General features: G+C 66.5%; 47 protein-coding genes and 1 pseudogene (1 of these 48 cut by a window edge). 20 read left to right on the forward strand and 28 right to left on the reverse strand.

Going from position 1 to position 57,671, the window contains the following annotated elements; genetic code table 11:
- Window positions 1-211 precede the first annotated feature (211 nt).
- The gene (locus tag BM43_RS14125; protein WP_036028867.1) at window positions 212-1,297 is read right to left on the reverse strand and encodes a tartrate dehydrogenase; all 1,086 of its coding nucleotides are present in this window, start codon (window positions 1,295-1,297) and stop codon (window positions 212-214) included.
- A gap of 155 nt (window positions 1,298-1,452) precedes the next feature.
- Here BM43_RS14125 and BM43_RS14130 point away from each other — a divergent pair, with 155 nt between their 5' ends.
- Window positions 1,453-2,361: a LysR substrate-binding domain-containing protein gene (locus tag BM43_RS14130; RefSeq protein ID WP_013688830.1), complete on the forward strand. Its 909-nt coding sequence runs from the start codon at window positions 1,453-1,455 to the stop codon at window positions 2,359-2,361.
- 92 nt (window positions 2,362-2,453) lie between these two features.
- Window positions 2,454-3,131, forward strand: a complete 678-nt coding sequence (locus tag BM43_RS14135) for a methyltransferase family protein (RefSeq protein ID WP_036055176.1) — start codon at window positions 2,454-2,456, stop codon at window positions 3,129-3,131.
- A gap of 95 nt (window positions 3,132-3,226) precedes the next feature.
- Here the strand turns inward: BM43_RS14135 and BM43_RS14140 are convergent, their stop codons facing one another.
- On the reverse strand, window positions 3,227-3,937 hold the full coding sequence (locus BM43_RS14140) for a FadR/GntR family transcriptional regulator (RefSeq protein ID WP_013688832.1): 711 nt from the start codon (window positions 3,935-3,937) through the stop codon (window positions 3,227-3,229).
- 508 nt (window positions 3,938-4,445) lie between these two features.
- On the opposite strand from BM43_RS14140, the gene BM43_RS14145 reads away from it, so the two are divergent.
- From BM43_RS14145 to BM43_RS14165, 5 genes are all read left to right on the forward strand, one after another.
- On the forward strand, window positions 4,446-5,780 hold the full coding sequence (locus tag BM43_RS14145; protein WP_036028420.1) for an MFS transporter: 1,335 nt from the start codon (window positions 4,446-4,448) through the stop codon (window positions 5,778-5,780).
- A gap of 106 nt (window positions 5,781-5,886) precedes the next feature.
- The gene (gene gudD / locus BM43_RS14150) at window positions 5,887-7,236 is read left to right on the forward strand and encodes a glucarate dehydratase (protein ID WP_013688834.1); all 1,350 of its coding nucleotides are present in this window, start codon (window positions 5,887-5,889) and stop codon (window positions 7,234-7,236) included.
- A gap of 76 nt (window positions 7,237-7,312) precedes the next feature.
- Complete coding sequence (gene kdgD / locus BM43_RS14155) at window positions 7,313-8,230, forward strand: 5-dehydro-4-deoxyglucarate dehydratase (protein WP_036054479.1); 918 nt, start codon at window positions 7,313-7,315, stop codon at window positions 8,228-8,230.
- 222 nt (window positions 8,231-8,452) lie between these two features.
- Complete coding sequence (locus BM43_RS41345) at window positions 8,453-9,586, forward strand: hypothetical protein (protein WP_042285912.1); 1,134 nt, start codon at window positions 8,453-8,455, stop codon at window positions 9,584-9,586.
- Complete coding sequence (locus BM43_RS14165) at window positions 9,583-10,410, forward strand: GSU2403 family nucleotidyltransferase fold protein (protein WP_036055175.1); 828 nt, start codon at window positions 9,583-9,585, stop codon at window positions 10,408-10,410. The genes BM43_RS41345 and BM43_RS14165 overlap by 4 nt, the downstream gene beginning before the upstream one ends.
- A 22-nt stretch (window positions 10,411-10,432) precedes the next feature.
- On the opposite strand, the gene BM43_RS14170 is transcribed toward BM43_RS14165, so the two are convergent.
- The 5 genes from BM43_RS14170 to BM43_RS40430 form a co-directional block, all read right to left on the reverse strand.
- Complete coding sequence (locus BM43_RS14170) at window positions 10,433-10,897, reverse strand: hypothetical protein (protein WP_036055173.1); 465 nt, start codon at window positions 10,895-10,897, stop codon at window positions 10,433-10,435.
- Between the two features lie 75 nt (window positions 10,898-10,972).
- Entirely contained in the window at window positions 10,973-12,184 is a 1,212-nt protein-coding gene (locus BM43_RS14175; RefSeq protein ID WP_036055171.1) for a patatin-like phospholipase family protein, read from the reverse strand.
- Window positions 12,181-12,966: a 3-hydroxybutyrate dehydrogenase gene (locus BM43_RS14180; protein WP_036055169.1), complete on the reverse strand. Its 786-nt coding sequence runs from the start codon at window positions 12,964-12,966 to the stop codon at window positions 12,181-12,183. The genes BM43_RS14175 and BM43_RS14180 overlap by 4 nt, the downstream gene beginning before the upstream one ends.
- A 48-nt stretch (window positions 12,967-13,014) precedes the next feature.
- Window positions 13,015-13,755: an acetoacetate decarboxylase gene (locus BM43_RS14185; RefSeq protein ID WP_025099770.1), complete on the reverse strand. Its 741-nt coding sequence runs from the start codon at window positions 13,753-13,755 to the stop codon at window positions 13,015-13,017.
- 97 nt (window positions 13,756-13,852) lie between these two features.
- The gene (locus BM43_RS40430; protein ID WP_144417666.1) at window positions 13,853-14,101 is read right to left on the reverse strand and encodes a hypothetical protein; all 249 of its coding nucleotides are present in this window, start codon (window positions 14,099-14,101) and stop codon (window positions 13,853-13,855) included.
- Window positions 14,102-14,191: 90 nt separating this feature from the next.
- Here BM43_RS40430 and BM43_RS14190 point away from each other — a divergent pair, with 90 nt between their 5' ends.
- Window positions 14,192-14,773, forward strand: coding sequence for an undecaprenyl-diphosphatase (locus tag BM43_RS14190; protein WP_017921691.1), 582 nt, complete (start codon window positions 14,192-14,194; stop codon window positions 14,771-14,773).
- 21 nt (window positions 14,774-14,794) lie between these two features.
- On the opposite strand, the gene BM43_RS14195 is transcribed toward BM43_RS14190, so the two are convergent.
- The 6 genes from BM43_RS14195 to BM43_RS14220 form a co-directional block, all read right to left on the reverse strand.
- Complete coding sequence (locus BM43_RS14195; protein ID WP_036057054.1) at window positions 14,795-15,034, reverse strand: hypothetical protein; 240 nt, start codon at window positions 15,032-15,034, stop codon at window positions 14,795-14,797.
- Between the two features lie 318 nt (window positions 15,035-15,352).
- A complete protein-coding gene (locus BM43_RS14200; RefSeq protein ID WP_036055166.1) occupies window positions 15,353-16,180 on the reverse strand; it encodes a siderophore-interacting protein in 828 nt (275 codons plus the stop codon).
- Between the two features lie 31 nt (window positions 16,181-16,211).
- Window positions 16,212-16,865, reverse strand: a complete 654-nt coding sequence (locus tag BM43_RS14205; RefSeq protein WP_088555614.1) for a PadR family transcriptional regulator — start codon at window positions 16,863-16,865, stop codon at window positions 16,212-16,214.
- Between the two features lie 2,310 nt (window positions 16,866-19,175).
- Window positions 19,176-19,379: a cold-shock protein gene (locus BM43_RS14210; protein WP_013688848.1), complete on the reverse strand. Its 204-nt coding sequence runs from the start codon at window positions 19,377-19,379 to the stop codon at window positions 19,176-19,178.
- A 394-nt stretch (window positions 19,380-19,773) separates the two neighbouring features.
- Window positions 19,774-20,577: a transglutaminase-like domain-containing protein gene (locus BM43_RS14215; protein WP_036055160.1), complete on the reverse strand. Its 804-nt coding sequence runs from the start codon at window positions 20,575-20,577 to the stop codon at window positions 19,774-19,776.
- Between the two features lie 109 nt (window positions 20,578-20,686).
- Window positions 20,687-20,923, reverse strand: a complete 237-nt coding sequence (locus BM43_RS14220) for a hypothetical protein (protein ID WP_036055157.1) — start codon at window positions 20,921-20,923, stop codon at window positions 20,687-20,689.
- 207 nt (window positions 20,924-21,130) lie between these two features.
- Between BM43_RS14220 and BM43_RS14225 the strand changes: the two genes are divergently transcribed.
- Window positions 21,131-21,583 carry a type II toxin-antitoxin system HicB family antitoxin gene (locus BM43_RS14225; RefSeq protein ID WP_025099763.1) on the forward strand — a complete coding sequence of 151 codons (453 nt, stop codon included), beginning with the start codon at window positions 21,131-21,133 and terminating at the stop codon, window positions 21,581-21,583.
- A 134-nt stretch (window positions 21,584-21,717) separates the two neighbouring features.
- On the forward strand, window positions 21,718-30,378 hold the full coding sequence (locus BM43_RS14230; protein WP_230676385.1) for a glycoside hydrolase family 94 protein: 8,661 nt from the start codon (window positions 21,718-21,720) through the stop codon (window positions 30,376-30,378).
- A gap of 116 nt (window positions 30,379-30,494) precedes the next feature.
- Here the strand turns inward: BM43_RS14230 and BM43_RS14235 are convergent, their stop codons facing one another.
- Together BM43_RS14235 and BM43_RS14240 are read right to left on the reverse strand one after the other, a co-directional pair.
- Window positions 30,495-30,674: a hypothetical protein gene (locus BM43_RS14235; RefSeq protein ID WP_042284146.1), complete on the reverse strand. Its 180-nt coding sequence runs from the start codon at window positions 30,672-30,674 to the stop codon at window positions 30,495-30,497.
- Between the two features lie 244 nt (window positions 30,675-30,918).
- Entirely contained in the window at window positions 30,919-31,638 is a 720-nt protein-coding gene (locus tag BM43_RS14240; RefSeq protein WP_036055151.1) for a Crp/Fnr family transcriptional regulator, read from the reverse strand.
- 702 nt (window positions 31,639-32,340) lie between these two features.
- Between BM43_RS14240 and BM43_RS14245 the strand changes: the two genes are divergently transcribed.
- Complete coding sequence (locus BM43_RS14245) at window positions 32,341-32,517, forward strand: CsbD family protein (protein WP_036055149.1); 177 nt, start codon at window positions 32,341-32,343, stop codon at window positions 32,515-32,517.
- Window positions 32,518-32,587: 70 nt separating this feature from the next.
- Here BM43_RS14245 and BM43_RS38875 read toward each other — a convergent pair.
- The 10 genes and pseudogenes from BM43_RS38875 to andR form a co-directional block, all read right to left on the reverse strand.
- Window positions 32,588-32,959, reverse strand: a pseudogene (locus BM43_RS38875) (IS110 family transposase); the annotation flags it as partial.
- An 82-nt stretch (window positions 32,960-33,041) separates the two neighbouring features.
- Complete coding sequence (locus BM43_RS14250) at window positions 33,042-34,514, reverse strand: aldehyde dehydrogenase family protein (protein ID WP_042284150.1); 1,473 nt, start codon at window positions 34,512-34,514, stop codon at window positions 33,042-33,044.
- Between the two features lie 136 nt (window positions 34,515-34,650).
- Entirely contained in the window at window positions 34,651-35,454 is an 804-nt protein-coding gene (locus BM43_RS37525; RefSeq protein ID WP_052409104.1) for an alpha/beta hydrolase, read from the reverse strand.
- A 61-nt stretch (window positions 35,455-35,515) separates the two neighbouring features.
- Entirely contained in the window at window positions 35,516-36,739 is a 1,224-nt protein-coding gene (locus BM43_RS14260; protein WP_036057049.1) for a dienelactone hydrolase family protein, read from the reverse strand.
- 53 nt (window positions 36,740-36,792) lie between these two features.
- A complete protein-coding gene (locus tag BM43_RS14265) occupies window positions 36,793-37,602 on the reverse strand; it encodes a glucose 1-dehydrogenase (protein ID WP_036055146.1) in 810 nt (269 codons plus the stop codon).
- A complete protein-coding gene (locus BM43_RS14270; RefSeq protein ID WP_036055143.1) occupies window positions 37,599-38,234 on the reverse strand; it encodes a cysteine hydrolase family protein in 636 nt (211 codons plus the stop codon). The genes BM43_RS14265 and BM43_RS14270 overlap by 4 nt, the downstream gene beginning before the upstream one ends.
- Window positions 38,234-38,764 carry an aromatic-ring-hydroxylating dioxygenase subunit beta gene (locus BM43_RS14275; RefSeq protein ID WP_036028394.1) on the reverse strand — a complete coding sequence of 177 codons (531 nt, stop codon included), beginning with the start codon at window positions 38,762-38,764 and terminating at the stop codon, window positions 38,234-38,236. The genes BM43_RS14270 and BM43_RS14275 overlap by 1 nt, the downstream gene beginning before the upstream one ends.
- Window positions 38,764-40,116: an aromatic ring-hydroxylating dioxygenase subunit alpha gene (locus BM43_RS14280; RefSeq protein ID WP_036055140.1), complete on the reverse strand. Its 1,353-nt coding sequence runs from the start codon at window positions 40,114-40,116 to the stop codon at window positions 38,764-38,766. Before BM43_RS14280 ends, BM43_RS14275 begins: the two co-directional genes overlap by 1 nt.
- Window positions 40,117-40,139: 23 nt before the next feature.
- The gene (locus tag BM43_RS14285; protein ID WP_042284175.1) at window positions 40,140-41,093 is read right to left on the reverse strand and encodes a PDR/VanB family oxidoreductase; all 954 of its coding nucleotides are present in this window, start codon (window positions 41,091-41,093) and stop codon (window positions 40,140-40,142) included.
- A gap of 105 nt (window positions 41,094-41,198) precedes the next feature.
- On the reverse strand, window positions 41,199-42,182 hold the full coding sequence (gene andR, locus BM43_RS14290) for an anthranilate 1,2-dioxygenase regulatory protein AndR (protein ID WP_025099751.1): 984 nt from the start codon (window positions 42,180-42,182) through the stop codon (window positions 41,199-41,201).
- Window positions 42,183-42,685: 503 nt separating this feature from the next.
- Between andR and BM43_RS14295 the strand changes: the two genes are divergently transcribed.
- On the forward strand, window positions 42,686-43,768 hold the full coding sequence (locus BM43_RS14295; RefSeq protein ID WP_036055137.1) for a porin: 1,083 nt from the start codon (window positions 42,686-42,688) through the stop codon (window positions 43,766-43,768).
- A gap of 88 nt (window positions 43,769-43,856) precedes the next feature.
- Here BM43_RS14295 and BM43_RS14300 read toward each other — a convergent pair whose 3' ends face one another.
- The 3 genes from BM43_RS14300 to BM43_RS14310 form a co-directional block, all read right to left on the reverse strand.
- Window positions 43,857-46,247 (reverse strand): glycoside hydrolase family 95 protein, encoded by a 2,391-nt coding sequence (locus tag BM43_RS14300; protein WP_042284177.1) that lies wholly within the window; start codon window positions 46,245-46,247, stop codon window positions 43,857-43,859.
- A gap of 407 nt (window positions 46,248-46,654) precedes the next feature.
- Window positions 46,655-48,040 (reverse strand): hypothetical protein, encoded by a 1,386-nt coding sequence (locus tag BM43_RS14305; protein ID WP_036055134.1) that lies wholly within the window; start codon window positions 48,038-48,040, stop codon window positions 46,655-46,657.
- Window positions 48,041-48,350: 310 nt separating this feature from the next.
- Window positions 48,351-49,085 (reverse strand): prepilin peptidase, encoded by a 735-nt coding sequence (locus BM43_RS14310; RefSeq protein ID WP_042284181.1) that lies wholly within the window; start codon window positions 49,083-49,085, stop codon window positions 48,351-48,353.
- A gap of 413 nt (window positions 49,086-49,498) precedes the next feature.
- Here BM43_RS14310 and BM43_RS14315 point away from each other — a divergent pair, with 413 nt between their 5' ends.
- The 8 genes in view from BM43_RS14315 to BM43_RS14350 are tightly spaced (at most 25 nt apart) and all read left to right on the forward strand, a layout consistent with a single transcriptional unit that may run on beyond the window.
- On the forward strand, window positions 49,499-49,774 hold the full coding sequence (locus BM43_RS14315) for a hypothetical protein (protein WP_036055132.1): 276 nt from the start codon (window positions 49,499-49,501) through the stop codon (window positions 49,772-49,774).
- Window positions 49,775-49,796: 22 nt separating this feature from the next.
- Window positions 49,797-51,368 carry a hypothetical protein gene (locus tag BM43_RS14320; protein WP_042284187.1) on the forward strand — a complete coding sequence of 524 codons (1,572 nt, stop codon included), beginning with the start codon at window positions 49,797-49,799 and terminating at the stop codon, window positions 51,366-51,368.
- Between the two features lie 11 nt (window positions 51,369-51,379).
- On the forward strand, window positions 51,380-52,243 hold the full coding sequence (locus BM43_RS37530) for a hypothetical protein (protein ID WP_052409105.1): 864 nt from the start codon (window positions 51,380-51,382) through the stop codon (window positions 52,241-52,243).
- Window positions 52,240-52,944 (forward strand): hypothetical protein, encoded by a 705-nt coding sequence (locus tag BM43_RS14330; protein ID WP_036055130.1) that lies wholly within the window; start codon window positions 52,240-52,242, stop codon window positions 52,942-52,944. Before BM43_RS37530 ends, BM43_RS14330 begins: the two co-directional genes overlap by 4 nt.
- Window position 52,945: 1 nt before the next feature.
- The gene (locus BM43_RS14335) at window positions 52,946-53,128 is read left to right on the forward strand and encodes a hypothetical protein (protein ID WP_036055129.1); all 183 of its coding nucleotides are present in this window, start codon (window positions 52,946-52,948) and stop codon (window positions 53,126-53,128) included.
- An 18-nt stretch (window positions 53,129-53,146) separates the two neighbouring features.
- Window positions 53,147-54,199 (forward strand): Flp pilus assembly protein CpaB, encoded by a 1,053-nt coding sequence (gene cpaB, locus BM43_RS14340; protein WP_036055127.1) that lies wholly within the window; start codon window positions 53,147-53,149, stop codon window positions 54,197-54,199.
- A gap of 25 nt (window positions 54,200-54,224) precedes the next feature.
- Window positions 54,225-55,919, forward strand: a complete 1,695-nt coding sequence (locus BM43_RS14345) for a type II and III secretion system protein family protein (RefSeq protein ID WP_036055125.1) — start codon at window positions 54,225-54,227, stop codon at window positions 55,917-55,919.
- 22 nt (window positions 55,920-55,941) lie between these two features.
- A protein-coding gene (locus tag BM43_RS14350) for a TadA family conjugal transfer-associated ATPase (RefSeq protein WP_036055123.1) crosses the window boundary here: on the forward strand, window positions 55,942-57,671 show its 5' portion. The gene runs 64 nt beyond the window's last position; only the first 1,730 of its 1,794 coding nucleotides appear in the window; it begins with the start codon at window positions 55,942-55,944; the stop codon falls past the right edge of the window.

The raw sequence follows: 57,671 nt of genomic DNA on the forward strand, positions 1-57,671 counted from the left end.
GGCTTCACAGGTGCGCAAGGCGAGGCCGTCTCGCATCACCTTGCGTGCATGCAGGGTGAAATCGACTGTGCAGGATGCGCTTGAGGTGAGGAAATTCGGGAGGAGCCCCACCAGCAAGGTGAGGCTTTTCGGGACTCGGTGAACGGTGCGCGGTAGCTCGCACCGTGGGTCACCGATGAACTTTTACGAGCGGAAGGGCGGGACGCAGGCCTCAGGCGAGCAGTTGCGCGACCACCGCTTCGCCCACTTCCTGCGTGCTCGCCTTGCCGCCGAGATCGCCGGTGCGCGGCCCATGCTTGAGCACGTGCTCGATCGCGGCGAGGATCGCGTCGTGCGCCTCGCGCTCGACGCCGGTGCCGTGACCGAGGAAGTCCACCATCATCGCCGCCGACCAGATCATCGCGATCGGATTGGCGATGTAGCGCCCGGCGATGTCGGGTGCCGAACCGTGCACGGGCTCGAACAGCGAGGGGAACTTGCGATCCGGGTTCAGGTTCGCCGAGGGCGCGATGCCGATCGTGCCGGTGCAGGCCGGGCCGAGATCCGACAGGATGTCGCCGAACAGGTTGGAGGCGACCACCACGTCGAAGCGATCGGGATTCAACACGAAGCGCGCGCAGAGGATGTCGATGTGCTGCTTGTCCCATTTCACCTCGGGATACTGCTGAGCGATCTCGGCCGCGCGCGCATCCCACCACGGCATGCTGATCGCGATGCCGTTGCTCTTGGTGGCCACGGTCAGCTCCTTGGCGCGGCTCTGGGCCAGGTCGAACGCGAACTTCATCACGCGCTCGGTGCCGGTGCGCGTGAACACCGCCTGCTGGACCACGAACTCGCGCTCGGTGCCCTCGAACATCGCGCCGCCCACCGACGAGTATTCGCCCTCGGTGTTCTCGCGCACGATCATGAAGTCGATATCGCCTGCCTTGCGGTTGGCGAGCGGGCTCGGCACGCCGTCGAACAGGCGCGCCGGGCGCAGGTTGACGTACTGGTCGAATTCGCGACGGAACTTCAGCAGCGAGCCCCACAGCGAGATGTGGTCGGGCACCGTGTCGGGCCAGCCCACCGCGCCGAACAGCAGCGCATCCATGCCGGCGAGCTGGGCCTTCCAGTCGTCGGGCATCATCTGGCCATGCTGCGCGTAATAATCGCAGCTGGCCCAGTCGATATGGGTCGCCTCGAAACGGATGCCGAAGCGGCGCGTGACCGCATCGAGCGCCCGCATCCCTTCGGGCATCACCTCGCGGCCGATGCCGTCGCCGGGAATCACCGCAATCCTGTAGACCTTCTCGCTCATCGCCAGCGCCTCCTCGTTCTCGTGCCTGGGTTGCCCGGCGGCGCCGGGCTTCGAAAGTGCGGACCGATCGGCTCGGTCCTGCATTGCTTCCGAGCATTCTATTGATTCCGTCCGGGATTAGAATCTGAATCCGGTTAAACGACTTTCCACACATCGTGAATAAAGCGCCGAATCTCGACGACCTGCGCGTATTCAGCATCGTCGTGCGGGTGGCCAGCTTCAGCGCGGCGGCCGAGCAGCTCGGCGTCTCGCCGGCCTATGTCAGCAAGCGCGTCGCCCTGCTCGAGGGCCAGCTCGGCACGCGGCTGCTGCATCGCTCGACGCGGCGCGTGGCCGTCACCGACTCTGGCGAGCGCGTGTTGGCCTGGGCCGAGAAGATCCTCGACGACGTCGATCACCTGGTGGAGGACGTCTCCACCACGCGCACGGTGCCGCGCGGCACGCTGCGCATCTCGAGTAGCTTCGGCTTCGGTCGTCACGTGCTCGCGCCGGCGCTGCTCGATTTCAGTGAACGCTTTCCGCAGATCAATGTGCGGCTCGATCTGTTCGACCGGCTGGTGGACGTGGCCGGCGAGGGCTTCGATCTGGACGTGCGGATCGGCGATGAAATCGCCGAGCATCTGATCGCGAAACGGCTCGCGACCAACTATCGTGTGCTGTGTGCCTCCCCCGCGTATCTCGAACGACATGGCGCGCCGCGCCAGATCGCCGACCTCGGTTCGCACCAGTGCCTGGCGATCAAGGAGCGCGATCACCCGTTCGGCGTGTGGCGCCTGACGCAGCGCGGCGAGACGAGTTCGGTGAAGGTCGGCGGCGCGCTCTCGACCAATCACGGCGAGGTGGCCGTGCAATGGGCGCTGGCCGGCAAGGGCATCGTGCTGCGCTCGATCTGGGAAGCCGGGCCGCTGCTCGACAGCGGCGCGCTCAAGCGCGTGCTGCCCGACGTCACGCAGCCGGCCAATGTGTGGGCGGTCTATCCGGCGCGGCTGGCCGCGTCGGCGAAGGTGCGCGTGTGCGTCGACTTCCTGGCGGAGGCTTTCGCGCAATGGCGCGGGGCGGCGTGATCGGCCGCCGTGTCGCGCCAGGATGGTCGATTCGATTGCAATACGGCAGGTGATCCGACAAAACCACGAAGCCTCACCGGAGGAGACACATCATGAGCCCCTTGGCCCGGCGCGTCGCGATCGCGCAGATGCAGTTCGTCATCGCGCTCGCGGTGATGTTCGTGGTGTCGTCCAACTCACCACGCTACTGGCAGGGCTGGCTCTACTGGGCCATATTCTCGCTCTGCGCCTCGGCCACGGCAGCCTGGTTCACGCGGCGCGATCCGGCCTTGATCGAGCGCCGCATGCATGTCGGCGTGCGCGCCGAAACCTCGCCGCTGCAGAAAGCCGTGCTGGCCGTGGCCGGCCTCGGCAGCGCGGCGCTGGTGATCGGCGCCGGCCTCGAATGGCGCTTCACGCAGCCTCGCTTCGACCTGGCGATGGTGCTGGCGGGCAACGCGCTGCTGGTGCTCGGTTTCGCGATCTGCTTCGCGGTGCTGCGCGCGAATACCTTCGCCGCGAGCACGATCACGCTGGCCGAGAACCAGACCGTGATCTCGACCGGGCCCTACGCCTATGTGCGCCATCCCATGTACTCGGCCGCAATGGTGATGTTTTTCGGGAGCCCGCTGGCCTTGCAGTCCTGGAGTGCGCTGGGCTGTGCCGTCGTCCTCACCGCAGCGATCGTGGTGCGCCTGCTCGACGAGGAAAAATACCTGGAAGCCCGTCTGGCGGGCTATTCCGACTACTGCCGCACAGTGCGCCGGCGACTCGTGCCGGGAATATGGTGAGTCGGCTCACCGTTGCGCGCGCACGCAAATCGATGCAAGGCGGCCAAAGGTGAGAGTTTTCGGGAGCAGGGAAAACAGGCTGCGCGCCTGTGTCTTCAGCCTTGCGAATGGCTCGTATCGTGCGCGTGCTGCAGGCGCTCGCGGCTCTTGCTCAAGTGCACGCGCATCGCGGCGCGCGCGTCGTCGGGTTCCTGTCGCTCGATCGCGCGATAGATCCAGCGGTGCTCGTCGAGCACCTGGCGCAGCACGTCGATCTGGTCGAGCTCGGCCAGCTCGGCGCTGCCCAGGCGCGTGCGCGGGCTGACCGAACGGCCGAGCTGGCTCAGCACGTCGACGAAGTAACGGTTGCCGCTGGCCTGCGCGATCTGCAGATGGAACTCGATGTCGTGCGCGAGCGTGTCGGTGCTGCCGCGCTGGAGCTCGGCCTCGAAGCGCTCGAGCGCGACCTGCATCAGCCGCAGGTTCTGCTCGGTGCGCCGCTTGGCGGCCAGCGCCGCCGACGCCGCCTCCACATCCATGCGGAATTCGAGCACGGCCATCGCGTCGAGCATGTTCGACAGGTCGGCGGTCGGCAGCTGCATGGTCGCGTCGTTGTGCGGCGCCAGCACGAAGGTGCCGACGCCATGACGCGTCTCGACGATGCGCGCGGCCTGCAGGCGCGAGATTGCCTCGCGGATCACCGAGCGGCTCACCGAGAGCTGCTTCATCATCGCGACCTCGGTCGGCAGCCGGTCGCCGGGCCGCAGGGCACCGCGACGGATTTCTTCGGACAGGGACGCGACGACCTTCTCGGACAGGCTGCTCATGAGTGCTTGCGGGGCGAGGAAAACGGTTCTGGAAAATTGGGGCGGATCATGGCCTCTTGTCGAGGTCATCCGATGTCCCGAATCCCGGCATCATAGCCGCAAACCCGGGGCGGAAAAGCGGTTCGGGACCGATTTGGCGAGAGATATCGGGAAATCACGGAGCGATCACGGGTGTTCGGCGTTCGCCAGATCCCGGTTCCAGGCAGCCGGGAATCATCGGACGACACAATGACTCGTTGTCGGACAAGGGCATCGATTTCCACGTAAAATCTATGTTGTCTGACGTCCTAGCATGACCAGCTCGAAAGACTGCTCAAACTCGTGAAAGTCGCATGTCTCAGGCTTCAATAATGGATATGAGGGACCCAGGGTAAACGCGGCTAATCGGCAAACAGGTTGTCCGACTACAATGTTGTCAGACAACGTATCACGCAAAATCGTGCAGAGCGATCGACGGGTGCTACGTGAGGCTCGTCCAGGCCGCCCGCGGCCGATACAGGAGACATCGTTGACAGCAGCTCTCGGCACGGCAGCGAACCCGCTCGATTCGGCGGTCGCCAAGGTGATGCGGCATGTGATGCCGTTGTTCCTGGTGATGTTCATCGCGAACTACATCGATCGCGTGAACATCGGTTTCGTCAATTCGCACATGCATGCCGACCTCGGCATCGGCGCGGCCGCCTACGGCTTCGGCAGCGGGCTGTTCTTCGTCGGCTACGCGCTGTTCGAGGTGCCCTCGAACGTGCTGATGCAGAAGTTCGGCGCGCGCGCCTGGCTGACGCGGATCATGGGCACCTGGGGCGTGGTCGCGGCGGCCATGGCCTTCGTCTGGAACGAGCAGTCGTTCTACGTGCTGCGCTTCCTGCTCGGTGTGGCCGAGGCGGGTTTCTTCCCCGGCGTGGTGTTCTACTTCACGCAGTGGCTGCCGCAATCGTCGCGCGGCAAGGCGGTGGCGATCTTCCTGGGCGGCTCGGCGTTCGCCTCGGTGCTGTCTGGGCCGATCACGGGCAGCCTGCTGTCGATCAGCGGCCTGGGCCTGAAGGGCTGGCAGTGGATGTTCCTGATCGAGGGCGGCTTCTCGATCCTGTTGTGCGGCGTGAGCTGGATGATGCTGAAGTCGCGCATCGACGACGCGCCCTGGCTGAGCAGCGCGGAAAAGCAGGCGCTGCACTCGACCATCGCGGCCGAGCAGGCCGAGCGCGATGCGCGCGGCAATGCGCATGTGCCGACCATGAAGCTGCTGCGCGATCCGCAGATCCTGTTGTTCTGCTTCCTGTATTTCGCGATCCAGCTGACGATCTACGCGGCCACCTTCTGGCTGCCGACCATCATCCGCAAGATCGGCGGGCTGAGCGATTTCCAGGTCGGGCTGCTCAATGCGATTCCCTGGCTGATCGCGATGGTCGCGATGTACGGCTTCGCGATGGCCTCGGCGCGCTGGCGTCATCAGCGTGCCTGGATGGCCACCGCGCTGGTGATCGCGGCCTGCGGGCTGTTCGCGTCGACCACCAGCAACGCGCTGATGTCCTTCGTCGCGATCTGCTTCGCGGCGATCGGCTTCAAGGCGGCTTCGTCGCTGTTCTGGCCGATCCCGCAAGCTTATCTCGATGCGCGGGTCGCGGCGGGCGTGATCGCGTTGATCAACTCGCTCGGCAATCTCGGCGGCTTCTTCGCGCCGGCCGCCTTCGGCTACCTGCAGCAGCACACGGGCTCGATCAAGGGTGGCCTGTATGGCCTGGCGGCGGCCTCGCTGATCGCGGCCGCGGCGGGCTTCCTGGCGCGCAGCCGGCCCGCCGGCACGACGCCCGACGGCGGTGCGCTGTCGAGCAGCAGCCCGCGCTGAGGTACGCGCATCGCGCATGAATGAGGCGGCGGCGCCCACGAGGTGCCGCCGGATTTTGCAAGCTTTCTCCAGCGCCGGATTCGGCGCCTTTTTCAGGTAACGCTCCATGTCCTCGAATTCCATCCAGGCAAACGCCACCCCTGTCGTGACCGAGCTGCGCGTCGTGCCGGTCGCCGGCCGCGACAGCATGCTGATGAACCTGAGCGGCGCGCACGGCCCGTTCTTCACGCGCAACGTCGTGATCCTGCGCGACAGCAGCGGCCACACCGGCGTGGGCGAGGTGCCGGGCGGCGAGGCGATCCGCAAGACCATCGACGATGCGCGCGGGATCGTGGTCGGCCAGTCGATCGGCAACCTGCAGGCGATGCTGAACCGCGTGCGCTCGACCTTCGCCGATCGCGACGCCGGCGGCCGCGGCCTGCAGACCTTCGACCTGCGCACCACCATCCACGCCGTCACGGCGCTGGAGGCGGCGCTGCTCGACCTGCTCGGCCAGCACCTGAACGTGCCGGTGGCGGCCCTGCTCGGCGAAGGTCAGCAGCGCGACGAGGTCGAGATGCTCGGCTACCTGTTCTACATCGGCGACCGCAACAAGACGGACCTGGCCTATGCCAGCGGCGCCGACGGCCGCGACGACTGGGAGCGCCTGCGCACCGAGGTGGCGATGACGCCCGAGGCGGTGGTGCGCCTGGCCGAGGCCGCGCAGGCGCGCTACGGCTTCAACGACTTCAAGCTGAAGGGCGGCGTGCTGTCCGGCGACGAGGAAATCGAGGCCGCCAAGGCGCTGGCCGAGCGCTTCCCGCAAGCGCGCGTGACGCTGGACCCGAACGGCGCCTGGTCGCTCGCCGAGGCGGTGCGCCTGTGTCGCGACATGCACGGCGTGCTGGCCTACGCGGAAGATCCCTGCGGCGCCGAGAACGGTTATTCGGGCCGCGAGGTGATGGCCGAATTCCGCCGCGCCACGGGCCTGCCGACGGCCACCAACATGATCGCCACCGACTGGCGCCAGATGGGCCACGCGATCCAGCTGCAATCGGTCGACATCCCGCTGGCCGATCCGCACTTCTGGACCATGCAGGGCTCGGTGCGCGTCGCGCAGATGTGCAACGACTGGGGCCTGACCTGGGGCTCGCACTCGAACAATCACTTCGATATCTCGCTGGCGATGTTCACGCACGTGGCGGCCGCCGCGCCGGGCAAGATCACCGCGATCGACACGCACTGGATCTGGCAGGACGGCCAGTTCCTGACGCGCGATCCGCTGCAGATCGTCGGCGGCAAGGTGAAGGTGCCGGCCAGGCCGGGCCTGGGCATCGAGGTCGACATGGATGCGCTCGAACGCGCCAACGCGCTGTACGAGCAGCACGGCCTGGGCGCGCGCGACGACGGCGTCGCGATGCAGTACCTGATCCCGAACTGGAAGTTCGACAACAAGCGCCCCTGCCTGGTGCGCTGAACTCGACATCGACACGACATTCAACGCGATCGGCCGGGCCGGCTCGATCGCCTCACGAACCGAACCAAGCAAGCACATGACCACGCCTCAGGAACTCAAGCAGATCATCTCGGAAGGCCTGCTGTCCTTCCCCGTCACCGACTTCGACGCCGAGGGCAACTTCCGCCCGAGCACCTATGTCGAGCGCCTCGAATGGCTCGCCCCCTACGGCGCCTCGGCGCTGTTCGTGGCCGGCGGCACGGGCGAGTTCTTCTCGCTGACCCGCGACGACTATTCGAACGTGGTGCGCACCGCCGCCGAGACCTGCAAGGGCAAGGTGCCGATCCTGGCCGGCGCCGGCGGCCCCACCCGCGTGGCCATCGAATACGCCAGGGAAGCCCAGCGCCTGGGCGCCAACGGCGTGCTGCTGATGCCGCATTACCTGACCGAAGCCTCGCAGGAAGGCATCGCCGATCACGCCGAGCAGGTCTGCAAGGCCGTGCCGGACATCGGCGTGATCATCTACAACCGCGCCAATTCCAAGCTCAACGCCGACATGCTCGAGCGCCTGGCCGAGCGTTGCCCGAACCTGATCGGCTTCAAGGACGGCGTGGGCGAGATCGAGGCGATGGTGACCATCCGCCGTCGCCTGGGCGATCGCTTCGCCTACCTGGGCGGGCTGCCGACCGCGGAAGTCTATGCCGCGGCCTACAAGGCGCTGGGCGTGCCGGTCTATTCGTCGGCGGTGTTCAACTTCATCCCGAAGACGGCGATGGACTTCTACCGCGCGATCGCGGCCGACGATCACGCCACCGTCGGCAAGCTGATCGACGAGTTCTTTCTGCCCTACCTGAAGATCCGCAACCGCCGCGCGGGTTACGCGGTCAGCATCGTGAAGGCCGGCGCCAAGCTGGTCGGCCACGACGCGGGCCCGGTGCGCGCCCCGCTGACGGACCTGAACGAAGCCGAACTGGCCGAGCTCGATGTGCTGATCAAGAAGCTTGGCGCGCAGTAAGCCTCGATATTCGTGGCGCCGCATTCAGTCGGCGAACGGCGTCACGCATGGCCGGCACCTTGGTGCCGGCCATGTCGCTTTCGAGCCTGGCCGATGCAGCGAATCTTGCCCGGTCGCAAACGCATGGGCACCGAATTTGTCGTGACGGGATTCTCTGATTTAACATGGCCACGTTAACTAACACGGCCATGGTAAATAACATGGCCGTGTTAGAAAGGGGGCATGATGATTATCGAATCCGAGCAATCCACCGATCACGCCTTCGCCGCGCTGTTTCGCGCGGCGGGCTGGGAGGTCGTGGCGGCACCCGCGCAGGCTTTGCGCTACCAGCCCGACCTGCTGCTAAGGAAGGGCAAGGTGTCGTATGTCGCTGACGTCAAGGCTGCCTCGGAAAGCCGCGCGGATCGCGTCATCGCCTTGCTCGCGCAAGCGATCCTGCAGGCCCAGGCCTATGCGCGTGCGCATGGCCGCGCGCGCCCGCTCGCGCTGATCTGGGTGCGCGAACTGCAGGGTGCCCTGCTGCGCCGGATCGGCGAGTTCTGCGCGAATTACGCGGCCGACGTGGCGGTTGGCGTCGCCTCGCCGGGCGGCACGCGGTATTTTCGCGGCGCGGGCCTGGAGCCGATGTCGACGGACCAGCCCATATCGACGCCGCGGCGGGTGGCCAACGCGCGAATTCGCGGGGGCGCCAACCTGTTTTCCGACTTGAACCAGTGGTTGCTCAAGGTGCTGTTCGCCCCCCAGGTGCCCGCCGGGATGCTGACGGCGCCGCGAGCCGGCTATCGCACGATCAGCGAGCTGGCGAAAGCGGCCGACGTCTCGGTGATGACGGCATCGCGCTTCGTCGCCGCGATGCACGAGCAGGGTTTTCTTGACGAGGGCGGCGAGCTGCGCGTCGTCAGGCGCCGCGAGCTGGCCGAGCGCTGGAAATCCTATTACCGATCCACCACGCCCGAGGCCCGCATGCGTTTCGTGATGCCGGGCGATCCGCGTGCGCGCATCGCCGGCTGGCTGGGCGAGCACGAGGGCTGCGTAGGCTTGTTCGGGGCCGCCGACGCGCTCGGCGTCGGGCATGTCCACGGCGTTCCGCCCTATCTTTACGTGCGTGATCTCGAGCAGGCGGCAAACTGGCCCGGGCTGGCGCCTGCATCGGCGGATGCCGAGCGCCTCGTGATACTCAAGCAGGCCTCGGCGCCCAATTCGCTGTTGCGAGGCAGCGTTCGCCGGCAGGGCCTGGTCGTCGCCGATGTGATCCAGGTCTGGCTCGACACTGTGTCGCATCCTTCGCGCGGGACGGAGCAGTCGCTTCACATCGAGAATACGGTACTTCGCGACCTCGTCGGAGATACCTCGTGAACGACCTCGAACCCTTTGCCCGGCTGGCCGCGGCGCTTGCACCCTGGCGCGACCAGATCGTCTATGTCGGCGGATGGGCGCATCGGCTTTATCGCCTGCATCCGCTCGCGACGGCCGACCCTCGGTTCAGGCCGATCGCGACGCTTGACGCCGATATCGCCTTCGACGAACACACCCGGTTCCAGGGCAGCATGAAAGACGCGCTGCTCGCGGCGGGATTTCGAGAACAGCTATGCGGCGAGTATCGGCCGCCGGTCGCGAAATACACCCTGGGCGACGAGCGGCACGGCTTCTACGCCGAATTCCTCACCACCCTGTCGGGGAGCGGCCGCACCCGCCAGGGTGCGCCCAGCGTCACCCTCGATGCTTCCGGCATCAGCGCGCAGAAGTTGCGCCGTTTCAGCCTGCTGATGGCCTTGCCGTGGCGGGTATCCATCGCGGCCGGCACGGCCGGGCTCCCGGTTCCGCTCCATGGCTTGCGCATTCCGAATCCCGTGAGCTTCATCGCGCAGAAAATCCTGATCCGCGACGAGCGGCGGCGGCAGCGCAAGCTCGCCCAGGACATCCTCTACATTCACGATGCCATCGTGCTGTTTGCCGATCGTGCAAGCCGGCTCGCGGTGCTTTGGCGAGATGACGTCGCCCATCATGTTTCAGCACGCGAACGAGCCGAGATCGTCGAGGGAATCGAGGCTTTGTTTGGCGAAGTGACCGACGAGCTTCGCGCGGCGGCGCGCATTCCCGTCGATCGTCTGCTGGTGCCGCGCGAGATGCAGGCGATCTGCCGACAATGGCTGGGCGATCTCTATGGGCGCTCGGCTTGAGCTTGCGGCGCGCCGCCCAAGCTCACAAGCTTCCCGCCCGCCCCAGCGTCACCACGCGCGCCCAGCGCCGCGCCTCGCGCTGGCTGGCCATCGGCAATTGCCATTCGGGTTGCCGCGCGTCGCGCACCGTCACGACCAGGCACCATTGCCCGCCGGCCTGCCGCGCCTGGCAATCGACGATATCGGTCAGCGTATAACGCCCTTCCACGCCATCCAGCGACATCCACAGCAGCCCCTGCGTCGACGACAGTTGCAGCGAAGCCGTTCCCTGCCGCATCACATGCGTCCAGCCGCCTTCCCTGGTATTCGGCGCGATCTCGCGTCGGCTGCGCAGCCACGCCGAGACGGCGAACGCCAGTAACGCGGCCGCCACCACGGCGGCGGCGATCGCGACGCCCGTGCCGAACTGCGCGGCAAGGGCATGGAATGCGGCAACCGCGCCCCAGACGAGCGCGGCGAGCACGAACAGGACGATCAGGATCGGCATGAGGGAGCGGGGACCGGGAGGGAGGAAAGACATCGCGCGACCGGCCGGAACGGCACCGGCCGCGCGAGGACGGCATCACCGCGGCCGGTGGATGTCGTGCGTGACGAAGCCGGAGTCGTTGGTCGGCAGCGCGAGCGCGTCCTTGACCGCCAGCGTGTTGCGGATGTCGGTGAGCCCGGCCGCCCAGTGGTCTCGCATCGTCGAGAGGCCGAACTGGTAGTCCTTGTAGTCGTGCTCGTAGGACTTCTGCTGGTAGATCAGGTGCTGGACGTTGTAGCGCTTGCCGGTCGACAGCACGCCCGCCTGCTGGCACCAGGGATCGTTGTTGCGGACGTCCTCGGGCACCAGCTCCAGCACGCGGCGCAGCACGTTGCGGAAGCGCTGCTCGCGCTGCAGCGTGTCGGTGACGAAACGCGTCCGGCTCGAATACTGCACGTCCTTGGTTCGCTCCGAGACATCGGCCAGCGTGGCCGGCAGCGGCCCGCGCGCATTCCAGAGATCGACCTGGAACGCGAGCGTGTCGCGGCGCGGCGAGGCGCGCAGCACTTCCATCAGCGGCGTGTTCGACACCACGCCGCCATCCCAGTAGAACTGGCCGTCGATCTCGACGGGCGGGAAGGCGGGCGGCAGCGCGCCCGAGGCCATGAAGTGCTCGGGGTGCAGCGTGATCTTGGTGTTGTCGAAGTAGGTGAAGTTGCCGGTGGCGACGTTCACCGCGCCGACGGACACGCGGATCTCGCCCGAGTTGATGCGATCGAAATCGCAGAACTCGAGCAGCGTCTTGCGCAGCGGCGAGGTGTCGTAATAGCTGACACGCTCGGTTTCCTCGCGCACGCCGGGTAGCGGCGGCGGGAAGCGAGGCACGAAGAAGCCGCGCTGCCCCTGCAGGATCGCGCTGGCCGCCTGCGAGGCGGTGAAGGCCTGGCGCACCGATTCGATGCTGTTGAACAGCGCGAACTCGATCGCGGTCGGCAGCGCCGGGAAGAACGCGGGCTGGCAGATCGTGTTCCAGAATTCGCGCAGCCGCTCGACGCGATGCTCGGGCGCATTGCCGGCGATCAGCGCGGTGTTCAGCGCGCCGATCGAGATGCCGGCGATCCAGTTCAGCGGAACGCCGGCCTCGTGCAGCCCTTCGAACACGCCCGCCTGATACGAGCCGAGCGCGCCGCCACCTTGCAGCACGAGCGCGATCGTTTCGTACGGCAGCCCGCGCGCGGCCGGCGCGCCGGCCTCGGCTTGCAGGTCGGGGTCGCTCGCCTGTTTCTCGGTACGGGCGTGCGGCTTCATTGCATGAACCAGCCGTGGCTGACGATGAAGGACTGGCCCGTGAGCGCGGCGCTCGGGAAGGCCGACAGGAACAGCACCGTCTTGGCGACGTCTTCCACCGTGGTGAACACGCCGTCGACGGTGTTGCCCAGCATCACGTGCTTGATCACTTCCTCTTCGCTGATGCCGAGTTCCTTGGCCTGCTCGGGGATCTGCTTGTCGACCAGCGGCGTGCGCACGAAGCCCGGGCAGACCACATGCGAGCGCACGTTGTGCTTCGCGCCTTCCTTGGCCAGCACGCGCGCCAGGCCCAGCAGGCCGTGCTTGGCCGTCACGTAAGCCGACTTCAGCGGCGAGGCCTCGTGCGAGTGCACCGAGCCCATGTAGATCACCACGCCACCGCGATCGTCCTTGTACATGTGCTTGAGCGCGGCCTTGGTGGTCAGGAAGGCGCCGTCGACGTGGATCGCCTGCATCTTCTTCCAGTCCGAGAACGAGTAGTTCTCGATCGGATTGACGATCTGGATGCCCGCGTTCGAGACCAGGATGTCGACCGAGCCGAACTCGGCGGCGACCTTGTCGATGCCGGCATTGACGGCGTCCTCGTTGGTGACGTCCATCGCCACGCCGATCGCCTTGCCGCCGGCCGTCTTGATCTGCTCGGCCACGGCGTTCGCGCCGTCCTGGTTCAGGTCGGCGATCGCCACGGCGGCGCCCGCCTTGGCCAGTTCCAGCGCGATTTCCTTGCCGATGCCGCTCGCGGCGCCGGTGACGACAGCGGTCTTGCCAGTCAGATTGCTCATGATCGATTTCCCGTGTTGTTGGTGGATGCGTTCAGGTGAGGCGAGGTCTTACTTCGCGAGGTAATCGTAGACGACTTCGCCGAGGCCGAGCGTGAGGTCGGCCATCAGGTGGCGCGCCTCGACGATCTCGAGCACCGGCAGGTCGGCCACCGGCGCCAGCGCGTGCGGCGCCAGGTGCAGCGAGGCCGGGCCGGTCCAGGCGCCTTTCATCTTGATGTCCTGCAGGTAGTAGCGCACCAGCTCGCAGATGCGCGGGCTGCCGTCGACGTGCGGAATGATCTTCAGCAGGTAGTTCGCGCCGGCCAGGCGCTGCTGCTGCTCGACCAGGTCGAGGTCCTTGTGCTTGTAGCCCATGGTGCCGGTGGCCACGCGCACCGGGCCGTAGTCGAGCGTGCCCAGCAGCGTGTCGGTATGCGTTTCGAGCGTCGGCTGCGCGAGCTTCTTCGGGAAGCCCCACAGCTCGCGACCGCCGGCGATCGGCGGGTGGTCGTTGAGGTACATGGCGAGCGTGTAGCCGCCCGGCTGGCCTTCGAATTCGACCGGAATCACCTGCCCGCTTTCCGTGTAGTCGCCGAAGCCGGTGGAGTCCGGCATGCGGATGAACTCGTAGTGGACCAGCGGCTGGGTGACCTTCAGCGGCTCCGGCACGATCTCGCGCAAGCGGTCCATGTCGGTGCGGTACGTGATGATCAGGAACTCACGATTGATGAAGCGGTACGGTCCCATCGGAAACGCGGGACTCGTGAGCGGCATCGCGAACGCATTCGACAGGACTTGACTCGGGTTCATGCGGACTCCTTGTTGATCGCTGCTGAGGGAAGAGTGCCGATATCCTAATGCTGTTGCAGATCGATTGTGCGCTGCCGCAAGCGGAAGAGTTTATTGCTTAATTCGTAGCCTGAACTTCAGAAATCGTGAAATCGATGCGTGAAATCGACCTAATGACGGCGGCGAATCCGCATCTTCCCGCGCGCCGATGACGCCCGTGTGAGCATCCTGGGTGAGTCTTTTCGGGATTCAGGGTGAGAGAATACGGGATCGCGCCGCGGCTTGCATCGAAGATCGCATCGATACCGGCATTGAACTTTTGCGCCGCACCACCATCAAAGTGCCGCGCTGCAGCAAGGCGTTTCAATCCGCTTTCATCGGCGGTCCCGACGTCAATCCTTCGTAATGTCGGCGCTGCGCGATCCCTGCCGATCGCGCCTCGTCCTGCTCGTCCCCGATGCTCAATCTCAATCTCGCCGCGTTCGCGGCGCTCAATGCCGGCTCCCATCCCCAACCCGCGGTTGCCAATCTGGCGATATTCGCCGCGGTCTGGTTGGTATTCATCGTGCCGGCGCTGTTGCTGGCGGTCTGGCTCGCCGGTACGCGGCCGGTGCGCCGGCAGGCCATCGCGGCAGGGCTGGCCGCCTGCGTCGCGCTGCTGCTCGCGCAACTCATCTCCAGCGTCTGGTACTCGCCGCGGCCGTTCGCGATCGGCCTCGGTACGCAGCTGATCCCGCATGCGGCGGACGGCTCGTTCCCCAGCAATCACATGACCTTCGTCTGGAGCGTGGCGAGCGCGCTGTGGCTGTCGCGCAGCACGCGCGCGCTCGGCATCGCGATGGCGATCGACGCGCTGCTGGTGGCCTGGGGACGTGTCTATGCGGGCGTGCACTGGCCGCTCGACATGCTCGGCGGGGTGTTCACGGGCACCGCCGGCGCGCTGCTGGTGCGTTGCTACGGCGGCATGCTGGTGGCACGCCTCGAACGCATCGGCGAGACGCTGAGGATGGTGGTATTGGGGAATCTGCGCGGCCGCTAGGCCGCGCGAGGCGATCGATCGTCAGCCTGGGGACTTGCCGGCCGTGGCGTCGGGCGCGACGTCGGGCGAGGCGCCCGTGCCGCCATGCAGTTCGAGCGTATCGGTGGCGCCGCGTTGCGAGACTTCGCGGTCGATCGCGCTGTCGCGCAGGATCGCGCACATCGCGACGAACAGCGCGACCGCGATGGCCGCGAGCGAGCAGTAGGCGACGATCCGGAGCGATCGGGCGAGCGTGGCGTGCGTATTGTGGTCGGCGTTCATGGTCGTGCGCTGAAACGATGAGCGCGTGTCCATGGGACGGACCGCGCGTGGTCTCCCGCATCGTCGCGACCGTATTGCGCCGCATCGCGACGGTCGAGCCGGCCGTCTCGCGCGGGCATTCGCTGCTTGCCCGCCGCCGGACCGGCGAATGGCCCGCCGGGCGCCAGGCGCCCCGCAGGCCATTCAGTCGGATATATACCACGCGCGATGGCACTGCCAAGCGCGGACGCAAGCCCGCAAGCGCTTCGCTTATCGAAAGTTGACAAGCTTTCCGCGTTGACAGCGAGCGGCGCCGCTTCGATCGGCGCCTTCCGCCGGTCAATCGTCGAGCGATTCGTGCACGCCTTCGGCGCCACGTTTCCAGTAGGCCGAGGCGCGGATGCGCGACTTATGGACGCCGCGCGTGTCGCACAGATGCCGGCGCACCGCGCGCATCGCCGCCGCCTCGCCGGCCGCCCAGACATAACCGTCGCCATTCGGCAGCGGCAGCTCGCTCAGGGCCTCGACGAACTGCGCGCCCGCTTCGGCACCGGCGGCAGCCGGGTCGTCGCGATATCGCCAGATCGTGTAGACCTCGGCTCGCGACTCGAACTCGATGTGCGCCGAGGCATCGGCGACTTCCACCACCACCGCCGCGCGCGTGCCGGTCGGCAGTTCGCCCAGGCGGCGCGCGATGGCGGGCAGCGCCGTATCGTCGCCGATCAGCAGGTGCCAGTCGAAGTCGGTCGGGACCACGAAGGATCCGCGCGGGCCGCCGATCGCCAGCGTCTGGCCCACGGCGGCCTGCTCGGCCCACTGCGAGGCCGGGCCAGGGTGGTGCAGCACGAACTCGAGGTCGAGCTCGCGTGCCTCGCGATCGTAACGGCGCGGTGTGAAATCGCGCATGATCGGCCTGGGCGCGCCTTCCGGCAGTTCGAGCCCGTTCGGGCCCAGCACCGGTTTGGGCGCTTCGGTTTCGCCGGGCGCGGGGAAGAACACCTTCACGTGGTCGTCGAACGAGGCGCTGACGAAGTCGTCGAGATCCTCGCCCGTGAGCGTCACGCGCAGCAGATGGGGCGTCACGCGCGTGATGCGGCTGACGGTCAGTTCGCGGCGTTTCAGCGTATGGCGCACGCGCGTCACGGCGCGTTCAGTCGGATTCTGCATCAATCGATTCTCCGGGTTGGGTGGGCGCGCTTCAGGCGTCGGGCGCGGCGTTCGGCGCGGCTTCGGGCTTGCCTTCGATCTCGGCCGTCGTGCGGCGCAGGATCGCGGCGATGCGGCGCTGCTCGTCCGGGCTGACCGCGCTCTTGCGGAACAGCAGGTGTTTCAGCGCCAGGCGTGCCTCGACGTACTCGGGCAGCCAGCCGCCTTCCGGCGTGTCCTCGCCGGCTTCGCCCTGGCCCTGGCCCGCGAAGGCGCGGCGCATGAATTCCATCTTGCGGCCGAGGTGCTCGAGCTTCGCGAACAGCAGTTCGACACGCTCGCGCTGGGCTTCGAGATGCTCGCGGCCGGCTTCGGCGAGCGCGTAGCGCTTGCGGTTGCCATCGACCTCGACGGTCACGTAGCCGACTTCTTCCAGGTAGGTCAGCGCCGGGTAGACCATGCCGGGGCTCGGCACGTAGAAGCCTTGCGAGCGCGTGTCGAGCGCCTTGATCAGCTCGTAGCCGTGACTCGGCTGGGCGGCCAGCAGCGAGAGCAGCATCAGTTGCAGGTCGTCGGAATTGAACTGGCGGCCACGCGGCATGCGCGGATCGTCGAAGCCGAAACCGCCGGGTCCGCCCGGGCCGCCGAAGCCTTCCGGAAAGCCGCCGAAGCCGTGGCGGCCGCCGCCGCGCCGGCCGCCGGCCATGGCCCACAACCTGGCTAGACCGCCGTGACGGCGAAAATCGCCATGCTCATGGCCGCGCGCGTGGCGCTCGGCATCCGGGTCGCAGCTCGGGCCTTGCCACCAGCCGCCTTCGAAGCCGTCGCGGAAACGGCCGTGATGATGGGAACGACGCATCGTGTTCTCCTTCGTACATGTCTAAAGATGTATCGAAAGATATATATCGAAAGATATGTCGTCAAGAAGGAAATTGAGGGGAGGATCGAGGGCGCGGGCGAGCTGGTGGCGATCCGTAACCTAGCAGCGGGCCAGGTCGGCAGCGCCAGCTCCAGACGTCATCAACGGCGCGTAGTGGCGTGGCACGGCTCGGAGTTTTGCCGATGACGCGATCTCGGCACCGGCCTACCAGCTCGGCGGTGCGGTGCTGCATAACGTGGGCGACACGCTGCGTAATCTCGACTGCCGCACCATCGAAAATTCCAACGAGCTCCCGACTTCCGTGTACGGCTTGCCTGATCAAGGAGGCGGCATCTCCCTGGCCGTGGCCTACGACGATACGACGACGTGGCAGTCGATTGGACTGGCAGGCCAAACGGTAGGCGCCTGACTAACCTAGCCGCCGACGCGGTGCGATCGGACAGCACAAATGCCGTGACAGCAGGCTACACGCGGTGGTTGCCTCTGGCTCATGTAGATCCGTGATATGGGCGGCCCGGCGTGGCCAGCCCGCGCTGGCGGCAGCAGCGGATTTCGGGAGGCGACGCGAGCGGCACCGATAATCCGTCCGCCAGTGTGAAGCCCCGATGCGAGGCGAGGCCCACACCACGTCGCCCTGTCCCAGGTGGTGCTCGCCCGATCGGGCGGCCGTGCCGGACCATCAATGCGAGGTCGAGTTCGGTCCATCCCCTTAGACACTGTCAACTACATCCTCCCTTGGTTCGGGGGCAAGCGTCCCCTCCTCGAGAATCCGTACGGCAACGTACCGACATACTGTCCCAGCCGCGCGCATTGTGATGCAGACAGCTTGCGAGGAAGGCGTGCCTTAATGAGCGATAACTGGAATGTGTCTGAGTCGGGGCCCAATCTCTGCTCTCTCAGACAGAACGTAGAGCCGTCACTACAAGGCGGATGTCGAAGCCGGCGGCTCTTCAAAGATGCGACTGGAAGTTGCGATGGCTTCTATCCTGCCTGACCTAGATCGATGCAACGAAAATCCGACGATCAGTGCCATCCCGATCACGATGCCCCACATTGCGCTTGTCATTTTCTATCCTCGGACCACGAACTGAAGTTACTTGTCGCATTCCTCACGAGCGCTGACACTCTGTTCGCGGATGCGGTGAATGCCGGAATGCACAGCAAATAGTGCCGATATTGTGCTTTCGTCGGTGCGGAAAATCTGTACGTTGCCGCACCGTGCATCGTCTATCTGCCGATGAGTAGCGCGTCAGCCAGGGCATAAGCCGGAAGGCGCGGCCTCGCGCCCTCAGGGTGCTGGATTGGGCTCCATGACAGGCTTGAGCTTTCGTGCGACGTTGGGAAAATGACGGCGAGACTGTCAACGAAACAAGGCTTGCCACGAAAGGATAGGAAAAGTGACAGTAGCTTTGCCCACGCTCGCTATGGATGGATGCGCCACTCGACTAGTGTAGGCGTGGATCACTGCATCCTTCACGTTCAGATGGAGGTAACCGCCGTCAAATGCGAAACGCTGATCGTAACCGTCACGTGATCGAATAGGCGTGGTATACGCTACGTCGCAAGATGCATCACGACAGACTCTGTGAGAGTTCCCTAGAAGGAGGTAATCATGAGCAAAGCCCACAATGCCAAAAAATCGGAGAAAAAAGTGGCGATTAGAACACCGAAGGAAAAGAGGGATGCGAGGAAACTGAAGAAGGAGGCTTCAAAGCGCCAGTGACACAGCGCTGCCAGATTCGGTGTTGACGGAGCAGTAGGGCAATGAAGAGAGCGGATTTTCGCTGGAGGGGATCATCGAGGCTGCGCTTGCGGCCACGCTCGGTGCATTTGGGACCCTTAACCGAAGCACACAATCGCGGCGAGCGTTCGCGCGTGCGATCAGAGTTGGTTGACGGATCTGGTCGCGGCTGACTTGCGATAGGGCCCATGGTCCTTGCAAGCTAAATCCGAAGCAGCCGAAACACGAAGAAATGGCCTTGAGGCCAGAGGTAGGGAAATGAGGTGTGTAGCGCTCGGGCAATGGCTGAATGAACAGGCACAGCCATATGCGATCGTCCTGATCTTGGGGAGACAGCGTCGCGAGGGTGTCGCCGCACTTTCGGCACCTGTTGCCAGGTGCCGGTTCTTCAACCCTTACAGCGGCTTGATGTTAGCTGCTTGCATGCCCTTCGGGCCGCGCTTCGTCTCGAAGCTGACTTTCTGATTTTCAGCGAGTGTCTTGAAGCCGTCGCCGCTCACTTCCGAGAAGTGCGCGAACAGATCGTCGCCGCCGTTGTCCGGCGTGATGAAGCCAAAACCCTTGCTGTCATTGAACCACTTGACGATACCGGTATCCATGAAAAATCCTTGAGAAAAATAAAAAGATTCGCCCTGTAGATGGGCATGTGAAGCATCAAGGAGGGAGAGGACAACGAATACCGCCTGAAAAGCGGACAATTGATGAACAGCACTCGAACTTCTTGAACTTCAGTGGACACGGTATCTGTTGGGTGCCGTCGCGGTCAATGCCAATCTTGTAACTGTTTCGCCAGGCGGACCGTCCTGCCGACGAAGCGATGCAACACGGCTTGGCTGCGCACCGACCCCATCAGATCAGTGGCGTGGTCCTGAACGGCGGTGTCGCCAAGGCGATGCCTGCCAACTATGGAAGCGTGCCATAGCCCACATGGCGAGGACCATTGTCGGCTGGCGGTGACTGACTATCCCCGTGTCGACAGCACGGCCGCCACGACTATTCCCGATCGCAATGCACCTCGAAATGAGTCAGCACGGCTGGCCCGAATGCATTGCTGATCGCGACATCCACCGCATCGCGGCCGTAAGCCATCAGTACGCGCCCGATACGTGGCGCATTGTTTCTCGGGTCGAAGGTCTGCCAACTGTCTCCCACGTAGGCTTCGAACCAGCCTGCGAAATCCATCGGCGCCGTTGCGGGCGGCAAGCCCACGTCACTGATATAGCCGGTACAGTAGCGCGCGGGGATATTCATGGCACGGCACAACGCGACGCCCAGGTGCGCGAAGTCCCGGCAGACACCCTTGCGTTCGCGGTACGCTTCCCAGGCAGTCTTGGTGGGGCGTGCGTGCCCGTAATCGAATTCGATATGCTGATGCACGAAATCGCAGATCGCCAGCACGGTCTCGCGCCCGGGCGCGCAATGGCCGAACAACTGCCACGCGGTGTCGACCAGGAGATCCGTTTCGCAGTACCGGCTTCCCAAGAGAAAAATCAGCGTCTCGTCGGGCAATTGCTCGACTGGATGGCCTCGACCGCCGGCGGGCCGGGTTTCCATGACATCGGGTACGTTGATGATGGCGGTCGTATGAAACTTGACGCGTCCGATGGGGGCAACGGTGCGACTGCACAGGTTGCCAAACGAATCGCGATACTGGCTGATCGGCAGTGGCGGATCGGTGACGAGTATGTCTGCCACCACGATATCCCGCGCATGGGAAAAATGTGTGTGCAGCATCAGCATCATCGGCGTGGGCTGTGGGCACTCGTATGACAGTTCATATCCGACGCGCAGCTTCATGAAGTCTCCTTAACCAGGTTGATCGTGGGCCGCGCCTCGCTGTTTGGCGGCGCGCGCTCGGACATGATCGGCGGAGCGGTAGGGGGAGCGAGGAAACGAAGAAAGGGAGTCAGTCGGTCGGGCCCAGTAGGACATCGATGGCGGCCTGGCCCGCGATTTCGGCGACCAGAAAGGCCCAGCGTTCGGTAAAGGGGCCGTGACGCAGCGGGATGCGACCTCCCCGTGCGCCCAGCACTTCGAGATTCGTACGGCTTTTTACCTGGAAGGTCACGTCAAAGGTTTCCGGTGTGGCTGGGGTCAATTCGACGTGGATCTCGAAGCCGCGATACGCGATGACCCGATTCATGACATGCCTCCTCGTGAGTTTCGCAGACTAACACGGGCCGCCCGGAGCGGTTCGTCCCGCCCGGCGTCGCGTCTCGATGGTCGTGACCCTCGGCTTGCCGGCACGCTTGCGCGCTATACCGGCTCGAACGATGGTGCACTATCGTACCGACTTGGAGATGGGTTGTACCGCACCCTGAGGTCCAGCGAATCCGTCTCCAGGAAAAACATGGAATACCCGATCTACATCACGCGCCTTGGTATGCACCGCTATCACGGCGCGCTCCCGGATTTCCCGGCGGTGCAGGCCGCAGGCGGCTCCTATGCAGAATTGCACGCGCTTGCCGCCAGGGCAGTCATCACTTGCTACGACAAGCAAGCACGTCTCATTCCTCCTCCCACCACCGACATGGTGATCCTGCAGGCCTCGGCGTTCGATACCGGCAAGGGAATCTGGCGATTCGTCGATATCGACATCGGCGGGTTGCGGTCGACCAGCCTGCGCGTCGAGCTTTGCCTGCCGAGGCAGGTCGTGCACGACATCGATCGAATGGCGAAGGCGCTGGGCACCACACGAGAGCTGGTCGTGTCCCTGATGTGCGAGCGCGGCGGCCATCCCGCGTGCGGCGTCGGACCCGATCGCCTGGCACCGGCCGCCTTGCCTGCCTTGCCGCTCATGTGACGTGTCGCCCGACCAGACGACGAGCTGTCCAGGCGGGCTATCGGGTCGCCACCGCTCGAGGTGTGTTCCAGCCGTTCGCTGCCCGCGCGGTGGCCGCGCCATGTGCAACGGAGAGTCGCGCTCAAGGAGAAATCGTGTTGATAGGTCATTTTGCGCGAGGCAAGCGTTCCCCCTGGAACAATATCCAGCCGATTCGCGAGGAGTTCTTCGGCGATGAGCGGCTGGCGCAGCATGCGGCGAGCCTCGCGCACGCGCAAACGGTGGCGCCCCGTCAGACATTCGGGCCATCCCTGGTCCGGCGCCTGAAGCACAACGCAGATCACCTGCTGAAGGCCTATCGCAACACCGTGGTGTCGGATGCACTCGGCGAGCAGATCATGCCTGCCGCGGAGTGGCTGCTCGACAACTACCATCTGATCGCGGAACAAGTGCGCCAGGTTCGTGAGGATCTTTCCCCGCGCTATTATCGCCAGTTGCCCAAACTCGACGATGGGCCGTTCCCAGGTTATCCGCGCGTGCTCGGCATCAGCTGGGCCTTTGTCGCCCATACCGACAGTCGTTTCGATCCTGAGGTGCTGTGCCGCTTCATGCTGGCCTATCAGGCCGTGGCGCCACTGACGATCGGCGAGCTATGGGCGGTGGGGATCACGCTGCGGATCGTGCTGATCGAGAACCTGCGACGGCTCGCGGACCAGATCACCGACGAACGACAGGCACGGCTCGATGCCAATGCGCTGGCCGACCGTCTGCTCGGCGAGGGCGGGAAGGCGCGTGAAGCGGCCGGCCCGCTGATGGTGCGCCACGAATATGCGGTATCGCGCGACGCCTTCGCGGTGCAGTTGATTCAGCGCTTGCACGATCACGACCCGGCCATCGCGCCCGTGCTGTCGTGGCTGCACCGGCAACTGGCGCTGCGCGGCACGACGCCGGACCGAATCGTGTCCGCCGTCAACCACGAACAGGGCGCGGCCAACCTGACCGTGCGCAACATCATAACCAGCCTGCGCCTGATCTCCGAGGTCGATTGGACCGAGCTATTCGAACAGATCAGCCCGGTCGACCAGGCGTTGCGTCGGCATCCGGGCTTCTCGCTGATGGATTTCCCGACCCGCAACCGCTATCGGGACGCGGTCGAGGCGCTGTCCCGTGGTTCACGGGTCAGCGAACTGGAGATCGCTCGTCGGGTCGTTGCCGATGCGCAGGCGTGCGGCGCCGGCCGGGCGCCGGATGCCGAGGATGCGCCGGTCCGCGAGGCCGATCCCGGCTATCACCTGCTGGCCGGCGGCCGCGCCGCGCTCGAAGTATCGATCGGTTATCGCGCGCCGCTTGCCCAGTGGTGGCGGCGCCTGACGCGGCGCACCGGCCTGGCCGGATATCTCGGCCGCATCGGCTTGCTTGTCGCGACCCTGCTGGCGGCGATCCTGGTTTGGTTGGCACGCGAGAAAGTGCCCGGCCCCTGGCTGGTCGGGCTTGGCGTGGCCGGCTTGCTACCGGTGCTCGATGTGGCGGTGGCACTGGTCAATCGCGGGGTGATGCACGACATCGGCACTAGCCCGCTGCCGGGACTCGATTTGCTCGATGGTATCCCGCCGGCCTTGCGCACGATGGTTGCCGTGCCGATGCTGCTGAGTTCGGAAGCAGCGCTCGCCGAGCAGATCGAGCGTCTGGAGATCCACCATCTCGCGAGCCCCGCGGGCGCGCTCTATTTCGCCTTGCTGTCCGACTGGGTGGATGCGCCGGTGCCTCGCCTCGAGTGCGACGAGGCACTGCTGGCCGACGCGATGGCGGGCATCGATCGCTTGAACCGGCGCTACCCCGTGGCCGAGGGCGAGCCGGCTCGCTTCCTGCTGCTGCATCGCGAGCGCGTCTGGAACGAAAGCGAGCGATGCTGGATGGGTTGGGAGCGCAAGCGCGGCAAGCTCCACGAACTGAACCGCCTGCTGCGTGGTGCGCCCGATACTTCCTTTCTGGCTTCGCACGGCCGGCCGCCCAGCGTGCCGTCCGATGTGCGCTACGTAATCACGCTCGACGCCGATACGCGGCTGCTGCGCGACACCGTGCGCCGCCTGATCGGCAAGATGGCGCATCCGCTCAACCGTCCAGTATTTGATCCTGCCGGCCAGCGCATCGTCGAGGGTTATGGCGTGCTGCAACCGCGGGTGAGCGCCTCGCTGGCGAGCGGTGAGGAGGGATCGCTGTTCCAGCGCGTATCCTCGGGCGCGCATGGTATCGATCCCTACACGTCGGCCGTATCGGATCTCTATCAGGATCTGTTCGACGAAGGTTCGTACGCCGGCAAAGGCATCTACGACGTCGACGCGTTCGAGGCCGCGCTAGCCGGCCGCGTGCCCGACAACACGGTGCTCAGCCACGACCTGTTCGAGGGCATCTTCGCGCGGGCTGGGCTGGCCTCGGACATCGAGGTAGTGGAGGCCGCGCCGTCGCGCTACGATGTCGCCGCCGCGCGCCTGCACCGCTGGGCACGCGGTGACTGGCAACTGTTGCCGTGGCTGGTATTCGGCCATGGACCCCTGCCGGCTGTCGGCCGCTGGAAGATGCTGGACAACCTGCGTCGCACGCTGACCGAGCCCGCCTGGCTGTTCGCGCTGCTGGCCGGCTGGCTGCTGCCGTCGCCGCGCGCCGCGCTGGTGTGGAGCGCGTTCGTGCTGGCGACGATCGCGCTGCCCCTGTTGTTGCCCGCCCTGTGCGCGCTGCTGCCGAGCTGGCGTCGCGAGCATGTCAAGATGACCAGGCTCAGCCTGTTCCATGGCTGGGCAGTGCAGTGGTGCTTCGCCGGCCTGAGCTTCGGCCTGTCGCTCGTGATGTTGCCGCAGAAGGCCTGGTCGATGGGCGATGCGATCGTGCGGACCCTGTTCCGCGTGGGGGTCAGCCGACGCCATCTGCTCGAATGGGCCACGGCGGCCGAGGCGGCCGCGCGCGCGCGGCCAAGGCTGGCGTCCACCTACCTGCAGATGCGCGGCGGCGTGATGTTGTCGCTGCTCGGCGCGGCCGCGGTGCTGGCGGCTGGCTGGCGCTTCGATCGCCCCGCCGGCTGGCTGGTACTGCCCTTCGCGTCGGCGTGGCTCGCGGCGCCGGCGATTGCATACTGGCTGAGCCGGGCGCCGAGGTCGGCCGGCGATCTGGCCGTGTCCCCCGTCGACGCGCGTCAGTTGCGGCTCGATGCGCGGCGCACCTGGCGCTACTTCGAGCGCTTCGTGACGGCCGGCGACCAAATGCTGCCGCCCGACAATTTCCAGGAGGAGCCGAATCCCGTCATCGCGCATCGCACCTCGCCGACCAATCTAGGCCTGTACCTGCTGTCCACCGTCAGCGCGCGCGAGTTCGGCTGGCTTGGCACCGAGGATGCGGTCTCGCGGCTGGAGGCGACGCTGGGGACCATGGAGCGGCTGGCGCGCTATCGCGGTCATTTCTACAACTGGTATGACACGCGGGATCTGCAGCCGCTCGAGCCGAGGTATGTATCGAGCGTGGACAGCGGCAATCTCGCCGGCCACCTGATCGCGCTCGGCAATGCCTGCCGCGCGTGGGCGAATCAGGTGCACGGCGCGGGACGCGAGGCGATCTGCGAGGGGATCGGCGATACGCTCGCACTGCTGCGCGAGGCGTTGGGCCGGGGCGGCGAGGCCCGTGGCATCCTGCGCGGAGAATTCGAGCAGGTTGCCAATGAATTGGCGCTCGCCCTGGTGCTGGCCGGCGCGCCGGAGGGCGGGGAGGCGGGCACGGCGGCGCCGCGCGCGCGCGCCACGCCGGCCTGGTCCGAGATCCTGATGCTGGTTGCTGCCGTCGCGGACGTCGCGCGCGCGCTGACGGACGAGGCGCAGTGGGCTGGTCGCGATCAAGTGGACGACGTGCTGTTCTGGGCCCGCGCGCTTGAGCTGGCCGTGCAGGGCCACGGTCGGGACGCGGCGCGCACGCCGGAGCAAGCTGCCGGGCTCGACGCTCGCCTGCACGCGCTGACCGATGTCGCGTTGCGGATGGCCTATGCGATGGAGTTCGGTTTCCTGCTCGATCCGGTGCGCAAGCTGCTGTCGATCGGCTTCGCGGTGGCCGACGGGCGGCTCGATCCCGGCAATTACGATCTGCTCGCGTCCGAGGCCCGGCTGGCGAGTTTCGTGGCGATCGCCAAGGGCGACGTGCCGGTTCGCCATTGGTTCCGGCTTGGGCGCTTGGCCAGGCCGGTCGGGCATGGCGCGGCGCTGATCTCGTGGTCGGGCTCGATGTTCGAGTACTTGATGCCGTCGCTGGTGATGCGGGCGCCGGCCAGCAGCCTGATGGCCCGCACCAATCAACTGGTGGTGCGCCGTCAGATTGCCTACGGCGACGACCTGAGCCTGCCATGGGGCATGTCCGAGTCCGCCTACAACGCGCGCGATATCGAGTTGACCTACCAGTACTCGAGCTTCGGTGTACCGGAACTGGGACTCAAGCGCGACCTGGCCCGGCATCTGGTGGTCGCACCCTATGCCAGCGCGCTTGCGGCGATGGTCGCGCCGCACGCAGCCGCGTGCAATCTCGAACGGCTGCGCGCGGCAGGCGCGGGTGGACGCTATGGTTTCTATGAAGCGCTCGACTACACGCCCGCTCGGGTGCCGGAAGGGCTGCCGCTGGTCGTGGTGCGCGCGTTCATGGCGCATCACCAGGGCATGTCGATCGTGTCGATCGCCAATGTCTTGCTGGGCGGTCGCATCCGCGCGTTCTTCCATGCCGAGCCGGCGGTCCGCGCCACCGAGCTGTTGCTGCAGGAGCGCGTGCCGGGCCGCGTCGCGTCCGCGCGTCCGCGCGTCGATGCGAGCTTCGAAGGCCGGGTTCGCGGCAGCGCTCGCACCGTGGTGCGACGCGTGCAATCGGCCGACGATCCTACGCCCGTCACGCACCTGCTGTCCAACGGCCGCTACGCGGTGATGCTGACGGCCGCGGGTTCGGGCTACAGCCGCCGCGACGATATGGCCATCACGCGCTGGCACGAGGATGCCACGCGCGACGACTGGGGGAGTTACCTCTATCTGCGCGACCTCGACAGCGGCGTGGTCTGGTCGGCGGGCTGGCAACCCACGGGAGTGGTACCGGACAGCTACGAAGTGAGTTTCACGGAGGATCGCGCGGAGTTCGTGCGCCGCGACGGCAGCCTGACCACCACGCTCGAGGTCGTGGTGTCGGCCGAGGACGACGCGGAGGTGCGGCGCGTCTCCCTGGTCAATACGGGTGCCCAGGCTCGCGTGGTCGAACTTACCTCCTACGCCGAGATCGTGCTGGCGCCGCCCGCCGCCGATCATGCGCATCCGACGTTCTCGAAACTGTTCATCGAGACCGAGTACCTGCCTGCTGCCGGCGCGATCCTGGCCACCCGTCGCCCGCGCGCGCCCGACGAGCCACAGGTCTGGGCCGCGCACCTCACGGTGAGTGCGGACGAGACGCTCGGCCCGCAACAGTTCGAGACCGATCGCATGCGCTTCATCGGTCGCGGCCGCGGCGTGCGCCAGCCGCTTGCGCTGGCCGAGCCGCGCGCGCTGGCCGGCACCGCCGGCACCGTGCTGGATGCCGTGTTTTCGTTGCGGCGACGCTTGCGCGTCGAGCCCGGCGCGAAGGTGAGCATCGCGTACTGGACCCTGGTCGCGGATTCGCGCGAACAACTGCTCGACCTCATCGACAAACATCGGGACGGCGAATCCTTCTCGCGCGCGGCGATGCTGGCCTGGACCCAGGCCCAGGTGCAATTGCGGCACAGCGCGGTGAGCCTCGACGAGGCGGCCTTGTTCCAGCAACTGGCCGGATACATGCTGTACAGCGACCCCTTGATGCGCCCGAATTCCGCCACGCTGCTGCGCCACGCGGCGGCGGTATCGGCGGCCGGCGGAGTGGGCGCTTCGCCGCTTTGGGCGCATGGCGTGTCGGGTGATCTGCCGATCCTGCTGGTGCGGATCGACGACATCGAGCACGTCGCGATGGTGCGGCAATTGATCCGCGCACACGAGTACTTGCGCAGCAAGCGGCTCGCGCTCGACCTGGTGATCATCAACGAGCGCGCGGCCTCGTATGTGCAGGACCTGCAGGCGGCGCTGGAAGGCCTGGTACGAAACCGGTCGTCGCCGGAACAGGCTGGACGCGGCGCTGTGTTCGTGTTGCGCGCGGACCTGATGGCGACGGCGGCACGCTCGCAGTTCCCCGCCGTCGCACGGGCGGTGTTCGCCGCGCGCAACGGCAGGCTGGTGGACCAGTTGCGGCGGCTCACCAGCGCGCTGCTGCCGAGCCGCCCGGAGCTCGCGCGCGTGGTGTGGCAGCCGCGCGCGCTGCCGGCGAGCTCGGGCGCGCAACCCGGCGCCGGTCTCGAGTATTTCAACGGCATCGGCGGTTTCGCGTGCGATGGCCGTGAATACGCGGTGGTCCTGCAGTCTGGCCAGAGCACGCCGATGCCGTGGGTCAATGTGGTGGCGAACCCGGTCTGCGGCTTCCTGGTGTCGGCCGAGGGCGGCGGCCATACCTGGGTGACGAACAGCCGTGAGCACCCGCTGACGCCCTGGTCGAACGACCCGGTCACCGATCCGCCCGGTGAGGCCTTCTATGTGCGCGACGACGAGACCGGCATGCGCTGGGGACCGCGCGCCGGCCCGATCCACGACGACACGCCGGACGAGGCGCCCTATCTGGCGAACCACGGGCAGGGTTACAGCCGCTTCAGCCATGCGGCCGCCGGGATCGTCGTCGACTTGCTGCAGTTCGTGCCGCTTGCCGATCCCGTGAAGATTTCTCGCCTGAGCTTGCGAAACCTGTCGGATCGGCCACGCCGGCTGTCGGTCGCGGCCTATGTGGAATGGGCGCTGGGGCCGTCGCGCGGCGCGGCGGCGCCGCATATCGTGACCGAGCTCGATGCGGCCACCGGTGCCTTGTTCGCGCGCAACGACTGGAGCCAGACCTATCGCGGCCGGGTGGCTTTCGCCGACCTGGGCGGCCTGCAAAGCGCGTGGACGGCGGACCGGCGTGAGTTCATCGGCCGCAACGGTGTGCTGGGTGATCCTGCCGGTTTTCCCGGCAGCATCGGCGTGGCGCCGCTGTCGGGTCGGGTCGGGGCTGGCCTGGACCCGTGCGCGGCTTTGCAGACCAAAGTCGATCTGGCGCCGGGCGAGGCCGCCGAGATCGTGATGCTGCTCGGCGAGGGGAGCGACGTGACTGCGGCGCGGCAACTGATTGCGCGGTATCGGCATGCCGATCTCGACGCGGTGCTGGCCGAGGTGACGGCATTTTGGGACGAGACGCTCGACACGATCCAGGTGAAGACGCCGGACCGCGCGATGGACTTGATGCTGAACCGCTGGTTGCTGTACCAGACGTTATCGAGTCGGATCTGGGCGCGCGCGGGCTTTTACCAGGCCAGCGGCGCCTATGGCCTGCGTGACCAGTTGCAGGACGGCATGGCGCTGGCGCTGGCCCGCCCGGCGCTGACGCGCGAGCATCTGCTGCGGGCCGCCGCGCGTCAGTTTCCCGAAGGCGACCTGCAGCACTGGTGGCTGCCGGAAAGCGGTAGTGGCGTGCGCACCCGAATCTCTGACGATCGCGTGTGGCTGGCCTATACGACCGCGCACTATGTCGAGGTTAGCGGCGATCGGGCGGTGCTCGATATCTCGATCCCATTCCTGGAAGGTCGGCCGCTGGCGGACGGCGAAACCGATGCATTCTTCACCCCCGGCATTTCGAAGAGCGCCGCCTCGCTGTTCGAGCACGGCGCGCGCGGCCTGGAGCAAAGCCTGGCGCTGTTCGGCGCGCATGGCCTGCCGCTGATCGGCACTGGCGACTGGAACGACGGCATGAACCGCGTCGGCGAGGCAGGGCGCGGGGAAAGCGTCTGGCTCGGCTGGTTCCTGTATGCGACGCTGGAGGCTTTCGCGCCACTGGCTGCCGCGCGCGGCGAGCACGAGCGGGCGCGGTGCTGGCATGCGCGCGCCGACGCCGTGCGCGAGGCGCTGGAGACGGCGGGCTGGGATGGCGCTTGGTATCGGCGTGGCTATTTCGATGACGGCACGCCGCTCGGCTCGGCTGGCGCCGCCGGATGTGCGATCGATTCGATCGCGCAGTCCTGGAGCGTGCTGTCGGGCGCGGCGGATCCGGCGCGTGCCGCGCAGGCGATGGCGGAACTCGACGCGCAGCTGATACGCGACGAGGAGGGGCTGGCGCTGCTGTTTACGCCGCCGTTCGACCGGGCGCCGGTCGATCCGGGGTATATCCGGGGCTATCCGCCCGGCATCCGGGAAAATGGCGGGCAATACACGCATGCGGCCAGCTGGTCGGTGCTCGCCTTCGCCCGCCTCGGCGACGGTGAGCGTGCCGCCAGCCTGTTCGCCCTGCTCAATCCGGTCCACCGCAGCCGCACGCGCAGCGGTGCGAATCGCTACCGGGTCGAGCCTTACGTGGTCGCGGCCGACATATACTCGGTCGCGCCGCATCTCGGACGCGGCGGCTGGACCTGGTACACGGGTTCGGCAGGATGGTTGTATCGGGCCGGGCTTGAGGGACTGCTCGGGCTTTGCAAGCAGGGTGACATGCTGACGATACGCCCCTGCATCCCGCGATCCTGGCCGGGTTTTCGCGCCACGCTTCGCCACGGGGCAGCGCACTACGACATCGTGATCGACAATTTCGCACCGGCCGCCACTGGGATGTCACATATCGTGGTGGACGGCGTGGGGCTCGAGCCGGGTGCCTGCGTGCTGCGGCTGGTGGACGACGGGCGGAGGCACCAGGTGAGCGTGAGTCTGGGCATCGCGCAGCCGGTGCTGCCATGAGAGCGTAACTCGGCGAGCGCCAGTGCCCTTCGCCGGGCGAGGCGCTGCCGCTCGCGAATGTCGTGTGGCCGAGCGCACGACAGACCCGCGTGCTGGATTGATCGCAGTCGCGCCGTTCATTTGCTCTGCTGGTCCGGCGGTGAATAGCGCCACTTGCTGGCGTTGGAGTCGATGTCGGCGTCATTGATGACGCGCTGTTCGGCCCGTTCGATATCGGCACGGGTCAGGGCGTCTCGCTGCTTCTGGCGTGTTTCCCGATCGCGTTGATCCGGTGTGGCGGGTGTGTAGGATTTCATGATTCCTCTTGGGGGATGGCATGCAGGGCATCGACAGATCGCCTCGAGTCTGGTTCGGTCGATCGTGCCCCGCTGCCGTGTGGCGCATCCTGACGCCCGTGATGGGCGACTGGCGCGAGTGGGGTGGTGCCGCGCGCGAACAGATAGCTGCGCGTCGTGAGGGGTTCCGTATCGGCGTCGGCGGTGCCGCTGACAGAATGGATGCGGTGCGGCGTGAAGTCGGTACGCTACCGCGCACAGATGCCTACAAACGATGCAGATCAGGCAATAGGCGGTCGAATTCGCGCTTGACCACGCCATAACACTCGCACACCCGCTTCTCGAGCCCTGGCCGATCCAGCACCTCGATATGGCCGTAGTTGTAGCGGATCAGGCCGGCATCCTGCAGTTTCAATGCTGCTTCCGTGACGCCCGACCGGCGCACGCCTAGTGTGTTTGCAATCAGCTCCTGCGTCATCTTCAAGCGGTTCGACGGCAGGCGATCGAGACTGAGCAGCAGCCAGCGGCACAGTTGCTGATCGATGGAGTGATGGCGATTGCACACGGCGGTCTGGGCCATCTGCGTAATCAGGGCCTGGGTATAGCGCAGCAACAGACGCTGCATCGCGTTGCCGCGCCGGAATTCGGCTTTCAGGATACTCGCTTCCAGGCGGTAGGCCTGCCCCGCGCTTTGCACGAGTGCCCGGCTCGGCGTGGTTTCGCCGCCCATGAACAGTGACACGCCGATGATGCCTTCGTGGCCGACCATGGCGATCTCCGCGGAAGAGCCGTCTTCCATCACGTACAGCAGTGAAACGATCGCGGTGGTCGGAAAATAAACGTGATGAAGCTGGCCACCCGATTCGTACAGCACCTTGCCTAGGGGCATGTCCACGAGTGTCAGATGGGGCATCAGTCCAGCACGCTCGGATTCTGGCAAGGCGGCCAGCAGTTGGTTCTGGTTGAGAGGTGAGAGGACTTGCATGCGTCGCTCCTGGGCTGGCGCCTGGTTGACGATGAACGGGCCGCTCGAACCGGGACATCGGTGATCCGAGCCACGCATCGTATCTCACTTGGCGCTGGCGGGTGGCAAAGCCGCGGGATTCTGCCGTCTCCGATTGTCGGGTGGATGTTGCATACGACTAAGCATCGGAAAGAAGGATGCTGAACGCATCGCCGCAAGATGCGCTCCCGGCGCGCGGCGAGGTCAAGTGACGGGCTTTCACGAACCTTGTACGGGATCGGACGGACTTGTCGGATCGCGGCAGGCAAGATGAGACGGTGCGCATCTTGATGCCGGCAGCTACCGGCCCTCGACATTGCGCCATGCCCGAAGTTTCCGGCACAACCTGCTTGCAAGTTTCCTGGACGCGCTCAGATGACTCCTCTTTTCCTGTTTATATTCGCCGCATGCACTCTGGTGGCATTCGATCTGTGGACCACGCCTCGACGCGGGCTTCGCTGGCCGCGATATCACCCAATTCCCGTGTAAGTAAGCCGGCATCGGCTGCACCGGACGCCGCTTGCGTCCAATCTCTTTTGCCCGACATCTCGATGGTGGGCAAGGGCGCCCTGTAGCGAAACACTTGAGCCGCGTGCAAATCGTGCGTGGCTGTGTCGAATGCGGGCGTTCCCGTGACGGCGGGATTCCATCCGTCTGGCAGCATCGAAGTATCGGAGAGAAATCATGAATAAGGACCAACTCAAGGGAACGACCGAGAAAGTGAAGGGCAAGGTCAACGAGGCGGTGGGCAAGGCCACGAGTAATCCGAAGCGTGAGGTTAAGGGCGATGTCCAGCAGGCGGTGGGCGAGGCGCGGAAAAACCTCGGCGACGCGAAGGAATCGGTCAAGAAGCCTGACTGATCCGCCCGGAACCTGTTCGTGTCGAATGCATGCCGACGCGAGCAGGATCGCCGTAAGGGGACATCGCTGGATTGACTTGCCGGCGAAGTGCCAGCGTGTTCTCGTCTGGCATCCCGACTTCTGGTAGAAAATGGCTCGCATATCGTTGCGCCAGTACAGCCGCATCGATCTTATCTGTCTTGACGCGTGCCTCCGCGATGAGCCGCACCGGTAGTGGATTCGCAATCGCAACACGCGCCGCGTGTGGGCGCGGAACGTTGACGCTGGTAGCAGCGTTGCTCGTCGCTTCAAGCACCACGTGACCGGTGCGATGCAATTTTTCGGCAAAGCGCTCCAACTCGTCGCGTTTGAGCCCGGCACGACCGCCGGCATGCAGCACACCGTCTTCGAGATACGCGATCTTGGCCACCGAGCACGAAGAATCCGACCCTGCGATTCGCATAACCGTTCTCCCATTCAGGTAAATGCAGGGAGCCGGTGGGACAGCACGACAACTACGGATTCCGCCGACGTACCCCCTTCGCTCACAGCGGAAACTGCCGCTGCCCCATCTGGATCGTGATCCACTTCAGCTCGGTCATCTCCTCCATCGAATAACGGCCGCCCTCGCGGCCGACGCCGCTCATCTTGGTACCGCCGAACGGCACATGCGCCTCGTCCGACACGGTGCAGTCGTTGATATGGACCATGCCCGCCTCCAGCCGCAGCGCGAGGTCGAAGGCCTTCTGCAGATCGTTGGTGATCACGCCCGAGGACAGGCCATACGAGGTGTCGTTGGCGACCTGCAGCGCGTGCTCGGCGCTGTCCACGCGGATCAGCGAGGTGACCGGGCCGAAGCTTTCCTCGTCGTAGATGCGCATCCCCGCCGTCACGTCCGCCAGCACGGTCGGCCGATAGAAATTGCCTTCGTGGGTGCCGCCGAGCAGCAGCCGCGCGCCTTTCGATACCGCGTCCTCGATCTGCCCATCGATCACCCCGCACTGCGAGCCGCGGATCAGCGGGCCGATCACCGTGGCCGGATCGCGCGGATCGCCTACGGCATAGCTCGACGCGCGCTCGACGAAGCGCTCCGCGAAGGCATCGTAGATCGGCGCCTCCACCAGGATCCGCGAGTTCGCCATGCATACCTGGCCCTGGTGGAAGAAGATACCGAAGCAGGCGGCGCGCACCGCGTAGTCGAGATCGGCATCGCGCAGCACGATCAGCGGGTTCTTGCCGCCCAGCTCCAGCGTGACCTTCTTCATCTGCTTGGCGGCTTCCACCGCCAGGTGGCGCCCGACGCGCGTCGAGCCGGTGAAGGTCAGCATGCGCACGCGCGGATCGGACAGCAGCACCTCGCCGATCTCGGCGGCCGGGCCGGGGATCACGTTCAGCACGCCGGCGGGCAGGCCGCCGCGCTCGAACAGCTCGGCGATCTTCAAGCCGGTGACGGGCGTTTCCTCCGAAGGCTTCAGCACGAAGGTATTGCCGGCCGCCAGCGCCAGCACGACCTTCTTCATGGCGAGCCAGAACGGCGCGTTGAAGGGCGCGATGCCGGCGATCACGCCGAGCGGCCGGCGGATCGTCATGCCGAGCTGGCCCGGCATGCTGAGCGGCAAGGTTTCGCCGAACACGTGGCGCGCGTCGCCGGCCGCGCTGCGCAACAGGTCGATACCGCTCATCACCTCGAACATCGCCTTCGGGTAGGTCGAACCCGACTCCTCGATCAGCACGTCGCGCACCTCGTCGGCCATGGCGGCGAGCGCGTCGGCGCAGGACAGCAGGATCTCGGCGCGGCGGCCGACCAGCATGTTCGCCCATGCGTCCTTGGCGCGATGCGCGGCGTCGATCGCGCGGATCGCGTCGGCGCGCGTGGCCTGGTGGACCTGCGCGAAGAGCTCGCCGGTGGCGGGATTGAAATCGGGGCGGACTTCGCGTTCGGAACCGGCGGTCCAGTGACCGTCGATGAAGAGCATGCCTTCGCGGACTTCGCGCGCGGCCAGGGGCGTGGCGTTCATGGGAGGACTCCTGTCGAGACGAGGGAATGAGCTGCGATCCCGGCGATCGTCGACCAATCCCGCTCGGCGGGCTAGCCGATTGCCGCAAGCATTGGCCGAATCCGGAAGCGCATTGGCGATGGCATCGGCGAGCGGTTCAGGCGCGGCCTTGCAGCCAGTCGATCAGCCGCCGGGCGATGCCGGCCGCGCCCTCGCCGAGCAGCACGTTATGGCCATGCGCCGGCTCCAGCCAGTGCTCGCAGCCATACAGCCCGGCAAGCGCCGCGCCGGTGGCGGGCGGCGTGAGGATGTCGAGCGCGCCGGATATGACCAGCGTGGGCGCGCTGAGCTGGTCGACCTCGATCGGCAGGCTCCATTGCGTGGCCTCCCGAACCCGCCGCGGCGATTCCGGCACCAGCATCGCCTGGTAGCGGCGGCACTCGGCATCGGTGAGCCCCTGGAAGAACAGCTCGCGCGTCGCTTCGAGCGGCGGTGGTCCCCAGGGCGCGGCCATGTCCGCGATGGGCAGCGCGACGGGCTCGGCACCGACGTTCGAGGGCACCACCGGCGTCAGTGCCACCAAGGCTCGCACGGGATATCGCGCCGCATAAAGCTGGGCGGCGAGCCCGCCCATCGAATGGCCGACGAGGATCGGCGCGGCCTCGAGTTCGAGCGCCACGCAGCGGATATCGTCGACCACGTCGGCGATCGACATCGAGACGAAATCCGCCGTGTCGAGCGCCGCCGAGCCGCCGCGGCCGCGCCAGTTCAGCGCGTGCACATCGAAGCCCGCCTGCGCGAGCAGCGGGGCGTAAAGCGCCCAGCACCAGGCGGCCTGGCAGCCGCCATGAACCAGGATGACGGGTCGGGACGCGGTGGCCCCGTCGAGGGCGGCGGGGTAATGATCGACGGCGATGCCCCGCGTATCGTAGCGGCGCGGTTGGGCGAGCGTGAGGTTCATGTGCGTTTTCCAGATTCGTGGCGGGGCGGCTGCGCGAACAGCGGATCGTTCGCCTCGCGGTTCAGCGCGGGGCGCTTTCCTTCCAGCGCGCCATCAAGGTGTTCGACGGCAGGGTTTCGTCGAGCAGCTTGCGCGCCGCTTCCACGCCGGCGACGGGCAGCCCGGTGGGGTCGAGCAGGCCGATCTGCGCGAGCACGCTGGCCTGGTCCCAGTAGATGTGCTCGTTGTAGAGCTTCGGGCCGCGGAAGGCGACCACCACCAGCATCGGGATCTCGACGCGCTTGCCGGTCGGCGCCACGCCCGGCAGCAGCCAGTCGATCTCGCGATCGTGCGTGAAGCCGAGAATGAATTCGTCGACCATGCGATCCACGCCGATCACACGCGAGATCGGTGTCATGCGCATGTCGGCCGGATTGTTGTGGATGAAGTGATGCGTGTAGAAGCGCTTCAGCTCCTGGTAGCCGGTGCCGCCGGTCATGGTCGGGACGTGGTTCACGTAAGGCTCGGGCACCATCGTGTGCATTGTCGCTTCCGGGTCGCGCGCGGCGAATTCCAGCTCGAAGTGATGGTCCGCGAGCGCGCCGAGATCGTAGTTGGGGCCAATCGTCTTGCGGAAGGTCTCGAGGCTGCGCGTGTGGGCCGGCATCGCGGCCGTCTTCACGAAGGTCGGACCGCCGCGGCTGAAGGCGTGGCCCGCGCCCGGATAGACGTGCAGCCTCACGTTCGGCATGCCGCCGAGCGTTGCGCGGATCGCCGACAGCGCCTCGGGCGGATTGAGCGGGTCGGTCTCGCCGAAATGCAGGGTGATCGGGCAGGTGATGCGCGATGCCAGCGCCAGCGACTGCTCGATGCCGACGCCGTAGTACGCGACCGCGCAATCGACGCCGCATTCGGCTGCCGCCAGATAGGCCAGCTTGCCGCCCAGGCAGAAGCCGAGCGCGCCGACCTGGCCGGTCGATTCCGGCATGGTCCGCGCGTGCTCGACGGTCGCGCGGATGTCGCGCACGGCGCGCTCGACGTCGAAACGCGCGTAGTAGTCGAAGGCCTGGGCGTGGCCGGCGTCGTCGTAACCGAGTTCGATGTTGGGCGCGAACTGGTGGAACAGGTCCGGCGCGACCACCACGTAACCTTCGGCCGCGTACAGCTCGGCCACTTCGCGCATCTCGGCGTTCACGCCGAAGATTTCCTGCAGCAGCACGACGACGGGGCCGCGGCCCGCTTCCGGCAGGGCGACGGTGGCGTCGAACGACGCGCCGTCGGCGGTGATCCTGATCTGCTTCGACATGCTGATGAACTCCTTGGGGACGATGGGGATGAAAGGCGCGCGTGCCTGGCGCGTCAAGTTTGTCGTTCGAACCAGTCGCGCGGCGAGCGGCCCTGGTCGGGGCCGAGCATCGAGAAGCCGCCGTCGACCGGGATATCGACGCCGGTGATCCAGGATGCCTCGCGCGAGCACAGGAAGGCGACCGCGCGCGCGACCTCCTCGCCGCGCCCGACGCGGCCGAGCGGATGCAGGGCGGCGCCGACGCGATCGGCCGACTCCAGCGAGCCGGCCGCCAGGCGTTCGAGCGAGGGTGACCAGGTCCAGGCCGGCGATACGCTGACGACGCGGATGCCGCTCGGCGCGAGATCGACCGCCAGGTTGCGCGTGAGTTGCAGCAGCGCCGCCTTCGAGGCCGGATAGAGCGCGCGGCCGGCCGCGCCGAACTTGCCGCCGGTGCTGCCGAGGTTGACGATCGCGCCGTCGCGGCGCAGCAGCGGGGCGGCCTTCTGCGCCAGGATCGCGGCCGACACGAGGTTGACGTCGAGCAGACGGGCCCATTGCGCGCGCGTCGAGGCGAGCCCGGCGTCGTCATAGCTGCAGGCGTTGTTGACGATGATGTCGAGGCCGCCGAAGGTGTCGAGGGCCAGCGCCAGCGCGCGGTCGAGCTGGGCGTCGTCGGTCACGTCGGTTTCGAGAAAGTGCGCGGCCGGGCCGATCGAGGCGGCGACCGCTTCGCCGGCCGCCGCGCCGAGCCCCGCGAGCAGCACCGAGGCGCCGTCGGCGGCGAGGCCGCGCGCGATGTCGGCGCCGATGCCCTGGCCGGCGCCGGTGACGATCGCGACCTTGCCGGCGAGGCGGGCGGGAGCGGCGGCGGGCAGGGTCATGCGTCAGGCTCCGGCGAGGCGTCGCTGTCGCCGAACAGCTCGGCGACGGTCGAGATGCTTGCCAGCAGGCGCATCGATTCGAGCGAGGCCGCGTGCTGTTGCCGATCCGCGCAGGAGCAGGCATCGGCGGCCACCGTCGCCGTGTAACCGAGGTCGACCGCGTGCCGCACCGTCATCTCGACGGTCGAATGCGTGGCGACGCCGGCGACGATCAGGTGCCGCACGTCGTGTGCGGCGAGGACCTGTTCGAGCGGCGTGCCGATGAAGCCGCTGGTGCGACGATGATGGAGCACGTAATCGAGCGGACGATCGGGATCGGGCCCCAGCGCGGGATGGAATTCCGCGCCCCAGCTACCCTCGCGCAGCGCGCCGGATTCGGCGGTGCGAACGAAGATCGGCGCATTGCGCAGCAGATCCGCGTAATCCTCGCGAAACGCGATGCGGATATGGATCAGCGGCAAGCCTTGCGAGCGCGCGCCGGCCAGCAAGGCACGCGCCGCCTCGATCACGGCGGCGCGCTCCGGCTGGGCGCGCTCGAAGCCGACGCGGATCCGGCCTTCGGGATCGAGCACGTCGTTCTGGTAGTGCAGCGCGATCACGGCGCTGCGTGCGAAGCGAGCGATGCCGGCCATCAGACGAACACCTCGAGATTCGCGAACGCGTCGGTCGAATTCACCAGGTCGACGCGCTTCAGGTAGATCTTCCAGCCCTCGCGCGTGTCGAGCTTGTGCGTGACGAGCCCGGCGAGCGTGCGTTGACCGAGCCGCCATTCATGGACCACCAGCGTCGAATGCACGACCAGCCGGCCTTGCGCGTCGCGCCCGTCGAGCATCACGTTGCCGACCAGCCGCGCGGTGCGCGTGGGCGGCTGTTGCGACCAGTTGCGCGCGTTGCTGACGCGGCGTGCGCGCACCTCGCGCAGCGTCGCATCTTCCCAGAACAGCGAGATATGGTCGTGCGGGCTGGCCTGCCCCGGCTCGTGCGGCAGCCAGTACATGCCGTCGGGCGTCCAGAGCTCGAGCCAGGCGTCGAAGGCGCGCGTGTCGAGCAGGCGCGCCTCACGATACAGGAATTGCTCCACCTGCGCGCGCAGCGCCATGTCCTCGGCGGCGAGCGCGGAAACCGGCTCGGTGGACAGGTCGAAAGTCGGATCGCGCAGCATCAGGCTTGTCCTCCGTTCGGCTGCTTCGTCGTGGGGCCGGCGGCCGAGCCACTGTCGTCGAGCATGAAGCGGTGCCAGGCGGCGAACTGGTTGCGCATCGGCAGTTCGCTGGTGCCGTTGATCGAGACGTAGCCGTCCTCGACGGCGCGATCGGTGCCCGCATAACGATGCATGCTGACCCATTCGCCGCCGCGCGTGTTGTTGCCCTGCTGGCAGCGCGCATAGACTTCCACGTCGTCGGGCATCACGTTCGACGAGGGCGAGTTGATCACGTTGGCGTAACTGAGCGCGCGGTCGAACACGGCATCGGGCGCGCCCTTGAGCCGGAACAGCTGGATCTCGACCAGGGTCTGGTCCACCGCGATCGGGCGGATCACGCGGAACTGCTGGAACACCGTGTGCGGCGAACCGCTGCCGTAGATCACCGTGTTGTGCCGGTTCATGCCGAGGATCCGCCGGGCGCGCGCTTCGCCATGCACCTCGGCCAGGGTCGTGAAATGCGCGTGCGAGACGGGATCGCGCTCGGCCGCCGCCGGGTCGAAGATGCCTTCCATGTAGCCATGGCCGTATTCGTAGGCGCGCAGCTCCAGCTTTTCCCAGAATTCGTAGGGTTCGCCGTTGCCGTCCATGATCAGCAGCTCGAACGGCATCGCGCCGAGTTCGTCGGCCTGCGCGCGGGCGGAAACCACCGAGGATTCGTGCGTGACCGGCGCGTGCATGGTGTCGTGGAGGTTCTCGTAGAACACCTTCCAGTTCGAGCGCTGCAGCACGCGAAACACGCCGCCCGTGACCTCGACCTCGCCGACCGGCGAGCGATCGCACAGATTGTCGATCGACGAGGCGACGCCGTTCAGGAAGGTCTTCAGGTCGGGGCCGTCGGCGGCCTGGCTGGCGAATACGAAGCCGCGATAGCTGTCGACGCGGGCGACGCGGCGCATCGAGAAATCCGGGTGCTTCGGGTCGAAGCAGGTGTTCTGCAGGCCGTTGCGCAGCGGCGCCGACAGATGCGTGCCGTCGAGCTTGAAGGTCCAGGCGTGATAGGGGCAGCGGAAGAACTTGCCGGTCGAGCCGTCGCCGTCGGCCACCAGCTTGGCGCCCTTGTGCGGGCAGCGGTTGTAGACCACATGCACCTGGCCGTCCTGGGCGCGGACCATCACCACGTCCTGGTCGCCGATCCGCGTGGTGTGATAGTCGCCGGGCGCCTTCACCTGGCTTTCGTGGCCGACGTAGATCCAGGCGCGGCCATAGATGCGCTCCATCTCGAGCGCGAAGATCGCCGGATCGGTATAGACGCGCTTGTGGACGCTGTCCGGGCGCACGAGATCGGCGAGGCTCGCATTGGTCAGGCTCATGCTGCTTCCTTTTTTGATGAGGGTTACAGGTCGAGGACCAGGCGGGCGCTTTTCGCGCGCGACACGCAAGGGCAGAAGCGGCCCTCGGCGTGCTCGTCGCCGGTCAGGCAGATGTCACGATGCTCGGGTTCGCCGTCGAGCAACTGGGCGGTGCAGACGCCGCAGTCGCCGCGCCGGCAGTCGTAGAGCGGGTCGAGCCCGGCGGCGATCATCGCGTCGAGCACGCTGGTGCCGGCCGGGACGGCCAGCACGCGGCCCGAGGCGGCCAGGTGCACCTCGAACGCCGCATCGGCATCGGTGGGCGCGGCTGGTGCCGCGAACAGCTCGCTGTGCAGCGCGTCGTCGGGCCAGCCGAGGCGGCGTGCGGTGTCGAGCGTGGCCGCGACCAGGCCGGCCGGGCCGCAGACGTAGAGATGCGTGCCGGCTTCGAACGTGCCGATCGTGTCGGCCAGCGGCAGCCCGCGGCGCGGGTCGCCGCCGTCGAACCAGCAGCGGGCATGGGCCAACGCGGCAACCTCGTCGCGATAGGCCATCGCCGCGGCGTCGCGCGCCGCGTAATGCAGCGCATGGGGCGCCCCGGCGGCGGCGAGCGTGCGTGCCATCGCGAGGATCGGCGTGATGCCGATGCCGCCCGCGATCAGCAGATGGCGGCGCGCATCGGTGGCCAGGCGGAAATCGTTGCGCGGCGGGTCGGCTTCGAGAAGCTGGCCGACCTCGAGCGCGTGCATCCAGCGCGAGCCGCCGCTGCCGGCGGGTTCGAGCAGCACCGCGATTTCGTAATGCGCATCCTCGCCGCCCGGGTTGACGAGCGAATAGGCGCGCCGCTGGCTGCGCTCGCCGAGCGGGACATGCACGCCGAGATGCGCGCCCGCCTCGAACGGCGGCAAGGGCCTGCCGTCGGCGGCAACCAGGTGCAGGCGGCGGATCGTGGGCGTCAGGGAATCGATGCGCGCGACGCGCATCCTGAGCGGGGTCATACAGAGGCTCCGTGTAGATCGGACGCTTCGACTGTATGGCGCGGAAATGGGCGGGGATATCCACCGAACGCAGCGCCTGTCCGGCGCGCGCAGGTTTCGGCGGACTCAGCTGCTGCGCTGCCGCACGCGACGCAGCGTGTCCGAGGGCGGTTCGCCGAACTTTTCGCGGTAGGCGCTGGCGAAGCGGCCGAGATTCGCGAAGCCGCAGCCGAGCGCGATGTCGGCCACGCGCTCGGTATCGCGGGCGCGCAGCAGCATCTCGCGGGCGCGTTCGAGCCGTGCCTCCCGCACCAGCTGCATCGGGCTCGCGTGCGAGTAGCGCCGGAAGCCGTCGAGCAGGGTACGCACCGGCACCTCGGCCGCGTCGGCGATGTCGGCCAGCGTGATCGGCTCGCAGGCATGTTCCGCGATGAAACTTTCCGCGCGCTTGACGGTGCGCGGCACCAGCGCCGCCGTTGCCGGCCGCGCCTGCGAATGATGCGGCTGGCTGGCCAGCAGCAGGGTGACGAGCAGCCGCTCGAATTCGAGCGCGACGCGCCGGTCGCGCTGCGCGAGCGCGATCGTCTCGGGAGAGGAGGTCAGCACCCGCAGCTGGGCCAGCCAGGGCGCGAGCTCGGGGCGGGAGAGGTCGAGTGCCGGCTCGATGTGCAGATGATCGTAGCCGGTATGCGCCAGCATCGCGCGCTTGTCGATCCGCACGAAGAACTGCTCGCAGTCGGCCGAGAAAGTGCCGCTGAAGCGAGTCGAGGGTCCGACCACCATGCCCTGCGTCTGCCCGATGATCATCCGCCGGCCGCCGACGGTGACGTCGGCGTAACCGTTGAGGCTCAGGATCGCGAGGTAATAGTCCTCGATCTCGCCGGCATCGACGCCCATCGTCCCCGCATAGCCGATCGTGCCGAACGCCAGGCTGTCGATCCGCACGTGGTTCATGTAGGCGGATTGGCCGCCGCGCGCCGCGCCGGGCGTGAGCCGGTGCGGCTGCAGCACGGCGGCGATGCGCTGGCGCGTGTCGTCGACGTCGTTTGACTCGAAATACCGGTATTGCCTCAGCGACGTCGATTCGATCAGCAAGGAAGTGGGCGGCATGGCGAGTCTTCGATGCGTTATGGGGACGGCAGGGGACGGCGCACGGTCGAACGCCGGCATTCGCGTCCCGAAGCCGTGCCCACTGTACACGTTCGCGAGCGGTGTCAAAAAGGCCCGGAATGGGGGCCGCGATGCGCTTGCGAGAACTGGACAGGCTTCGGCCGGCGCTTGCGCGGAGTGGATAGATCGCGATTTTCGGCCCTCGAATACTCCGCCTGCCGGTTGGCCCTGTCGCTCCGGCGAATTCCCTCGAATTGGTTTTCATTTTGCTTTCGATGGCGGGGCGCCGGCATGCCGGATGGCGCATTGGGTCGGTGCCGTGCCACGTGCCGATGGATGTGAACCAGGCCCGTATCGAATCCTTTTCGATTTCGTTTTCAATTTATTTCGCACTGCGAATGTGAAGGCGCCGGCCGTCGTGACGATGCGACGTGCTTGCGGTTTGCCCGACCTCGACACGCGACGCTCATCGAGGCGCCGCGCCCCACTGCCTGGAGACCCGGATGAAAGCCTTGTTTGCCGGCGCGCTATGCGCCGCTGTCGTGACGACCGCCCATGCACAGAGCTCGGTCACGCTCTACGGCATGCTCGACGTGGGCATTACCGCGCTGTCGAACGACGGCGGTCATCGCACGGCGGTGATGGACAGCGGCGTGCTGGTGCCGAACCTGTTCGGCCTGAAGGGCAGCGAGGATCTCGGCGGCGGCACGCGTGCCGTGTTCCAGCTCGAAGGCCAGTTCGAGGTCGGCACCGGCGCGCTCGATGGGGACCTGTTCGGCCGCCAGGCCTGGGTCGGCCTCGACGATGCGCGCTGGGGCACGCTCACGCTCGGCAACCAGTACGAATTCATGTTCATGTCGCTGTCGATGCGGCGGCTCGGGCCGGAGCTGCCGTATGTGTCGCTGACGAATCTCCGGCAGGGGCCGTTCGATGCGCTGGGCAAGCCCGGGCCGTTCAGCGGCGACTTCGACTTCGATCGCACGGCCGGCGCCTCGCGGATCTCGAATTCGGTGAAATACCAGTCGCCGTCGATCGGCGGGCTGACGTTCGGCGCGATGTACGGCTTCAGCAACCTGGCCGGCAGTTTCTCGAACCAGAATGCCTACAGCTTCGGGATCGACTACGAGCAGCCGTCGTATTCGATCGACGCGGCGTACACGATGACCAAGTACGCGCAGATCAACGGCGGCGCGGACGGGATCCGCAATTTCGGCGTGGGCGGCCGCGTCGCGATCATGCGGGGCTGGGCCGACCTGCTCTATACCAATACGCGCAACACCTTCAGCGGCGCGACGATCAACGTGTTCGAGGTGGGCGGGACGGTTCCGCTCTCCTATGCCGTCCACCTCTATGCCGCCTACCAGTACATGGCAGGCAACGCGGTGTTGCAGGACAACCGCGCGCATCAGCTGAACCTCACGCTCGACTATGCCTTGTCGAAGCGCAGCGATGTCTATGTGAGCGCGGCGTACCAGCATGCCGGCGGCGACAGCAATACCGCGCGTGCCTGGATCCTGTTCACGGCGGGGCCGTCGTCGAGCGGCAACCAGGTGATCGCGCGAGTCGGCATGCGGCACTTCTTTTGATCTTCCGATAGGCAGGCGGGAACCGGGATCGCATGACGACAATGCCGTGTCACCGCCCGAAAGTCCGGGCGACGACGCGGCATCCTGCTCAAGCCGTGCCCAACGCTCCATCGAAGCGGCTCCGGCCCAGCTTCCTCACCACGATCGGCTTGCTGATCGATCCATACTTCAGCGTTGTGCCGGTACCGCCCACGCTGGTGATCGCGGCCGACGTCAGCTTGCCGTCCTTCCAGGCCAGGTCGACCGAGAAGCCGCCCTTCACGCGAACGCCCTTCACGCTGCCGGTATTCCACTGCGGGGGCAGCGCCGGCAGCAGCACGATCGAATCCGTGCTGCTCTGCACCAGCATCTCGAGGATCGCGGCCGGGCCGCCGAAGTTCGCGTCGATCTGGAAGATGTTGCCGCCATAGGCGTCGAACATGTTGGTGAAGGTGCCGTTGGTACTGTCGCTGCCGCTCGCGAATCGCAGCAGCTTCTGCACCATCGAATAGCAGGTGGCGGCATCGCGGAACTTGGCCCAGCAGGCGATGCGCCACGCCAGCCCCCAGCCGAACGAATCGGTGCCGCGCGCGGTGAGCAGCGCCTTGGCGGCGGCCACCAGCGCGGGATCGCCGTCATAGGCGATGCGCTCGCCCTCGAACCAGCCGATCAGCGGCGACAGGTGACGATGCTGCGGATCGCCCGTATCCACCTTGTCCTCCATCCATTCCTGGAGCTGGCCGGTGGTCGGGCTGATCTTCGGCAGGTAGAGCCGCGAACGCAGGCCGGCGATGGTCGCCGCGAAATCGGTATCGAGATTGAGCGTGCCGCTGGCCGTGCCGTAGTTGGTGAACAGGTCCCAGACGAGTTCCTGCGCGTAGGTGATGCCGAGTTCCTGGTGATCGCCGTGCTCGGGCGACCAGTCGCGATCGTCGACCAGCAGGCCGCTGGCCGGATCCACGATCAGGCGCGCCTGCCAGAACTCGCAAGCCGATTTCAGCACCGGGTAGATGGCGCGCAGGTAGTCGCGATCGAGCGTGTACTGGTAGTGGTTCCACAGCGTCCGGCAATACCAGGCGCTGGCGGGCGGGCTCCAGTCCCAGCCGATGCCGCCATAGATGCCGGTGGAGATCGCGATCGTCCAGCCCGCCACCTTGCCGCTCGAATTGCTGTAGTTGCTATTGGCGGCGTCGTTGAAATGGGCCTGCGTCGAGCGCTCCCAGGAGGGCAACTGGCTCAGCACATAGTCGGCGAACGGCTTCTGGCATTCCGGCAGCCCGGCTCGATCGGCCAGCCAGTAGTTCATCTGCACGTTGATGTCGGTGTGATAGTCGGCCATCCACGGCGGGGTGTTGTTCACGCTCCACAGGCCCTGCAGGTTGGCCGGCAAGGGCCCGCGCGACGAGGCGATGGTCAGGTAGCGGCCGAACTGGACATAGAGCGCCTCCAGTTCGGGATCGGCTATGTCCGGCGAGGCCGTGCGCGCCTTGAGCCGATCGGGGATCGTCATGGCACGCTGCGCGTCGCTCGACTTGCCGAGGTCGAGCGAGAAGCGGCCGAACAGCGCCGTGTAGTCCCTCAGATGGCGCTCCAGCAAGTTCCGATAGGGCAGGTGGGCCGCGCCGGAAACGTCCGCCCGGGCCAGCGCCGCGGGATCCGTCGCGCCGAGATAGCCCTCGGCCTCGATGCCGGAGTAGTTGGTCCGTGCCGCGATGATCAGGGTGAGCGCGGGGCAGCGTGACATCGTCAGCACGCCCTTGCTCGCGTCGTACTTGACCGTGCCCGAATCCGGCATCGCCAGGACATGCGTCGCGTAGCGTTCGCCGACGCCATCCAGCTTGCCCTGCGCGAGCAGAATGCCGTTCGAGCCCGTGACGCTCGCGCCTTGTCCGTCGACGAGCGAGATCGTGCCGTCATGGCTGCCGCCATCCGACGACAGGCGCATCACCAGGACCTTGTCGGGATGGCTGCAGAACACCTCGCGCCGATAGGTATGGCCGCCCGCCACATACTGCGTGTGGGCCACGGCGTTGCTGATGTCCAGCGAGCGCGAGTAGCCGCTTGCCTGGGCATGGCCTGGCAGGTCGACATAGAGCTTGCCGAGCATCTGGTAGCTGCCCATGCCGGCGGCCGTGTAGGCCAGATCCACCGCATCCTTCTGTCCCGACCACAGCGTGATTTCGTTCAGGTACAGCGCCTCGCGGGCGGGCGAGCCGCCGGTCAATGCGCCGAGCCGGCCGTTGCCGAGCGGCAGGCCTTCGAACAGGATGTTCGATTCGCCGGCTGCCTGGCTGTAACTCAGGCGCAGCGCGGCGCCGTCGGGCACGCGTGCCGATGCGGTATCGGCCGTGGCCGTGGAGGCCAGGGTGCTGGCGGCGTTGGCCACCGCGCCGGGGCCGCCGTCGCTACCGTCGCCGCCGCATCCCGCGATCGGGATCATGGTGGCTGCCGCCCCCCACTTCAGAAACATGCGTCGTTTTTCATTCTCGATGCCGCTCATTGCCCCCTCCTGAAAGATGCATCCACGTCATCAATACGCAGGACGCCGCATCGGCGCGATTTGGTAGGAATACGAATTATTGAATGCGATTCAGCACGATTCGTCGATGCGACCACGGTGCCTTCGGTCCGCCACGGCGGTATTCCGCCCTCGTTGGTGACCGGATCAAAGGTCCAGCCAATGGTACGTGGCGACGTCCGCCCTGTCACGGTTCCTGAACTCCGTGTTTTCCCGGTCCTGGCGCGGGGTTCGTTTCGTATTTGTGTTCAATGCATCGAGCGATCTTCTGTTTGGTGAATAGATGGCTAGGGACGTCCCACACTGTGGCGAGGCGTCCGCGGCAGCGGCCAAAGAAAAAGCCCGGCATTGCCGGGCTCGTGTGTTCAACCGCTCAGGCGGTCATCTGGTCAATACCGCCCGAGATACGTTTCCGTGCAGATATGCGTGAAGTACGAATACGAGGAGCTGGCGCTGAGCGCGCCGCTATCCGTATAAGCCACCGCGAACGAGTTCGGGTTGTAGGTGATGCGCCAGTGATCGGCCGGCGTCGAGAGCGTCTGGAAATCCCCGGTGAAGGTACCGGAGCCCTGGCAGGTGCCGACATTGAGCGGCAGGGACAGGCTGCCGTCCGCGCCCGTGTAGCCCGAGGTGGTGGTCAGCAGGGTCAGCTGGTTGGTGGTGCTGCGGTCGTAGGCCTGGATCGTCACATGCTCGCCGGCCGGCAACCGCACATTGCCGGTGTGGTCCCACGCGATCACGCCCGGCGTAACGGTGCGCGCGACGTTCTCGTGCGACGGCGCGAGGTGAGTGATGTTCTCGTTGTCGAGGAAGCGGTAGAAGCCGGCCGTGCCCGCGCCATCCGACACGCGCAGCGTATACGGCTGCGATGCCGGTGCCGAGGTGCCCGTGTTGTAGACGCGCAGCATCAGCGTGGCGCCCGCCGACGAGCTGACGTTGTAGGTCGTGCCGCTCGCCAGGGTCGCCCAGGTGTTCGGCGCGGTCAGCAGTTGCGCGGTTTGCGTGCCGGTGCCCGTGAAGGTGATCAGGTTGGCGCTCTGCGTGCTCGGCACCTGCACCGTGTAGTAGTCGACGTCGCTGACGGTGTCGAGGTTCGCGCTGATCAACTGGTTGCCGGTCAGCTGGCTCGGGCGGTTGATCGAATCGTTCGGTTCGTAGCTGTCGTAGCCGGTGGTGCCCGTCACCTGGAACTGGAAGGTGGCGCCGCCGGTGCCTTGTTGCGAATCGACCAGCAGCAGCAGGCGCACCGGGCCCGGCGGAATGCCCTCGACGACCTTGCTCTGCGCGGTGCCGGTTTCGTTGTCGAGATAGGTCAGGGTGCCGTCGTTGTTGACCTGCACGAGATGCACGTCGTGCTGTTCGTTGGCGGGAAGATTCACCACGTAGGCGACCGTCTTGGTCAGGTCGGCGGCGACGAACTCGAAGCAGTCGGTCTGGCCCGACGGTGCCGTGTTCGCGTTGTAGGCGGCGCCCACCTGGATATCGGCGCAGCCGGCCACCGGCGGCGCGACCGTGGCCGCGGTGGCGGCCTGGGTGGTGACGGCCGCGGCGCGCAGCGTGCGCAGCGACTGCAGGCGGCTGGTTGCCAGGCCCTGCGGCTTGATCGGCGTGGTCTTGCCTGCCACCTTGCCCAGCCGGCCCGCTACCGGCGCGCCGTCGTTGTGGGTGATACCGGGAACATAGGATTCCGCGTTGAGACTTTCCGCAGCATAGGACTGCATCGGCAGAATTACCGCGCCGACCAGCAGGCTCATCAATTGATGTCTCTTTTTCATGAGGGTTTGGCCTTGATTGAAATGTGAACGGCAGCATGCGAATCGCACTCCACGGCACAGGAGGCGCGACACGCAGCCCTGAATCCCGCTGCCGCCATGTTGATTACGGAAGAATTCATCTGTTTTTTAGGGTGAATGCCGTTCATTGACGAGGCGATGTCGCTCCGGGGTCGATTAGGGGCGGCGAGAATCCTTGACCGGCAAGGGAAATGGAAGATCGGAGTTGAATCACGATTGAACGGATATTGCGGAATGTCATGAGAATCGTATGCGCGCGTTTTTGAAACAATGAAGCATTGAGTTGCAATTTTCATTGCAATAGATGCGGCAACACGAAGGGCCAATAAATCACTGCAATGGCGGCGAGCGCGATAAACGGGCCGAACGGAATGGGCTCAGCTGCCTTTTTGCATCCGCTGGCGATCAGCGCGATGGCGACGATTGCGCCGGCGACCGAGGATATGGCGATGATCCAGGGCACGGCTTCCCAGCCGAGCCATGCGCCGAGCGCCGCGAGCAGCTTGAAATCGCCGTATCCCATGCCTTCTAGGCCGCGCAGCATGCGGAACAGTTGGCCGAGCGTCCAGGGCAGCAGGTAGCCGACCATCGCGCCGATCACCGCATCGGGCAGCGGTGCGAATACCTCGGCGAGGTTGAGCGCGAGACCCGCCCAGAGCAGCGGCAGCGTGATCGCGTCGGGCAGCAGGTGGTGCTCGAGGTCGATCGCGCCCGCCGTGGCGAGGCAGGCGCCCAGCAGGCTCGCCGCGCACCCGGCCGGGGTCGGGCCGAATGCCGCGCATGCGCACAGGGCCGCGATCATGCAGGTGGCAACGAGACGCGGCAGCAGGAATGCGATGTGTCCCGCGTCAGCCAGGCAGGCGATCGCCCGGCCGCGATACGCGCAGCTCCGGCGTGCCCTGCGTGGGTCGAACCGCGCGTGCTCGGCGGCGGCGTTGCGCTCGATCGCCGCCGGCAGATGAAGGGCCACGAGCGTCGACAGGATGCCCGATACGCTGCCCAGCAGGAGGAACCACAGCCATGTCATGAATGCACGTCGTTCGAAGGATGGCAGGCTCGACGATCAAGATCTGGAAAATAGCCTCAATTTCTTATTTTCCGACCTGACGAATCGCCTATTGATTAAGAATTAATCTTGAGATGAGCTTGTGATATCGGGATGTCAACTTTTTTCGGTATCTTATCGAGAAAAATATCCGATTGAACATGGAAAATTCTAATCTGACGAGTCAAGTCGCGGCACGGAAACCCGGCTGATAAATTTCCCTCGGTCGGCAGCGAGGGGCTGTATGCGCCCCTATCAAGGCTGACTCACAACCTGGTTGAAAACCATCAAGTCAATGTCGTCGGCATATCGCATGTCGGTGCGGGATGTCGTGTGCGTTGGCTTTTTCGTTTCCGGCTGCGGTTTGTCTTTTACAACTCGGGAGTCGAAATAAAATGAAAAATCGCAAAAATCTTCGGAAGCAGTTGGGTCAGGGCATGACCGAATACATCATCATCGTCGCGCTGATCGCGGTATCGTCGATTGGGGTCTATGCCTTCTTCGGCAAGACTGTCCGCACCCAGACCGCGGGCCTGGCCGAGGAAATGTCGGGCAAGAGCGCGCAGGCAAATATCAGTGCAGCACAGAAGGAAGCCGGCAATGCGACGTCCGATGCAGCGAAGAAGAAGGGCTTGGGTAGCTACTCGAACGAGAGCGTCGAAGGCAAGTAATCCAGGCGGCGCATCGTAGATCATGACGGCCCCCGCCCACACAAGGCACGCCGATGAACGTGGGCAGGCCCTGCTGCCCGCGCTGCTGTTCCTGGCGGTCGGCTGCGCCGCGCTCCTGCTCGCGTTCGGCTCGCTGCAGTTGACCAGCGCGAAAATCCAGTTGCAGAACACCGCGGATGCGAGCGCCTATGCGGCCGCCTTGCTGCAGGCCCGCGACTACAACTTTTCCGCCTACACCAACCGCGCGATGATCGCCAACCAGGCCGCCGTCGCGCAGATGGTGGGCCTGAAATCCTTCGTCGACATGCTCGACGAGCACGTCGCGGAAAACTCGCTCGCGGATCAGGTCGCGAGCCAGATCAGCCGGAACGGCGTGGACGAGTGGATCAGGAAGAAGCGCGAGGCGAGGGCATTGATTCATCCGGTGCGCGAGCGGCTCGACGTCGATTTGCCGCGCATGACGCGCAGTCTCGACACCATCATCTCCGCGCTCAGCAACGCGCAACGCAGCTATCACGAAGCCACGCTGATGGGGGTGCCGAGCCTGGCCGGCCAGGTCGCGCGCGCGAACCAGCCCGATACGCGGCTTGCCGACGGCGCATTCGACGACCCCCAATCGCAGCAGGAATTGTCGGCCTGGCGTGACCATTCCGTGGAATTCAAGCCGCTTGAGCGGCCGACGGACCGCTTTGCCGAAGCCGTGACCGCGGCCTCCACGCTCGGCGGTTTCACGACGAGGCGCTGGATCAAGGAAGAGGAAACGGTGATCGGGGACGGGTGCTGGGGGGCGGTCAGCCGGAAAGCGGACCTGATCGGCGGCACGCAGTTGCGGCCCCGCCGCGAGGGCTGGCAGGCCATCGACGGCACGTCGACCCGGGTGCAGACGAGGCATGACTGCGCCACGACCAAGGTGATCCAGGTGTGGGTCGAGGATGAGGACGACGACGACGGCGGCGAGGCCGGCGAGGATGGCGACGGGGACGCGAAGGGACATTGGGAGCTCCGGGAAGTGCGGGAGATCGAGCCCAGCGTCGACGATACGAGCGAGGAAGGCCGCGGCGGCGCGGGCAACGGCCGGAAAAGCCGCTACCAGAGCTGGTACGGCTACGGCGGCTACGTGAATTATGGCTATCCGAGCCCCTCGCCGGGGACGGTCATGCCGTCGATGCGGGCGCAGTATCGGGCCGGGTCGGGCGTCTCGATGAGCGTCGACGGCGGGCTGCAGCCGTATCGCGACCTGGCCGGGCAGGGTCCCGACCAGATCGCGCCACGCATCACCGTCCGCCTGGTGCGGGATCAGGGCTCGACGATCAGCGATCAACGCCTGCTCGGCGAAGGCCGGGTCGGGGTATCGATGTCCGGGCCGCCCTTGACGGCGCTCGCGTCGGGACAGGCCTATTTCGCGCGGCCCGACGAGAAGGGGCTGCGCTACGTATACGGCCTGCTGCGCTACTCCGGAGGATGGTCGCGCACCGATGGACGCACCGAGTATCCCAGCCTGTTCAATCCTTATTGGGAGGCGCGATTGGCGCCGGTGCCGGATGCCATGCGTGCTTCCGCGAGCGATGCGTCAAGCCGCGGGGAATCCAGATGAAAACATGTGGAATGCGAAGCATCGCGCGCCGGCAGGGCGGCCAGGCGATGGTCGAGATGGTGGCCGGGCTCGCGTTGGTGTTCGTCATCGGTTTCCTGGCGATGGCGATGTTCGGCCGGCTCAACGACATCCGCAACAAGGTGCTGATCGGTTCGCGCTACGTCGCCTGGGAGCGCACGGTGTGGATCAACCCCGACGACACCGGAACCGGCACCGATGGCTGGTGGTACGAAAAATTCGGCGCGGGGGCGCAAACCGTGACGAAAACGGACGAGGTGCTCAGGCGTGAATTCCTGGCCCGCGTCGTGGCGCCGCGTCGAACCTCGATTTCCGGCACGGATGCCGATATGCCGCTTTCGGCCGTCTTGCCGCCTTCATGGCGTGATCTCGGCGGCACGGCCTTTGTCCGGGATCGCCGCGACGTGATGGTGTCGACCCGCGCGACCGACCGGATGCTCGGCAGTCTCGCCAAGATCGCCAATCGGCCGATCGGCGTCTATCGCTCGCCGCACGTCGAGCAGGAAGTCTCGCTCCTGATGGCGTCGCGCACGATGCAGGACGGCAGCGTGGCGGTGGATGTCGACCTGGGCGGCGCGTTCGCGCGGCGCTTGTGGCCCTCGCTGTCGCGCCTGCGGTTCCAGAGCACCGCGACGCTCGCGACCAACACCTGGACACCGGATGGCCGGCTGGGCGTGATATCGGCGATCGGCCAGAAACTGGCGACACCCACCGCCATTCCGGACGCGATGTTGACGTCGCGCGACCGGCAGACGCTGGCGCGATCCATCGACGGAGTCGGCAATGTGCTCGGCCCGGGCTACTTCAAGCCGGGCTATGTCGACACGGAATCCGTACCGCTGGGTGCACTCAAGTGAGCGCGTCCTGGCGGTGGTATCCGACGGTGTTTCTGTTGACGGCCTGCGGGGCCTGGAACGCGGCGGCAGGCACCTGCGAACGGGAACCGGTAGCCGCGGCGAGCACGGTGTGGATCGGCGACGACATGCAGTTGGACGGGAGGGCCATGGTGGTCCGGGCCCTGCGTTTCGACCGGTCGGCGCGGCAGGTCGAGCGCGAGTTCCAGGCCTACTGGGACCGCGAGGGGCTGCCTTCGATGGGCACGCAGGGAACGCGCGGCCGCGTCTTGAGCGGGCTCGACGAGACATGCCAGTACGTGCTCGAACTGCAGGCCGGCGCATCCGGCGATACCGCCCAGGGCCTGATGAGCGCGATGCAACTGATGCCCGCCGCCGCGCGTCGCTCGATTCCGGAGTCGGCCGCGGTCCTCCCCGCCGGCCGGATCCTCTCCGATATCGAAAGCCGCGACCCCGGCCGTGTCGGGCGGACGTGGGTGATTGCGCTGGGCGGCCGCGCGGAGGATGGCGCCAGCCGCTATCGCGGCGAATTGCGGCGTGAAGGCTGGAAAACGATGGTGAGCATGGCGCCGCCGCCCGCGCGAGGCGCGCGCTCCTCGGATGCCGCACTGGCGATGCAACGAGGCGCCTACCGGCTGGATGCCGTGTTCACCGAACAGATGGGGCAGACGACTGCCGTGATCAATGTAATGGAGAGCCGTTGACATGCAAGGTTTGAAGCGCCGGACACGGCATCAGGGAGGACAGGCCTACGTCGAGTATGTGGTGGCCTTGGGCCTGCTCGTCGGGGCGCTGGTGGCGGGCGGCGACACGTCGGTGATGAACACCCTGCTGGTGGCCTTGAAATCGTTCTTCGACGCATACGGCTATGCGCTGTCGCTGTCTTGACCGGATCGGGACGGCATCGTGATCTTCAATCGAATCAACTATCGCTCCCTGCTCGCCAATACCTGGCTGCTGATCGGCATCGCCGTGGCGGCGGCCGGCGGCATCACCTGGGCCACATATCGCTACATGCTCGTGAGCGAGGCCCGCATCAAGGCGGAGGCAGCGGAGCGTCGCGAGGGGCCCGGCGTGTCGGTGGTGGTGCCGCGCGCCGACGTGCCGGCGGGCACGCCGCTCGACAGCGCGGTGTTCGTCGCGCGCGAGATCTCCGCCGATCTCGTCTACGACGACATGCTGCAGGTGGACGATTTCACCCATCACCGCAATGCCGTGCTGGTCAAGCCGGTACGCCGCGGTCGTCCATTGCGCCTGCAGGATGTCGACGCCACGCGCGCCCGCGATTTCTCCGACACGCTTGCGGCCGGCATGCGCGCGCTGACCCTGCCGATCGACGCGATCAACTCCACCGATTCGATGCTGCGCCCCGGCAACCGCGTCGACCTCTACTGGGTGGGAACCCTCTCCTTCGTCACGCGGGGCGGCGATCCCGCGGGCGATACGAAATCGATCCGGCTATTGATGCCCGGCGTGCTGGTGCTGGCGACCGGTCACGACGTTCGTCCGCGCGATGCGGGCGAGGCGGCACGCGATATGGCCGACGGAACGCGGCGCGATGCTTATGGCACGGTGACCTTGCAGGTGCCGGTCGCCGAAGCGGCGCGCATCGCGCTCGCGCAGAAGCTCGGCGGCTTGCGGCTGGTCCTGCGCAACAGCAAGGATCCCGGCGATCCGGTGCAGCGAGGGCTCGACGAAACCGAGCTGTTCGCGGCCAGGGCGGATGCGCCCGCCGACGATCGCGAACGGGTCGAGATCATCACCGGCGGCGGCAAGAGCACGACCGTGCAGGTGGCGATCGATCCAGTCGACGTCAACGTCCGGTCTGCCGCCTCGCCTGCCGGCGAGCCGCCGAGTCCGGTTGCCCCGGCGTCCGCCGCGGGCAGTGCCTATCGGCAGGCGAATGCGATTGCCCGCAGATTGCAGGCGGAAACCGGTGCAGCCGATGCATCGCGCTGAGCTTCGAAACGGATACGAGTCGTTCATGGAAAACCAACATCGCGCGGCCCGCCGCGGTTGCCGCTTCACGGCCGGCCTGCTGCTCGGCGCGCTGCTCATTCCTGGCGCGCCGCCGGCCCTGGCCGCGCGGCAGGCCGAACACGAGGAAAACGCGACGCCGGCGCAACACGCGCTGCTCGATCTCTATCGAGGCGAGATCCGCCTGATCGACGTGCCGGGCCGGATCAAGCGTATCGCGATCGGCGACGGCAGCCTGGTGACGGCCAACGTGGTGGACGGCCGGCTGATGCTGCTGGCCGAAAAGGCGGGCGTCACCTCGCTGGTGGCCTGGACCGCCAACGGCATTGCGCTGAATACCACCGTGCGCGTGGCGAAGGGCAATGTCCGGGAAACCGCCGCGCAGTTGCGCCAGGTGCTGGCCATCGTGCCGGACGTGAAGGTGATCGAGTCGGGGCCGAACATCCTGCTGACCGGCACCGTGCATCGCGACATGCTGGGGCGCATCAAGGCCGCGACCGCGGGCGTGCCGAACCTGGTGAACGCGATCGCGGTCGACGAGGGCGATGCCCTGAAGAAGACGATCCACTTCAAGGTGCGGATCATGGAGCTCACGCGCAATGCGCAGGAGAACCTCGGCATCGAGTGGGACAAGAAGATCGCCGGGCCACAGGCGGGCGCGCAGGGTTACATCGGCAGCCAGGCCGTGGCGGGGCCCGGCATGGTGATCGCGGGGATCTCGACCCATATCGCGTCGACGCTGAACCTGATGATCACCAGGGGCGACGCATATGTCCTCGCGGCGCCCGAGCTGAATACCAAGAGCGGCGGCACGGCGAGTTTCCTGGCCGGCGGGCAGGTACCGATTCCGCGTGCCGGCGCGCTCGGCACCACCGATGTCGAATACAAGGACTACGGGATCAAGCTCGACATCAAGCCGGTGGTGGACGCGAACAACGTGATTTCCGCCCAGATCGACACCGAGATCAGCCAGATCGATCCTTCCGTGTCCTACGGCGGCTACCCCGGTTTCCTGACGCGCAGCGCCCGCTCGGACATCTCCCTGCGCGCTGGCGAGACGATGGCGATTTCCGGCCTGGTCAATGCCGATGCGATCGGCAACATGAGCCGCCTGCCGTTTTTAGGGCGCTTGCCGATCATCGGCCGCCTGTTCCGCTCGGACGAATTCCGCTCGAAACGCAGCGATCTCGTGATCTTCGTGACACCGATGATTTCCGATCCGACGCTCGCGCCGAATACGGACCTGCTCTCGCGCGCGGACCGGATCGATCGCGGCTTCCACGAGCGGCACGGCGATCCGAGTCCGCTCTCGGAACGCGATCGGGCTCGCGGCAAGGACGAGGCGCGGCAGGCGATAGGACCGACCCGCGCGCAGCCGGTCGGCCCGCTGCGCGCGCAGGCCATGCAGGACGACCGTGGCGACGCTTCGGGCAGTCCGGTGTCGAGCCGGGTACCGCCTCGCCAGGCGCCGGCGCCGACACGGCCGGCGCAGGGCGAGGCGGCATCCTTCGGTGCTGCCTCGCCCTCGGCGCAGCGTCGCCTGCTCGATGGCATCGACGCGCCGGCTCAGGGTTCCTTGCCGCGCAACGGCGCACCGCCGCCCCCGGTCGCCGAGTCCGTCACGATTCCCGCCACGCCGATCGAATGGCGCCCCGCCAAGGTCGCGACGCCGGACAGCGCCGCAGGCACCGAGTCACGATGAGCCAGCCACAGGAGACAGCACCGTGCTGAGTCTGCAAGTGCAATTGCGCCACGGCGCCCCGCAGGTCGTTCGCATCGAGGATGGTTGCACGATCGGCAAGTCGCCGGAGTGTGATGTCGTGATCAAGGGCATGCTGGTCGGCAGGATCCAGGCGCGTATCGTTGCGCGAGGCAATGCCTGGTATCTGGAGGACCAGGGCGGGATCGCGAACACATTGGTCAATGGCGCGCCCATCGAGACCTTCGGGCCCCTGACCGCGAACGACGAAATCGAGATTGGCACGGCGAAGCTGCGTGTCGTGGCCGAGCCGTCGTCGCCCGCGCAGGCTGCCGCGGACCCGCTGGCGATGCCCGCCGCGCGCCCGGGCGTGTCTGCGCAGGACGGCGCGACGGTCGCCGCCGCGTCCACCACGGCCCTTGCTGGGCCCGCCGCGGAACCCGCTTTGTCCGTGCCGGCGGCACGCAACGATCCCCCGCCCGCTCGCCGCGCGAATCCCGTTCCCGAGTTGCCGACGCCGGCCATCAACAACCGAATCGGCATCGAACTGCGCAAGACGGTGCATATGCGTTTGATCGCCGAGCTGGATCTGCGCCGCCTGAACGTGGCGAGGATGGACGATGACGAATTGCGGCGCACGGTGGGCGCCGCGCTGGACGAGATCCTCGACAACGACGCGGCGTTCCGCTCGGCCGATGTTTCGCTCGAGGCGCTGCGCAAGAGCGTGTTCGACGAAGTGATCGGGCTCGGGCCGCTGGAGGAGCTGATCGCCGATCCGGAGGTCAGCGAAATCATGGTGAATTGCCACGACGAGATCTTCGTCGAACGACGCGGCAAGCTGACCCGCTCGCGGGTGATCTTCACCGACGACCGCGCGGTGCTCGGCGCGATCGAGCGCATCGTCGCGCCGATCGGCCGGCGCATCGACGAGAGTTCGCCGATGGTCGATGCGCGCCTGTCCGACGGCTCGCGCGTCAACGCGGTGATCCCGCCGCTGGCCCTGAAGGGGCCCAGCATCACGATCCGCAAGTTCTCCCAGCGCAAGCTGACGGGCGAGGACCTGATCGATTTCGGCTCGATGTCGGCCGACATGCTGGCCTTCCTGCGCACGGCGGTGGAGCAGCGCGCGAACATCATCATCTCGGGCGGCACCGGTTCGGGCAAGACCACCTTGCTCAACGTGCTGTCCAACTACATCCCCGACGACGAGCGGATCGTGACCGTCGAGGATGCCGCCGAACTGCAACTGTCCCAGCCGAACCTGGTCGCGCTCGAAGCGCGTCCGCCGAACATGGAGGGCAAGGGGGCGGTGCCGATCCGCGATCTGGTGAAGAACTGCCTGCGCATGCGGCCCGACCGGATCGTGGTGGGCGAATGCCGCGGCGGCGAGGCGCTCGACATGCTGCAGGCGATGAATACCGGGCACGACGGTTCGCTGACGACCGCTCATGCGAACTCGCCGCGCGACTGCATCGCCCGCCTCGAGGTGATGACGCTGATGGCCGGGCTCGACCTGCCGGTGCAGGCGATTCGCGAGCAGATCTGCTCGGCGGTCGACGTCATCGTCCAGCAGACGCGTTTCTCGTGCGGCTCGCGGCGCGTCACCCACGTGACCGAGGTGAGCGGGATGGAATCGGGCGTGATCCAGCTGCAGGACGTATTCGTGTTCCGGCAGGACGGCTTCGGCGAGGATGGCCGGGTGCAGGGCGTCTTCCATCCCACATCCTATGTGCCGGACTTCTATCAGGAACTGAT

This window comes from Burkholderia gladioli (assembly GCF_000959725.1).
Taxonomy (GTDB): Bacteria; Pseudomonadota; Gammaproteobacteria; order Burkholderiales; family Burkholderiaceae; genus Burkholderia; species Burkholderia gladioli.

What these genes read in the sequence shown, in the direction of transcription:
- BM43_RS14205 (WP_088555614.1), bottom strand. Translation starts at nt 16,865, where the DNA reads ATGGCCGGCGGCCGGCGCGGCGGCGGCCGCCACGGCTTCGGCGGCTTT.
- gudD (WP_013688834.1), top strand. Translation starts at nt 5,887, where the DNA reads ATGTCCTCGAATTCCATCCAGGCAAACGCCACCCCTGTCGTGACCGAG.
- BM43_RS14335 (WP_036055129.1), top strand. Translation starts at nt 52,946, where the DNA reads ATGCAAGGTTTGAAGCGCCGGACACGGCATCAGGGAGGACAGGCCTAC.
- BM43_RS14235 (WP_042284146.1), bottom strand. Translation starts at nt 30,674, where the DNA reads ATGAAATCCTACACACCCGCCACACCGGATCAACGCGATCGGGAAACA.
- BM43_RS14280 (WP_036055140.1), bottom strand. Translation starts at nt 40,116, where the DNA reads ATGAGCCTGACCAATGCGAGCCTCGCCGATCTCGTGCGCCCGGACAGC.
- BM43_RS14170 (WP_036055173.1), bottom strand. Translation starts at nt 10,897, where the DNA reads ATGCCGATCCTGATCGTCCTGTTCGTGCTCGCCGCGCTCGTCTGGGGC.
- BM43_RS14345 (WP_036055125.1), top strand. Translation starts at nt 54,225, where the DNA reads ATGGAAAACCAACATCGCGCGGCCCGCCGCGGTTGCCGCTTCACGGCC.
- BM43_RS14300 (WP_042284177.1), bottom strand. Translation starts at nt 46,247, where the DNA reads ATGAGCGGCATCGAGAATGAAAAACGACGCATGTTTCTGAAGTGGGGG.
- BM43_RS14140 (WP_013688832.1), bottom strand. Translation starts at nt 3,937, where the DNA reads ATGAGCAGCCTGTCCGAGAAGGTCGTCGCGTCCCTGTCCGAAGAAATC.
- BM43_RS14190 (WP_017921691.1), top strand. Translation starts at nt 14,192, where the DNA reads ATGCTCAATCTCAATCTCGCCGCGTTCGCGGCGCTCAATGCCGGCTCC.
- BM43_RS14265 (WP_036055146.1), bottom strand. Translation starts at nt 37,602, where the DNA reads ATGACCCTGCCCGCCGCCGCTCCCGCCCGCCTCGCCGGCAAGGTCGCG.
- BM43_RS14310 (WP_042284181.1), bottom strand. Translation starts at nt 49,085, where the DNA reads ATGACATGGCTGTGGTTCCTCCTGCTGGGCAGCGTATCGGGCATCCTG.
- BM43_RS14285 (WP_042284175.1), bottom strand. Translation starts at nt 41,093, where the DNA reads ATGACCCCGCTCAGGATGCGCGTCGCGCGCATCGATTCCCTGACGCCC.
- BM43_RS14250 (WP_042284150.1), bottom strand. Translation starts at nt 34,514, where the DNA reads ATGAACGCCACGCCCCTGGCCGCGCGCGAAGTCCGCGAAGGCATGCTC.
- BM43_RS14200 (WP_036055166.1), bottom strand. Translation starts at nt 16,180, where the DNA reads ATGCAGAATCCGACTGAACGCGCCGTGACGCGCGTGCGCCATACGCTG.
- BM43_RS14245 (WP_036055149.1), top strand. Translation starts at nt 32,341, where the DNA reads ATGAATAAGGACCAACTCAAGGGAACGACCGAGAAAGTGAAGGGCAAG.
- BM43_RS14275 (WP_036028394.1), bottom strand. Translation starts at nt 38,764, where the DNA reads ATGCTGCGCGATCCGACTTTCGACCTGTCCACCGAGCCGGTTTCCGCG.
- BM43_RS14225 (WP_025099763.1), top strand. Translation starts at nt 21,131, where the DNA reads ATGGAATACCCGATCTACATCACGCGCCTTGGTATGCACCGCTATCAC.
- BM43_RS14135 (WP_036055176.1), top strand. Translation starts at nt 2,454, where the DNA reads ATGAGCCCCTTGGCCCGGCGCGTCGCGATCGCGCAGATGCAGTTCGTC.
- BM43_RS14210 (WP_013688848.1), bottom strand. Translation starts at nt 19,379, where the DNA reads ATGGATACCGGTATCGTCAAGTGGTTCAATGACAGCAAGGGTTTTGGC.
- BM43_RS37530 (WP_052409105.1), top strand. Translation starts at nt 51,380, where the DNA reads ATGCGAAGCATCGCGCGCCGGCAGGGCGGCCAGGCGATGGTCGAGATG.
- BM43_RS14240 (WP_036055151.1), bottom strand. Translation starts at nt 31,638, where the DNA reads ATGCAAGTCCTCTCACCTCTCAACCAGAACCAACTGCTGGCCGCCTTG.
- BM43_RS14260 (WP_036057049.1), bottom strand. Translation starts at nt 36,739, where the DNA reads ATGTCGAAGCAGATCAGGATCACCGCCGACGGCGCGTCGTTCGACGCC.
- BM43_RS41345 (WP_042285912.1), top strand. Translation starts at nt 8,453, where the DNA reads ATGATGATTATCGAATCCGAGCAATCCACCGATCACGCCTTCGCCGCG.
- BM43_RS14295 (WP_036055137.1), top strand. Translation starts at nt 42,686, where the DNA reads ATGAAAGCCTTGTTTGCCGGCGCGCTATGCGCCGCTGTCGTGACGACC.
- BM43_RS14220 (WP_036055157.1), bottom strand. Translation starts at nt 20,923, where the DNA reads ATGAATCGGGTCATCGCGTATCGCGGCTTCGAGATCCACGTCGAATTG.
- BM43_RS14320 (WP_042284187.1), top strand. Translation starts at nt 49,797, where the DNA reads ATGACGGCCCCCGCCCACACAAGGCACGCCGATGAACGTGGGCAGGCC.
- BM43_RS14125 (WP_036028867.1), bottom strand. Translation starts at nt 1,297, where the DNA reads ATGAGCGAGAAGGTCTACAGGATTGCGGTGATTCCCGGCGACGGCATC.
- andR (WP_025099751.1), bottom strand. Translation starts at nt 42,182, where the DNA reads ATGCCGCCCACTTCCTTGCTGATCGAATCGACGTCGCTGAGGCAATAC.
- BM43_RS14305 (WP_036055134.1), bottom strand. Translation starts at nt 48,040, where the DNA reads ATGAAAAAGAGACATCAATTGATGAGCCTGCTGGTCGGCGCGGTAATT.
- BM43_RS37525 (WP_052409104.1), bottom strand. Translation starts at nt 35,454, where the DNA reads ATGAACCTCACGCTCGCCCAACCGCGCCGCTACGATACGCGGGGCATC.
- BM43_RS14185 (WP_025099770.1), bottom strand. Translation starts at nt 13,755, where the DNA reads ATGAACCCGAGTCAAGTCCTGTCGAATGCGTTCGCGATGCCGCTCACG.
- BM43_RS14215 (WP_036055160.1), bottom strand. Translation starts at nt 20,577, where the DNA reads ATGAAGCTGCGCGTCGGATATGAACTGTCATACGAGTGCCCACAGCCC.
- BM43_RS14195 (WP_036057054.1), bottom strand. Translation starts at nt 15,034, where the DNA reads ATGAACGCCGACCACAATACGCACGCCACGCTCGCCCGATCGCTCCGG.
- BM43_RS14315 (WP_036055132.1), top strand. Translation starts at nt 49,499, where the DNA reads ATGAAAAATCGCAAAAATCTTCGGAAGCAGTTGGGTCAGGGCATGACC.
- BM43_RS14180 (WP_036055169.1), bottom strand. Translation starts at nt 12,966, where the DNA reads ATGAGCAATCTGACTGGCAAGACCGCTGTCGTCACCGGCGCCGCGAGC.
- BM43_RS14175 (WP_036055171.1), bottom strand. Translation starts at nt 12,184, where the DNA reads ATGAAGCCGCACGCCCGTACCGAGAAACAGGCGAGCGACCCCGACCTG.
- BM43_RS14270 (WP_036055143.1), bottom strand. Translation starts at nt 38,234, where the DNA reads ATGGCCGGCATCGCTCGCTTCGCACGCAGCGCCGTGATCGCGCTGCAC.
- kdgD (WP_036054479.1), top strand. Translation starts at nt 7,313, where the DNA reads ATGACCACGCCTCAGGAACTCAAGCAGATCATCTCGGAAGGCCTGCTG.